A 55,100-nucleotide genomic window follows, 5' to 3' on the forward strand; every position below is an offset into this window, starting at 1 on the left:
CGCCCGCTCAGGCCGGCGCCGCCGCGCCCGGCGCGTGCGCCGGCTCGTCCAGCGCCAGCAGTTCCTGGCGGATCATGTGGGTGGCCTTGATCATCTGCTTGAGCGGGTAGACGAGCGCCGCCTGCTCGCCGTCGGTGTCGAACTGGGTCGGCAGGACCGGCGCGGGCCCCTGCATCCGGCTTTCGTCCAGCAACCGGGCCATGCCGTCCAGCGCCTCGCGCACCGGCGCGGGCGTCTGCGGCAGCGCCGCCAGGATCGGAATGGTGGCCGTGATCTGCGAGGCCAGCACGTGGTTCTGGATCAGCAGGTTGTTCAGCTCGGGCACGTTGACCTGATGCGACTTGGGTTCGCTCATCATGCGGTAGAACGCCTCGGCGAAATTGCTGAAGGCGATGTGCACGTTCTTGCGCGCCAGCCGCCAGGCGAGGTCGGCGTCGGCGATGGCCGGGGCCTGGCCGTCCCTGGCCGCGTCAGGAGCGGGATCGGCCGGCGCCTGCATCGCGTCGGCGTATCGCATGCCCGCCAGCAGGTACTCGCGGTTGGCGCGCGTGGCCGCCGCCGCCAGCGGCTTGAGGTAGCGGGCTTCCCACCAGGGCAGGATGTAGCTGCACACCAGCGCCAGCGCGCAGCCGATCAGCGTGTCGATGGCGCGTTCGCCGATCACCGACATGGACACCGTGCCGGGCGAGACGAAGTGGAACACCAGCACCACGAACAGCGTGTTGAAGATGGCGCTGGCCATGTAGTTCAGCTGCACCAGGCTGTTGCCCATGATGCAGGCGGCCAGCAGCACGGCGAACAGGATCTCGGGGCTGTCGGTCAGGTTGAACAGCAGCAGGGCGCAGACGCAGCCGATGACGGTGCCGGTCAGGCGCCAGCCATTGCGCTGTCGGGTCAGCGCGAAGCCGGGCTTCATGATGATCACGATGGTCAGCATGATCCAGTAGTTGTGCGCCGAGAAGGCCGGCGACAGCCAGCGGCTGGCCAGCGTCATCGCCAGCGCCGCCGCGGCCGTCACGCGCAGCGCGTAGCGGAAGTGCGGCGAATCCAGGCGCAGGTTGCTGGTCAGAAGGCCGAAGCGGAATTCCTGGCGCGAGATGAAGCGCGTGAGCGACTTGCTGATGCGCAGCACGTCGGTGGGCTTGGCATCGGGCGAGGCGGCGGTGTGGTCGGCCAGCCGGTCGACGATGCGGGTGGAATTGCGCAGGCGGCGCAGCACCTGGATGATCAGCGCCAGCATTTCGGGCTCGCGTTCGCCGAAGCCCTGTTGCTTGAGTTGCTCGATTTCGTACTCGATGGCGCGCAGCTCGGCCTTGGCGCTGCTGCGGTACTGCACCTTGCGCCCGCGCGACACGTCCAGCGCGATGCGGTTCAGTTCCAGCGACATCTTCACCAGCGCGTCGCGCATGAAGATCAGGCAGTCGTTGCCGGCCAGCGCGCGCCGCAGCGCGGCGTAGTCGGTGTGCGTGGCCACCAGCGTGTCCAGCAGCTGCAGCATGTCCACGAACATGTTCCAGATCATCACGCGCTGGCGGTCGCCCAGGCCTTTGCCGCGCGGCAGGGCGCGCAGCACCATGTCGCGCGCCGCCTGGTGCTTTTCCGTCATGACGGACTGGCTCTGGATCAGCGCGCGGTAGGCGTCGTCCAGGTCGGCGGTTGCGTCATAGAAGGCCGCGCGCGCGGCCACGTAGTCGGCGGTGGCGAACAGCGCCACCGACATGGCCTGCTGCTCCTCGCGCAGCCAGAACAGGCGCGAGAAGCCCAGGCTGAACGCCACGTAGAACAGCGCGCCGCCCAGCGTCGCGGCGGCATGGGCCAGGACCTGGTCGGGCTCCAGCGGCGAATGCATGGTCAGCGTCATGAGCAGCAGGGCGGCGAAGCCGATCAGGCCGCCGCGCTTGCCGAAGACCGTGAACATGGAAAAGACGAAGCACTGGGCGATGACTGCCAGCCAGATCAGGATCGGATGCGTGGATGCCAGGCCGGTGATGATCACGGTCAGCGTGCCCAGCAGCGCGCCGCCCAGCATTTCGTTGGTGCGGTGGCGCTGCGGGCCGCCGGGCTGGTCGATGATGGCCAGGCACTGCGCGCCGAAGGTGGCGACCAGGCCCGTGGCGTAGTGGCCGAACAGTCCGCCCACCACCAGCACGGGCAGCAGCATGCCTATCGCCTGGCGCACCCCTCCGAAAAAGTAGTGGCTGTAGAGGAAGCGGCGAATGCTGGCAATGCGCAAATCCATGGGCGAGCGGTGTGCGGGCTGATTGATGCGACAAGTATAGAGAGCGGCGGGCTTTTCGGGGCCGGATTACTGCGCCAGATTGTTGCCACGGGGGCGCTTTGGTGGCGCTCGGGCGGCGCTTTGGCGTAGGTTCGGACGCGGGACCTGGTCCGGGTTCGGGGGCCGAGGCAGGACAAGTCCGAGCCGGATTCCGAAATGATGCGGGACCACAATATGGACCTCAAAGGACCAGCATGTGGACCTGCGCCAGCGGTCCGCCCGCGCCGCAAAATCCGGGGCCGGATCTTCCGCGATACCTGGGCGCAACACCGCGCCACGCATGATTTGCTACGGATGACGCAATGCGGTAGAGTCGTTGCCTTGCGCTGGCCTGCCTATCCGAAGCCGGCGCGTTGAGGCGAATTTTCTGGACCACCTTCCAGGATCTTCCGCAGCAGTTACACCTGCCGTTGGCCGCGCCACAAGCGTGTGTTGCCAAGGCTTCCATTTCGACCTCCAGCGTCCCCAAGGGGCGTTCGCACTGCGTTCTGTCGAACGTATGCCGGGTCGGCAAGGTGTCCGGGTGGCGTGGCTCCGTGAGCCGCAAAGCGCCGGATCATGTTGTCGCAGCCGGTATGGGTTCAGTTGCCGCCGTATCCGGGCGGGCAGCAGTCAGGGTTAGCAGGGCCGGTTTTGAAAGGAATGACAACATGGAACTGAATGGCGCCGATATCGTCGTGCGCTGCCTGGCCGAAGAAGGCGTGGAACACGTTTTCGGCTACCCCGGCGGCGCGGTGCTTTACATCTACGACGCGATTTTCAAGCAAGACAAATTCCAGCATATCCTGGTCCGCCATGAGCAGGCCGCCGTGCATGCCGCCGACGCGTATTCGCGCTCGTCGCAGAAGGTCGGCGTCTGCATCGTGACCAGCGGCCCCGGCGTGACCAACGCGGTCACCGGCATCGCCACTGCCTACATGGACTCGATCCCGATGGTCATCATCAGCGGTCAGGTTCCCACGGCGGCGATCGGCGAGGACGCCTTCCAGGAATGCGACACCGTCGGCATCACGCGTCCCTGCGTCAAGCACAACTTCCTGGTGCGCGACGTCAAGGACCTGGCCGAGACCATGCGCCGCGCGTTCTACATCGCGCGCACCGGCCGTCCCGGCCCGGTGCTGGTCGACATCCCCAAGGACGTCACCGTCGCGCAGTGCAAGTACGCGCCGCCCAAGGGCGAGATCACGATGCGCTCCTACGCGCCCGTCAACAAGGGGCACCAGGGGCAGATCAAGAAGGCCGTGCAGATGCTGCTGGCCGCCGAACGTCCGATGATCTACACCGGCGGCGGCGTGATCCTGTCCAATGCCGCGCCCGAGCTGAACAAGCTCGTGACGCAGCTGGGCGCGCCCTGCACCAGCACGCTGATGGGCCTGGGCGGCTATCCCGCCAGCAGCGGCCAGTTCGTGGGCATGCCCGGCATGCACGGCACGTATGAAGCCAACATGGCGATGCAGCACTGCGACGTGCTGCTGGCCATCGGCGCGCGCTTCGACGACCGCGTGATCGGCAATCCCAAGCACTTCGCCCAGAACGCCCGCAAGATCATCCATATCGACATCGATCCCTCGTCGATCTCCAAGCGAGTGCGCGTGGACGTGCCCATCGTCGGCAACGTCAAGGACGTGCTGGCCGACCTGAGCGCCCAGTACGAGGCGGCCGCCGCCGAGCACAAGCCGGCCTCCATCACGAAGTGGTGGGAGCAGGTCGAGACCTGGCGCGGCAAGGAATGCCTGAAGTACGCGGGCTCGGACGAAGTCATCAAGCCGCAGTACGTGGTGGAAAAGCTCTGGGAAGTGACCGGCGGCGACGCCTTCGTCACCTCCGACGTGGGCCAGCACCAGATGTGGGCCGCGCAGTACTACAAGTTCGACAAGCCGCGCCGCTGGATCAACTCCGGCGGCCTGGGCACCATGGGCGTCGGCCTGCCGTACGCCATGGGCGTGCAGATGGCCAATCCGGGCCAGGAGATCGCCGTCATCACCGGCGAAGCCTCGATCCAGATGAACATCCAGGAACTGTCGACCTGCGCGCAGTACCGCCTGACGCCCAAGATCGTCTGCCTGAACAACCGCTTCCTGGGCATGGTCCGGCAGTGGCAGCAGATCGACTACGGCTCGCGCTACTCCGAGTCGTACATGGATTCGCTGCCCGACTTCGTCAAGGTGGCTGAGGCCTATGGCCACGTGGGCCTGCGCATCGAGCGCCCGGCCGACGTCGAGCCGGCGCTGCGCGAAGCGTTCAAGAAGCACAAGGACCGCCTGGTCTTCCTGGACTTCATCACCGACCGCACCGAGAACGTGTGGCCCATGGTGAAGGCCGGCCGCGGGCTGACCGAAATGCTGCTCGGCTCTGAAGACCTGTAAGGAGGCCACCATGAAGCATGTGATTTCCGTCCTCCTCGAGAACGAACCCGGCGCGCTGTCGCGCGTGGTGGGGCTGTTCTCCGCGCGGGGCTACAACATCGAGACGCTGACCGTCGCGCCGACCGAGGACGCCACGCTGTCGCGCATGACCATCGTCACCACCGGCTCGGATGAAATTATCGAGCAGATCACCAAGCACCTGAACCGCCTGGTGGACGTGGTGAAGGTGGTCGACCTGACCGAAGGCTCGCACATCGAGCGCGAGCTGATGTTGGTCAAGGTGCGCGCGGTGGGCAAGGAGCGCGAGGAAATGAAGCGCATGGCCGACATCTTCCGCGGCCGCATCATCGACGTGACCGACAAGTCCTACACCATCGAACTCACCGGGGTGCAGGAAAAGGTACAGGCCTTCCTCGAGGCCCTGGACCGCAGCGCCATCCTGGAAACCGTGCGCACCGGCGTGTCCGGCATCGGCCGCGGCGAACGGATCTTGAAGATCTGAGGCCGGGATTTCCCGGCCGCACCCTGCAACTGAATCAATCGAATATCCACATACTGGAATCTGGAGCACAACATGAAAGTTTTCTACGACAAAGACTGCGATCTCTCCCTCGTCAAAGGCAAGACCGTTGCCATCATCGGCTACGGCTCGCAAGGCCACGCGCACGCCCAGAACCTGCATGACTCGGGCGTGAAGGTCGTCGTCGGCCTGCGCAAGGGCGGGGCCTCGTGGAACAAGGCCGCCAGCGCCGGCCTGGACGTCAAGGAAGTCGCCGACGCCGTCAAGTCCGCCGACATCGTCATGATGCTGCTGCCCGACGAGAACATCGCCTCGGTCTACAACAAGGAAGTGCACGCCAACATCAAGGCTGGCGCCGCGCTGGCCTTCGCGCACGGCTTCAACGTGCACTACGGCCAGGTCGTGCCGCGCGAAGACATCGACGTCATCATGATCGCGCCGAAGGCCCCGGGCCACACCGTGCGCAACACCTACAAGCAGGGTGGCGGCGTGCCGCACCTGGTGGCCGTGTACCAGGACAAGTCCGGCGCCGCGCGCGACGTGGCCCTGTCCTACGCCAGCGCCAACGGCGGCGGCCGCGCCGGCATCATCGAGACCAACTTCCGCGAAGAAACCGAAACCGACCTGTTCGGCGAACAGGCCGTGCTGTGCGGCGGTACCGTCGAACTGATCAAGGCCGGTTTCGATACGCTGGTGGACGCCGGCTACGCGCCCGAAATGGCCTACTTCGAGTGCCTGCACGAGCTGAAGCTGATCGTCGACCTGATCTATGAAGGCGGCATCGCCAACATGAACTACTCGATCTCGAACAACGCCGAATTCGGCGAATACGAGACCGGTCCGAAGATCGTCACGGACGACACCCGCGCCGCCATGCGCCAGTGCCTGACGGACATCCAGAACGGCGAGTACGCCAAGCGCTTCATCCTGGAAAACGCCGCTGGCGCCCCGACGCTGACCTCGCGCCGCCGCATCAACGCGGAATCGCAGATCGAGCAGGTGGGTGGCAAGCTGCGCGCCATGATGCCCTGGATCGCCGCCAACAAGCTGGTGGACAAGTCCAAGAACTGATGCCCGCCAGGGCGCCGGGCCTGCCCGGCGCCCCAGGCAGCGTCACGGCGGCATGCCTGCGAGGGCATGCCGCTTTTCTTTTTCCTTTCGGGCGAAACGCGCCCCACGCCGCGCCGGCGCGTAAGGCCGTCCGGCCCGCAAGCGGGGCCAGATGGGTTAACCTTTCGATCTGTCCGCCGCAAGTTTTCCAGACCATGCCCAATTTCTCCATGCGCGATTCCGAGAACCGCCATCGCAGCATCTACCTGCTGCCCAACGCGTTCACCACCGCGGCCCTGTTCGCGGGGTTCTACGCCGTGGTGCAGGCCATGAACAACCGCTTCGAGGTCGCCGCCATCGCCATTTTCGTGGCCATGGTGCTGGACGGCATGGACGGTCGCGTGGCGCGCCTGACCAATACCCAGTCCGCCTTCGGCGAGCAGTACGACTCGCTGTCCGACATGACCTCGTTCGGCGTGGCGCCGGCGCTGGTCATGTACGAATGGATCCTGAACGACCTGGGCCGCTGGGGCTGGCTGGCCGCGTTCGTCTACGTGGCGGGGGCCGCGCTGCGGCTGGCGCGCTTCAACACCAATATCGCCGTGGTCGACAAGCGCTACTTCCAGGGCCTGCCCAGCCCCGCCGCCGCCGCGCTGGTGGCCGGCTTCGTCTGGCTGGCCGTGGACAACAAGCTGCCCATCCATGACAGCGTGATGGCCTGGGTCGCGTTCACGGTGACCATGTACGCCGGCATCTCGATGGTGTCGAACGCGCCGTTCTTCAGCGGCAAGAGCTTCGCCCTGGGCCGCAGCGTGCCGTTCTGGGGCATCCTGCTGGTGGTGGCCGTGTTCGTGTTCGTCTCCAGCGATCCTCCGGTGGTGCTGTTCGGCCTGTTCGTGCTGTACGGCCTGTCGGGCTGGATCATCTGGGCGCTGCGCTGGAACCGCGCGCGTCGCTTGCAGCAGGAACGGCGCGGGCAGGGGAACTGAGGTTGCCGCAGGCGGCGTTCCTTTCCTGCGACGCCGCGGCCTATCTTGGCAGCACGACGAAGCGCTGAGGCCGTCCACGGCGTATCCTGGCCTCCAACGCCCGGTTTTCGGTATTGGAACGAGCGGCCAGGGTCGCCAGCTGTCCCAGCGTACGAATCCGGTGCACGCGGGCGCGGTGTTGAAAGCGTCTGATTTCTTCCGTTGAGCAGGCGCGCCTGGCGCTTTGCAGCAGCCCGTTCACTTGCTGCAAGCGCAGGTTCTCGGGATGTATCAAGGTCAGCAGGCGTTCCGCCGTGGCGATCTTCTCCTGCAAGTGGCGTACGGCATCCGCTTCTGTCAGGACGCCATACCGCTTCCAGGCCGGCTCGTGGTGGAACAGCCGGTTGCGTAAGATCGGTGCCGCAAGCGATTCCCGGCCCACCAGAATGTCCCCATGCTGGCGCTCAGAGTCTGATCAATCGCGTTGCGCAGGGTGATTTCCACGGCGCCCATCAATGGATACAGCGCCCCGCAGGCGTGCGCGTTCCATAGATAGGCGCCCATCAGTTCCATGTCGTTGGCGGGACTGAAAACCGTCTGATAACTTGCGATGCGCGCGTTGCTGATCAGGGTGTCGATCAGGACCGGGCGGTATTGCAGGGTATACGGCATGACGGCGTGGCTCCGGAGTGTTTTTTTGGGGGGGGGCGGCTGCGGTTTCTACGGTTGACTGCGTCGCGCCTGATTCCTAGAATCGCGGCAAGGTTGGTGATGGCTTCCAATGGGCGCAAAGCCTACGACCCATCATGTAAGACCTGATCTCACCCCGGCCTTGAGCCGGGGATTTCTTTTTCGGATGCCTGCTCAGGGCATGCGCCAGTCCGGGCGTGTTGTTTGCTTGGTTGCTGGAACCATAGCGCAAGCGCGTTGCCCGCGTGGGTGGCGCGGTGACGATCTTGTCCATGTCAGTCGTGGTTCATGCGAAAAAAAACCGCCGAGAGGCGGTTTTTTTCATTGCCAGGTCGCTCCAAGATGAAAGGCGCCCCCTCGGCGGGCAGCAAGCGCGCGTACTGCGCGCGGCGTGGGGGGTATCTTTCATGGCCGCGGCATTCAGCGCCACATGAACCTGTCTTCGTCGTACATCGGATCCGGCCCGGGGTGGAAATGCGTCACGCCCGAACCGTCGCGGCCCATGTACACGTACATCAGCGAATTCCAGACGCTGTTTTCCTTGTAGCGATAGGACCAGACCACTTCGCGCTTCTCGCCCAGCCCCGCTTCGTCGATCCGGGCCGGCGGGCCGAATTCGCAGCGCACCCGGTCGGGGCTCCAGGTTCCGGTCTCCAGCACCTTGAAGTGCGGGTCGGTCAGCAGCGGCAGCACCCGATCCACCTTGCCGTCGGCGCCGACATTGGCGCCCCAGGCGTACTGGCCCATGGGCTGCTGGGTCCAGATGACGCGCCGGTCGCCGTTGGCCTGCGGGCATTCGAAGTTGGGCCGGCCGAACCGGGCCTGCACGTCGGCCAGCGGCGTGCCGGGCGCGACCTGGGCCAGGTTGGCGCAGGCCGACAGGGCCAGCAAGGCGCTTGCCGCCAGGGCGATGCGGGCTGTTTTGTAATGAAATGTCATATTTTGCTCCCCTCGAAGGCGGAAGGACGCCCCTGGGGCGCCAGTAGGGCAATTCTATCGAATCAGCTATAATCGTCGGGCTTTATCCAGGCATCCGTTTCGCATGATGCCGAATCGCGCCGGCGGCAGCGGCGGCGGGCCAGGCCAAGAGCCAGGTTTCACCAGCCCCTGCAGGCAGCAGTGAGAAAGCGATTACGCCAATCCGGTCCGCGATTTTTTTTCCCAACCACGTCAGGGCGCCTCGGCCCTGTCGCATGTCCGAAGAGGTCATAAATGTCTGTTGCTGACATCAAGAAAGCCGATATCGTTGCGCAATTCCAACGCGCTCAAGGCGACACCGGTTCCCCCGAAGTTCAGGTGGCTCTGCTCACCGCCCGTATCAACGAACTGACTGGTCACTTCAAGGAACACATGAAGGACCATCACTCGCGCCGTGGTCTGCTGCGTATGGTCAGCCGCCGCCGCAAGCTGCTCGACTACCTCAAGGGCCGCAATCCCGATTCGTACCGCGCTCTGATCGAAAAACTCGGTCTGCGCAAGTGATCGACGGGGCTGGCTCCCCATGACGCAACCGTGGCCGGTGCGACTCTTGTCGCGGCGGCCACGGTTTTTCATTTGTAAGGAATAACCGTCATGTTCAATAAAGTGACTAAATCGTTCCAGTACGGCCAGCACACGGTCGTCCTGGAAACCGGCGAGATCGCTCGCCAGGCCTCCGGCGCCGTCGTGGTGTCGATCGAGGACACCGTGGTCCTGGCGACCGTCGTGGCCTCCAAGAAGGCCAAGCCGGGTCAGACCTTCTTCCCGCTGACCGTCGACTACATCGAGAAAACCTACGCCGCCGGCCGCATTCCGGGCGGCTTCTTCAAGCGCGAAGGCAAGCCGTCCGAAAAGGAAACGCTGACCTCCCGCCTGATCGACCGTCCCCTGCGTCCGCTGTTCCCCGAAGACTTCTACAACGAAGTCCAGGTGGTCATCCACACGCTGTCGGTCAACCCTGAAATCGACCCCGACATCGCCGCCATGATCGGCGCCTCGGCCGCGCTGGCCATCTCGGGCATCCCGTTCAATGGCCCGATCGGCGCCGCGCGCGTGGGCTACATCGATGGCCAGTACGCCATCAACCCGACCGCCTCGCAGCTGAAGTCCTCCAAGCTGGACCTGGTGGTCGCCGGCACCGAGAACGCCGTGCTGATGGTGGAGTCGGAAGCCGACCAGCTGTCCGAAGAAATCATGCTCGGCGGCGTGGTCTACGGCCACCAGCAGATGCAGGCCGTCATCAACGCCATCCATGACCTGGTCAAGGACGCCGGCAAGCCCGAGTGGGACTGGCAGGCTCCGGCCAAGGACGAGGCCCTGATCGCCGCCGTCACCGCCGCCGCCCAGCCCGGCCTGAACGCCGCCTACCAGGTCCGCGAAAAGCAGGCCCGCACGACGCAGCTGCGCGAAGTCTACGCCAACGTGTCGGCCACGCTGAACGCCGCCGCCGCCGAGAAGGGCGAGTCGGCGCCTGACGCCGTCACCGTCGACAACATCCTGTTCTCGCTGGAATCCGCCATCGTGCGCGGCCAGATCCTGAACGGCGAGCCGCGCATCGACGGCCGCGACACCCGCACCGTGCGCCCGATCAGCGTGCGCCTGGGCGTGCTGCCGCGCGCTCACGGCAGCGCCCTGTTCACCCGCGGTGAAACCCAGGCGCTGGTCGTGGCCACGCTGGGCACCAAGCAGGACGAGCAGATCATCGACGCGCTCATGGGCGAGTACCGCGACCGCTTCATGATGCACTACAACATGCCTCCGTTCGCCACCGGCGAAACCGGTCGCATCGGTGTGCCCAAGCGCCGCGAAATCGGCCACGGCCGCCTGGCCAAGCGCTCGCTGATCCCGCTGCTGCCGGCCCCGGAAGACTTCCAGTACACCATCCGCATCGTCTCGGAAATCACCGAGTCCAACGGCTCCTCGTCGATGGCTTCGGTCTGCGGCGGCTCGCTGGCCATGATGGATGCCGGCGTGCCGGTCAAGGACCACGTCGCCGGCGTGGCGATGGGTCTGATCCTGGACGGCGGCAAGTTCGCCGTGCTGACCGACATCCTGGGCGATGAAGATCACCTGGGCGACATGGACTTCAAGGTTGCTGGCACCGAGAACGGCGTCACGGCCCTGCAGATGGACATCAAGATCCAGGGCATCACCAAGGAAATCATGCAGGTGGCGCTGGCCCAGGCCCGCGAAGGCCGTCTGCACATCCTGGGCAAGATGAAGGAAGCGCTGGACGGTTCGCGCGGCGAGCTGTCGGCTTTCGCCCCGCGCATGCTGACCATCAAGATCAACCCCGAGAAGATCCGCGACGTGATCGGCAAGGGCGGCGCCACCATCCGCGCGCTGACCGAAGAGACCGGCACGCAGATCGACATCTCCGACGACGGCACGATCGTGATCGCCAGCGTCGACGAAGCGCAGGCCAAGGAAGCCCAGCGCCGCATCGTCGAGCTGACCGCCGACGTGGAAGTGGGCCAGGTCTACGAAGGCGCCGTGCTGCGCCTGCTGGACTTCGGCGCCATCGTCCAGGTGCTGCCGGGCCGCGACGGCCTGCTGCACATCTCGGAGATCGCCAACTACCGCATCGCCAACATCAACGATGTGCTGAAGGTCGGCCAGCAAGTCCGCGTCAAGGTCATCGAGGCCGACGACAAGGGCCGCCTGCGCCTGTCCATCAAGGCCATCGGTGGCATCGAGCAGCAGCAGGCCGCTGCCGAAGCCGCTCCGCAAGCCGAGGCGCAGCCCGAATAAGGCTTGCGTTCCCGACTGCAAGAAACGGCGCCGCAAGGCGCCGTTTTTTTTCGTCTACAGCCTGCCCGCGCGGACGGACAGGCGCGGGCAAGCCGGTCGCGCGGCCGGCGGTTGATTCATCCTCTTGCTTCTTTCGGGGGCTCTACGGCTCCCATCCTCGCGCTCCTTACGGTAAAGTTCAGCGCACAGGACAAGGGCGCCGCGCAATGCGCCAGGCGTCCGACAGTGGAGTCGGGGGAACGGATGGTCAGGGCATGACGGGACGGTTGATACCCGCGGGCATCGCGGCGCTGTTGTCGGCGCTGTTGGCCGGCTGCGCCGGCAGTCCGCCGCCGGACGGCAAGGGCCCCCGCAGCGAAAGCATGTCGGCGGACCAGTTCGGCCAGACCGATTTCAACCGCACCGTCACGCTCGAGGTCCGCGACAACCTCGCCAGCCTCTATGTCCTGCTCGACAAGCTCTACCGCCGCAATCCCCGCGAATGGCGCAAGACCGACGCCGCCGACCAGCCCGCCGCCGTGGCGCGGGTCAAGCGCGCCATCGAGGAGCGCCGCCCGCCGCCCGGCCTGTCCGGCCTGCGCGACATCCAGATCCTGGCCGTCTCGCTGGACCCCAACTACTCGGGCGACCGCGTCGCCGCCTTCATCTACGGCCTGGCCGACACCATCATCGCCGCCCACAACGGCAAGACCCGGCTGTACGTGTCCGACGCGCTGGACGGCCAGCGGGTCTACAATGCCGCTCGGAACGTCGAGGCCGCCGCCTGGCTGCTGGCGTCGCGCCATAACAGCCAGGGCGAGCCGCTGCTGCTGGCCAACGAGATGTCGCAGAACGCCACGAATCTCAGCTTCGAGCGCGAGTTCGGCGCCATCATCGGCCGGCTGGACCTGATCGCCAACCTGCTGGGTGAAAACTCCAGGCGCATCGGGATCAACTACGCGCAGGGCTTGCTGCTGTTCAATTTCCTGCCGGTGCGGTAGGGCGCGGCGCGCAGTCCACCCGATGCCGCCAGCCGTTCGCGTTCCACAGGACAACCGCCGCGCAGGCACCCACAGGACCGTTCACCGTGATTGACATCGCCTCCATCCAGACCGCCCGCGAGAACCTGCGCGGCCAGGTGCTCAAGACCCCGTTCACGCTGTCGCGCACGCTGTCCGACATCTTCGGGGCCGAGATCTGGCTGAAATTCGAGAATCTGCAGTTCACCGCCAGCTTCAAGGAGCGCGGGGCGCTCAACCGCATGCTGACGCTGTCCGAGGCCGACCGCGCCAAGGGCGTCATCGCCGTGTCCGCCGGCAACCACGCGCAGGGCGTGGCCTACCATGCGCAGCGCATGGGCGTGCCGGCCGTGATCGTGATGCCGCGCTTCACGCCCACCGTCAAGGTCGCCAACACGCGCCGCTTCGGCGCCGAGGTGGTGCTGGCCGGCGACACCTTCGATGACGCCAAGGCGCGCGGCTACGAGCTGGCGCAGGAGCGCGGGCTGATCATGATCCACCCCTACGACGACGAGGCCGTCATCGCGGGGCAGGGCACGGTGGGACTGGAAATGCTGGAAGACCAACCGCAGCTGGACACGCTGGTCGTGGCCATCGGCGGCGGCGGCCTGATCTCGGGCATCGCCACCGCGGCCAAGGCGCTCAAGCCCGGCATCGAGATCGTGGGCGTGCAGACCGAGCGCTTTCCGTCCATGTACGCCGCGCTCAAGGGCGTGACCATGCCGCAGGGGCCGTACACCATCGCCGAGGGCATCGCCGTGAAATCGCCCGGCGATATCACGCGCGAGGTCGCCGGCCGGCTGGTCGACCGCATCGAGCTGGTCAGCGAGAGCGATATCGAGCATGCCATCGTGGTGCTGCTGGAGATCGAGAAGTCCGTGGTCGAAGGCGCTGGCGCGGCCGGCCTGGCCGCGCTGCTGCGCGCCCAGGAAGAGGGCAGCGACCGCTACAAGGGCAAGCGCATCGGTCTGGTGCTGACCGGTGGCAACATCGACCCGCTGATGCTGGGCGAGCTGATCGAGCGCGGCATGGTGCGCGCCGGCCGGCTGGCGCGCATCCGCGTCGACCTGCGCGACCTGCCGGGCGCGCTGGCGCACGCCACCAAGCTTATCGCCGACGCCCAGGCCAACATCACCGAAGTCCACCACCAGCGCGCTTTCACCTCGCTGCCGGTGCGCAACGTGGAAGTGGATTTCGTGCTGCAGACCCGGGGCCACGATCACATCCAGGAAGTGATCGAGGTGCTTAACAACGCGGGCTTCGCCGCCAGCAACCACGACCATTGAGCGGCGGCGCGCCTACTTGTAGCTGAGCGTGAGCGTGGCCATGCCATCGGCCTGGCCGGTCGTGACGGCGGGCAGGGTCTGGTAATAGCGGGCCGTGAAGGGCGCCACGTAATCCCCGTTCTTGGTCGGCCCCAGTTCCATGGGTTGGCCGAATTGCACGGGCTGGCCGGCGCCGTTCAGCACCTGGATGCCGATGCCGGTGGCATCCGTAGAGCCGCTGGCGGCAAGCTTGAGCACGCCCGGCGCGTTGGAGGGGTCGGGCGTGGCGTCCATGGTCAGGGAAACGGTATTGAACTGGTTGTTGACCGAAACGCGGCAATTGACAGTGATGTCGAACGCCTTGCTGCCCTGCGTATTGCCCACGCCGGTGAACCCGCTGCGGCGCACCTCGTCCAGGTCGACCACCAGATTGCTCGACTGTGGCGCGATGTTGCAGGTGGGCGAGATGATCCGGATGTTGCCGACCAGGGCCTGGAAGTACTGTTGCGCGGTATTTCCGCCCGCATAGCCTATCGCATACAGACCCGGCGAGAGTAGCCCGTTGCCGGTCACCGGCGCGGTCTTCACGAGCGATAGGCGGATCGCGGACATCTCGATGCTCAGGGTGCTGATCGTCGTGCCGTTGGGATTGGCGCTGCCGCTTGTCACGGTTCGAGGCAGGGAGCCAACGCCTTGCACGGTGATCCGGTATCCGATGCCGTCGATATTGGTTGAATAGACCGCGGCGCCGGGCGTGGGCATTGAAACCTGCGTCCCATTGACGAGGCTGTATGTCTGAGTCAGGGATCCGCCCGCGATGTCGCAGCGCATGATCGGCCCGCTCGTCGGTGACACGTTCTGTGTCAGGGTTGCGAGTACGGTTCCGATGGCCGCGTTTTGCGGAACCACGATGGGCGCGGGGGCATTGATCGTGAAGGCGCCCCGGTTCATGTCCGGCGTCCAGAAGCACAAAGCGTAGGCCCGTGTCGTCAGAAGGCTGGCGGCCGCCAGCACAAGTGCCGTCAGCAAACGGGCTGACGGCATGCGGACGAAAGCAAACTTCATCGACTGCTGTTCATCCGATTGAACTGAGACAGGCCAAGCGCTTTCTTTTTCATCTTTGCCTTATTTGTACGTCAGGGTCACGGTGGCCAGGCCGTTGGCGTCGCCCGTCGTGACCGTGCTGCCAGTTTGGATGTAGCGCGCGGTGAATGGAATGGTGTAGCCCGCAGGGGCCGACGGCCCCACGTCGACGGCCTGGCCGAAGACGACCGGATTGCCGAGCGCATTGCGCACCTGTATGCCCACGCCGCCCGCAATCTGTCCCGGCCCGCCGGTGGCCAGACGCAATGCGCCAGGCAGGCCCGAGGGGTCGGCGGTCGCGTCCATGGTGATCATGACCGTGTTTCCTTGTCCCGGCGGCAGGGCATTGCAGTTGAGCTTGATCGAGAAATTTCTGACGGCCGTCGTGGAGCCCACGCCCTGGAACGCATTACGGTAGACCGAGCCGAGCGGCACGGTGATGTTCTGCGAGCCCGCATCAACGCTGCAGGTGGGGCTGAGGATGCGGCCCGAGCCCAGCAGGACGCGCAGATAAAGTTTGCTTGGATCGCCCTGGACCTGGATGCGGCCGTATTCCCCGGGCGTCAGCGGACCGTTGCCGACGACGGCGGCGGTCTTCACCAGTTCGAACTGGATACTCCGCCAGCCAATATAAATGGAAGATGGGGTGCTACTGTTGAGGCCGCCGACACCGGTCGGCCAGGTATTCCCGTTGTCACCAAGGGTGCGGATCCGATAGCCGATACCCTGGATATTTGTGCTGTAGACCCTAAACAAGCTCGACACCTGCGTTCCTTGGGTGGTGCCTACAGTGATGCTGAAGCCGCTGCCAGGGCTGGAGTTGCATTGGGCGATCCACACCGGGTAGCTGCTGCCGACATTGACGATCGTGGTGGATACCACATCGCCGATGGCGGCGGCCTGGGCGACCTGCACCAATCCAGGGTTCACGGTGAGATCACCGAGGTTCATACGCGGTGAATACGTACAATCGGCCCATGTCTGACCCGCCAGCAACAGACCGGATACCGTCAGCAGGCCGCGAAGCAGAAGTGTTTGAATTCTAATCATTGGCAGCCTCCGATTCCCATTGCTGCACTATGGCGCCAGCCTTGCGCCGTGGGTGACGCTTCATGGCGGGAGTAGTCCCGCATGCGTGGATTGATGCGCGCCGTCATGAGCAGCTTGCCTCGTACTGGCGGACAGGTGTGGGTTTTTCCTCGCCGGGCAGTGTGTACGTGATCTCGCATTGCCTGTTGGCTTCCTGGCCCCATATCACTTTCAGCGTGCCGGCTTCGGGCACTCCGGTCACATAGGCCTGCCCCTCCGGGCCGACGATGCCGACTTCCTGCCCGGCCTCGTTCTCGATGCGCGAGCCGAAGGGCAGCGCCCGGCCATCCCGGTCCTTGAGCGTCAGCATCAGGCGATAGCCCACCGAGGTCTCGAATGGCGCCAGCACCACCGCGCCACGCGTCGGCACCACGTCGCGCGCCGCGTATTTCACGTCCACCTTGTCGCCCAGGTCCTGGGTGATCAGCGCCAGCCGGTTGCTGCGGTAAGGGGTGACGTTGGGTACCACCGCGTTGCCGGCCGAATCCGTGCTGACGCCGGCCTGGGACTCGATGCCCACGCCCGAGGCCTTGGGCGCGCGCACCAGCGCGATGGTCTCTCCCAGGGGTTGAGACAGGGTCACGCCATCGCCGTGCGCGACGATGCCGCCGGCCAATCCCACATTGGTCTGGCCGTAGCCCGAGCCCTGGCTGCGGCCCAGCGTCACCGTGCCGTAGCGGCCCTTGTAGTTCAGGTTGGCGCTGCCGCTGCTGCTGTCCTGGTTCGACTGGTTCGCCGTCACGCCAAAGGTCAGGCGATAGTCTTCCATCGCGCTGCCGAACAGGCTGGCCTGCTGCGCCACGCGGCCGTTGTTATCGTGCGAGACCGAGTACATGGCCGTCGAATTGGTCTTGCCCAGCGGAATCGACAAGCTCAGCATGACCTGCCGGTTGGACGGGCCATAAAGGTTCGAGTACTGGTTGTAGAACAGGTTGTAGCTGACCATGCCGTAGTTGCCGGAATAGCCGACCTGCACGAGCCTGTCCTTGTGCGCGCTGTTCCAATAGGTCTGCTGGCGCGCCGACACGTACACGGAACCCCATTTCCCCAACGGCTGGGACGCATCGAAGCGGATTTCGTTGCGGCGGTTGGCGAAGGGCAGGCCGTAGTCCTGCGCGTAGCGCATCTGCACCGATTCGGTGAAAGTGCGATAGCCGCTGGTCGAGTAGCGGTAGCCGGCCATGCGGAAGTTAGTGCCCGTCTGCTCCAGCGACTTTGCGTACAGGAATCGCAGCGACTGGCCGGACAGCGTGCCGCCCTGGTCCTGCTGCGTGCGGGCCTGGGTCAGATCCAGCGAGACCGCGCCCAGGCTGCGCATGTTCTTGCCCGCGCCCGCCATCAGCGACTGGTAGTTCTGCGCCAGCGTCGTGCCGCCATACAGCGTGAAGTCCATCGGCATACCGCGCGCCGCCGTGGCCTGCAGGAAATAGGGCCGGCGGATGTCGCCCTGGTTATAGACGTAGCCGTTGCGATATTGCCCCGCCGTGGCGCTATAGCGCCAGGCGCCGTCGCGCAGCAGCGTGGGCACGGCAGCGTAGGCCTGCACGAAACGCGTTTCGCGGCCATCGGCCTCGGTGACGGTCACGTCCATGTCGCCGCCACCCGAGGTGGGATACAGGTCGTCCAGCGCGAAGGGGCCGGGCGGCACATAGGTGCTGTAGATGATGTAGCCGTTCTGTCGCACCGTGACGCGGGCGTTGGTCTGGGCCACGCCGCGTATGGTCGGCGCATAGCCGCTCAGGCTGTCCGGCAGCATGGAATCGTCCGACGCGATCTGCACGCCCCGGAACTGCACGCTGTCGAACAGGTCACCTGGCGTGCTGCCGTCGCCCAGCAGCAGCTGCCCGCGTATCGAGTGCAGATCGCGTTGGGCGTAGGTCTGCAATGCCTGCCAGCGGCCCTGTCCATACTGGTCGCGGTTGTAGGTCGAGTAATTGCGGAACCGCCAGTCGCCGAGATTGAAACCGCCGCGCAGGCCTGCGAATACCGCGTTGTTCCTGGCCGTCCGATCCGGTTGCGGACCATAGGGGCCGTTGATCGTTGGACCGGGGCCGCCGCCCGCGCGGGTGCCGTCGTAGTGCGTCAGGTTGAATTGGTAATCCAGCATGGCGGCATTGATGCCCCGGTCCCATTTGGACGGGTCGATCGAGCCGCGCGCGGTGCGCTTGAGGGCCGCCTGCGGAATGCTCAACGACAGCTGCTGGCGGCTCGCGTCATAGGTGTACGAGGCATCGACCACGCTGGCCGCCAGGTCCACGCAGCTTTCCGGGGGCAACGCCGCCAGGCTGCCGATGGCGGCCGCGTTCACGCCCCAGGATTCAAGCATCTCCCGGGTCAGGCAGGGCTGGGCGTCGCGCTTGCCCGGCGCTTCCTCGAAGCGCAGCTGGAACTTGCCCAGCGCATTGCCGTCGCGCATCACGTCCACCATGTAGGTGCCGGGCAGCACCTGGTTCCCGAACTTGAACACGGACAGGTCCGCGTTTGGCTGGTCTCCGCCGATGCCCAGGAATCCTTCATTGAAGATGCTGGCCGCCGGCTGCGCGGTCTTGCCTGCCTGCGGGGCCAGCGCCAAGGCGAGCGCTAGCAAGGCATAGTGGCGGATGGGCGTGAAACACGAAGCGGAAGTCACGGCGTAGCCTCGAAGTATCAGGGTTTCCCGGCGCTGTCGGGCACCGGCTCGGGCTTGAGCGGCACGGGCTCGTTGGCCGCGGGCACGTTCACCATTTCCAAGGCGGTTTCTCCGCCGTAGTCGTTGATCGTGGTGTAGGTCACCGTGACCGCCTGCGGCGTCTTGATCGCCTTCAGCGGATAGCTCTGTTCCGCCATCGGCGGCAGCATCTCGGTATTGATGTCCTGCTGGCCCTTGTTGATCCGAAAGCCCGTGAACGTGACGTGGTAGGGCGTGGGATTGGCGACTTTCAACACCGCGCCCTTGCCGTCGGCGCTGGTCGTCACCGCCCACTTCAGGCTGTTGCGCGCGAGCGAGGCGTCGCCGTCGCGCAGCGCCGCCGGGCGGTAGAACAGCTTGATGCGCGTGCGCACGGCGATCTGCAGCACGTTTTCGCCTTGGGCCTTCTCGGGGATTTCCTTGACGTTGAGCCAGAAGACCGATTCGCGATCGGCGGGCAGCTCATTGGAGGACACGCGCATGATGCGCAGGATGTTCTCCATGCCTGGATCCAGCCGCGACAAGGGCGGCGTGGTCAGAAACGGGGTCTTGTTCCGGCCTTCGCCAGCGTCCAGCCAGGCTTGCACCACGTAAGGCGCCTTGCCTTCGTTCTTCATCGAGATCGAGGCTTCCCGGTCTTTCTCGTGGACGATCACGCGCGTTCCGCCCAGCAGGATCGCGGCTTGGGCAGGCGCGGCCAGTCCGGCGCACAGGCTGGCGGCCGCCAGGATGCTGGCGGTTGCCCGCGCGGGAGGAATAAAGGACATTGCAGTTTTCTGAAGCACGATGAATCCCTGCCGCCCGCGAGGCCGCGGGCAGATATGCGTGACACGGATCGTTTGCCGGATCGCGCCTGGCGGTCCGCCCAGCGAGTGGCGGAGTCGCCGGCGCGACCCGGGGGCAAGCGCCTCTTATTGGTAAGTCACGGTGAATTGCGCGACCGCATTACCCGTACCAGTGGTGACCGCCGCCAGGACCGAGATGTACGAGGCCTGGAACTGCAGCGAGTTGTTGCCGATTCCCAGCGGATAGTTGGGCGAGGCCGAACCCAGGTTGATGGCCGTGCCGGCCGAGTCCGCGATTTCGATGGCCGCGCCGGTGGCGAACGAGCCAGCCACTTCGCCCACGCCGATGCGCAGCTTGTTCGCGTTGGTGGCGTCGGGCGGGCCGGCGAAGGACACGGTGGCGCCCTTGGCGGTGGCGCCGCAGTTCAGCAGGTCAATGGTGAACTTGGCGGGCGTCGAACGCTTGCCCACGGCGCCGTCCAGCACCGACTTGGACACGGTGCCGAGCGGCACGGTCAGGTTCGTGCTGTTGGGCGAAATCGAGCACGGCGTGTCGACGATCTTGCCGACGAAGTTCACATTGCCATCGGCGGCGAGGGCGGCCTGGGCGGACGCGGCCAGCGCGACGAGCACGGCGGCCTTGGTGAGGGAGAGGGATTTCATCTGCGTTTCCTGAGAGTACGTGGACTGGAGGATTTGCCAAATGGCAGGCCAGTCTAGGCAGCGGAAACGCGTTGAAAATCATCGCTTGACGATTGTTCGGAATTCAACCGATGGCGCTGGGCCGCGATGCGCGCTTTTTTGAAATGATTCAACGGAAACCCGCGGATAGTTTCCGTTTGATGCGCTTTCGTCGAGATTGCGCGTTGCGCGGACGCACAGGCCGATTTCCCTTTGTCCTAGTCGAGGGACATGCGCCCGCGATGCGCCCGGCGATTCGCGGCGCCTTCGCACCGTTCAGCCGTGCGTGGCCTGGGCGCCGGCGGTGTCGCGCGCGACCAGGGATTTCAGGCGGTACAGGCGCTCGCGGTGCAGCGTCGCGGCCAGCGCCTCGGGTTCGCGGCCCAGGGCCACGTAGTCAGCGGGTATCTGCGCCACGGCGGCGCGCATGCGCTCAGCGTCTTGTTGCCACCATTGCGCCAGCATGCGGTCGGGGTTGTAGACGTCCAGTCCTTGTCGGCGCAGTTCAGAGCGGTTGAAGTCCTTCAGGTTCCAGGTCATCACGTGCACCACGGGCACTTGCTGCAGGCCGCAGCGCGCACGCCTGGCCAGCCCGGCCGCGATCACGTGGAAGTCCTTGGGATCGCTGTAGCGCAGCGAGGCTTCGTAGGCCTGGGCGTCGTGCTCCAGGGCCTGCGGAAAGCGCGCGTTCATGTCCGCCCATTGCTCCGCCATGACTTCCGGGGGGATTTCCCAGATGCGCGAGGCGTTGCGCCGCCATTCCTCGCCGATGCGTTCGGTCCAGACAGGCTGGTAGACGCCGGCCTCGGCCAGCCGAAGGACCAGTCGACGGACGATGCCGGACATGAGGACGCAGGCGTCCAGGACGATGAACGGGGGGATGGGCGGGGTCAAGATGGCGGGATGCCCTGCCCGCCGGTAGGCGGCTTGGGCAAGGGGAAATCAAGGGAAGGCGCAAGAATACTGCCTTTTCGATGGCGGCGCCTGGGGTAGCGGCGGGGTTCGCCCCGGACTGCCGCCATCGATGGCGCGACATCGGCCGCGCCGTCGGCGCGTCGGGATTGAGGAAAACGACGATGCACGGCCGCAGCCGCCGCTGCTATGCTGCGCGCATTTCCGGCGCCGCCGGGATAGAGGCCGTCTGTAGCGGGACTTGCGCATAGCGCGAAGGGGGAGACATGCAACGGATGCTCGGCAGGAAAATCCGCGGTTGGGTGTTCGCGGCCTGGGCGCTGCTGGCGGCCGGGCCGACGGCAGCGCAGCCGGATGCGGCGTTCGCCAAGGCGATCTCCGACTACCCAGACCTGGAGTTCGCGTCGACCTATGCCGATCCTGGCCAGGCCGGGTCGAAAGGCAACAGCCTGTACAAGCCGCAGGGCGCGGGCCCCTTTCCCGCCGTCGTGCTGGCGCACACCTGCGGCGGACTGCAGCCGCACATGGGCGAGCGGGCCCGGGAGCTGGTGGCTGCGGGCTTTGTCGTGCTGTTGCTGGACTCCTACGGACCCAGGCGGCACACGGCGTTCTGCCAGCCGCGCGGGGTGCGCACGCCACGGGTGTACAAGGATGCTTTCGATGGCATGCGGCATCTGGCGACCCTCAAGGAGGTCGATCCGGCTCGCATCTATCTGGTCGGCATGTCGCTGGGCAGTTTCGCCGCCAGCGTCGCGGCCAGCCCGCAAATGGCCAAGGCGCTCGGCGGCGAGCGTCGCTTCCGGGCGTCGGTCGGGTGGTATGGCAGCTGCGCCTATGTGCTCAAGAACGGGCCCACGCTGCAACTGCTCCAGCCCGATACGGACCGTCCCGTATTGCTGCTGCTGGCCAGGGGCGACAAGGAAACCCCCATCGCACCCTGCTTTCCCCTGCTGGACGACATGAAGGCGCAGGGGCGGCCGGTGTCCTGGCATGTCTATGAACAGGCGACCCATGGCTGGGACAAGTCCAACCCGGAGCGTGGCTACGTTCTCGATCAGGAAGTCACCGCCGACGCGATGGCCAGGACCGTGGAGTTCCTGCGTCGCAACTGAGCAGCGGCGGCGGACGCGCCGTTTTGGCGGGGGGGTGGTGCCCGAGACCGGAATCGAACCGGTACGGCCTTGCGGCCGAGGGATTTTCGTACCACTTCGGCTTTCGCCGCCGGCGCGTCACGCGCCGTTCGTGGTCTGGAGCACGCCTTCGCCATAGCCTTGCGGCCTTAGGCGCCCGCCGTCTGCTCTCTACACCTTCCCGGCCCTTGCGGGCCGGGCTTGGCTCGGTGTCAGCGCGGAACGGGTCCAGGGCCTTCGCCGAGTTTGACGGGCTACACCTTCGGGGTTTCCCCCGGAGGGCTCAAATTGTCTTAAGTCCCTTGTGTCTACCAATTTCACCACTCGGGCGCGGCCGGCCTGACTGCGCCGGCGGCGGCGGGACGCGCCCGCGAGGGGGCGTCCAGAGGGCGTGACTATACCATCACTACCGTGAGGGTCATGCCGCCCGTGCAGGCTGTTCAGGTGAGGAAGCGGACGGCTGGCCTGGCCCGTTCGTCCACCGTCAGGCTGAAGATGTCGGGCCGGGCATAGTGCCCGGACACATCGAAGTCGTAGCGCGCGCGGATCAGCTCGGCGGTGTCGATGCGGGCGGTCAGCAAGCCCGTCTGGCCATGCAGCGGGCCGGCCAGCACATCACCCAGCGGGCCGATGATGACCGAGCCGCCGTTGATCAGCGGACGCTGGCTGTCCCAGCCCGGCACGTCCAGGCCCAGCTCGGCGGGCGAGGGCTGCACCTGGCAGGCGCTGATTACAAAGCAACGGCCTTCGTGGGCAATGTGGCGCATCGAGCATTGCCAGATATCGCGCTCGTCCACGGTGGGCGCGCACCAGATCTGCACGCCTTTCGCATACATGGCGGCGCGCAGCAGCGGCATGTGGTTTTCCCAGCAGATGGCGCCGCCGATGCGGCCTGCCGGCGTGTCGACCACCGGCAGGGTGGAGCCATCGCCCTGGCCCCAGATCAGGCGCTCGGTGCCCGTGGGCATCAGCTTGCGGTGCTTGGCGACCAGGCCGGCCGAGGGTTCGAAGTACAGCGCCGTGCAATACAGCGTGCTGCCGCCGCGTTCGATCACGCCCACCACCAGGCTGGCGCCGGTGCGCTGCGACAGGCCCGCCAGCGCCTCGGTTTCGGGTCCCGGCACGTCGATGGCGTTGTCGTGGTAGCGCGCATAGGCCTCTCGGCCTTCAGGCAGGCGGTAGCCCAGCCGGGTGCCGAAGATCTCGCCCTTGGGATAGCCGCCCAGCAGCGCCTCGGGCATGACAACCAGCGTGGCGCCGGCGGCGGCGATCTCGGATTCGAAGGCGAGCACGCGTTCCAGGGTGCGAGTCTTGCCTTCGGGGGATGAGCCGATTTGCAGGGCGGCGACGGTGCTGATGGTCATGGCGATTCCTGGAATAGGGGGATGTGTTCGCCAGTCTCCCGCTCTGCCTAAAATCAATCAATCCTGTCTGAGGATAATTGATATGAAGAAGATTGATATCGTGCCGGCGGCCTCGCGCGCGGCGACTGGGGATCAGACGGACGGGAATCTGCCCGATCTGAACCTGCTCAAGGTGTTCGAGGCCATCTACGACGAGGGCGGCGCGGGGCGCGCCGCCTTGCGGCTGGGCGTGACGCAGTCCGCGGTCAGCGTGGCACTGGGACGGCTGCGCACGCTCTACGGCGATCCGCTATTCACCCGTACCGGCCGCGGGCTGGCCCCGAGCCTGCGGGCGCGCGAACTGCGGCCCGTGATCGGCGAGGCGCTGGACAAGTGTCGCCAGAGCCTGGCGCTGGCGCGGCCAGGCAGCGCGGGCGTGGCGGGCCGCTCGGTCACGCTGGGACTGTCCGACGATTTCGAGATTGCGTTGGGGCGGGACATCATGGACAGGCTGGCCGTCGAAGCGCCCGGCCTGCGCGTGATCTTCCGCCAGACGCACAGCGGGATGGCGGCGGACATGCTGATGGCGCGCGAGGCCGATCTGGTGATCGCGTCCGGCGGGCTCAGCGCTGCCTCCTTGCGCAAGGCGCTGGCGGGCCGTGGCGGCTATGCCTGCCTGCTCGATCCCGCCAGCTTGCGGCGTGGCCAGAAGACGCTGTCGGTCGAGGAGTTCGTGCGCCGTGAACACGTGCTGGTGTCGTCGGGCGGCTTCATCGGCGCGGTGGACGAAGTGCTGCACGGCATGGGCCTGAAGCGTCGCGTGCAGGCATCGACCACGCATTTCTCCGCGCTTGCCTTTCTGTTGCGCGGCGGCACGGCGCTGGCCACGCTGCCCGAGCATGCCGCGCGGGGCCTGGCGCGGGCGGCGGGCCTGGCGCTGCTGCCGTGTCCTGTCGACATGCCGGACTATGCCATCGAGCTGGGTTGGCGCGCCGACGTCTTGCGCGATCCCGCCGCGTCCGCGTTGCGGCGCTGCCTGCTGCCGCTGCTTGAGACCTATCGCTGGCGCGCTTGATTGCCAGCGCGGGTGGATCCTCCGATTCGCTCGGCGGGCTCGTGATCGAGGCCGCGATTGCCGGACCTCGATGTCTGACGGGATGGTCAATAAAAGACGAATATTCCGCGTCGGGGCATGCATCAAATTCCGCCGCATGGAACTTGTCATGCGGAAATTTTGAACATATCGATTGAAGATTGAACAATTGTCAAAGTTCAATCTTTGACCATGACCACGCTCCTACACTGCGGCCCGTGCTGGACCAGTTTCATAAACTGTCTTGTCCACGCAAGGTCTTGATGGCAGCGACAACACAAGTGACGCGGCTGTTTCAAGTGGGCGCCTGTAAGGCGTTTTATTCGTCGTGTCGGATCATGAGTCCACAAAGCGTGAAAGTCTTGGTCGCGGATGATCATCCCGCGGTCTGTGCCGGCGTGCGGCATGCGTTAAGTCAGTGTCCCAACATCAACGTCGCCTGTGCGCCGCGCAGCTCGGGCGGCATGCAGCAGGCGCTCGACGCGGCGGCCTATGACGTGCTCGTATGCGAGTACGCGATGCTGGGCGGGTTGAGCGACAACACGGCGCCCTGCCTGCAGGCGATCAGGCAGCGCTACCCCGGCCTGCGCATTGTCATTCTCACGCGGCTGGAAAACGCCGGCGTCGTGCACATGCTGTTGAGCCAGGGCGTTCAGTGCATCGTCAGCAAGGTGGATGAACTCAGCCATCTGCCTCCTGCCATCCTGCGCGCGCGCGGCGACGGGCGCTATCTGTCGCCGCGCATCGAGACGTTGGCGCAGGCGGCGGGCTACGGCCGGGCGGGCCTGTTGGCGCTGACCCTGCGCGAGATGGAAGTGATCCGGCTTTTCCTGGCCGGGCTGACGGTCAACGAGATCGCGCGGCGCCTGGATCGCAGCAAGAAGACCATCAGCACGCAGAAGGGCACGGCCATGCTCAAGCTGGGCGTGCAGAGCGATATCGAGCTGCTGCGCTACGGCATAGAGACAGGCCTGGCCGACGCTTGATCGGGCACGTGTGGTCTGTGGCGTTGAGGGTTCGCCAAGCCAGATCGTCAAGCCTTGTCAAGGCTAGGACGAGGCTGATTTCCAAAGGCCTGCCGTGTGCGGAGACTGGGGTGTCTTCAACTCCCCCAGTCCTTCCTGGCGCGTGTTCGGCATGACGGTCCCGTCCACGACGCGGCGCGCCGTCCGCCTTCGAGCCTCGCGCGAGGTGGACGATTGCTCTCGCGATGAAACTCCGCTTAAACCCCCTCGTGGCCGCCCTGCTCGGGATCGCGGCCCCCCTGTTGCCGGTCGCGGCCTGGGCGACGTCTTATGGTCAGGTCCTGGTGGACGATCCCAACGGCGCCACCACCGTCACCCTGCAGCCGGGCGATTCGGCGGCCTATGCCTATGACCACTCGTACGGCACGACCGATGGCACCTTGAGGGTATCGGTGGCCGGCAATCGCATCGTCGCCGATGGCGTGAGCGTGCAGACCTTGAACGACATGACCTCCGCCATGGGCGTTGAGGATGGTGGCGGCCTGGATCTGCGCAACTCCGTCGCGAGCGCGGACGGCGATCACACCAGGACGCTGTGGGTCCGCGGCGCGGGCAGCAACGCCAAGATCGTCAACTCGACGCTGAGCATTCTGAAGAACCAGGGATACCTGGCCGAGATGAGCGAAGGGGCGCATGTCACGCTGGAGGGAGGAAAGTTGCTGGCGCATGACGGTACGGCGCTGATGGTGAGGGATCAGTCTGTCGTATCGGCCAGCAACGTGGTGATCGAGGGCACGAACACCGTCTTCAACGACTCCAGCCTGACGCTGGATGGGGTGACGCACATCAACAGCACCGGAATGCTCGTGGCCACTGTGGGCTGGGGCAGCTCGCTCGTCGCCAGGAACAGCACGTTCCGGACGCAGCCCAGCAATATGTACGGCACGGTGTTCTTGCTGTACCGGGACGGCAGTGTCGACATCTCGGGCGGTTCCGTCCAGAGCGCTGGCCGGACCCTGTTCCAAACGGCACAGCGCCAGGCCAACATTCACCTCACGGTGCGCGACGCTTCCCTCATCAACGAAGGCCACCACGCCGTGCTGATCGACCAGGGCACGAACTCCAGCGTCACCCTGGAGAACGTCGTCATCAAGACAGGCGGCGAGGCGCTGACCGTGTCGGACTTTGACATGTTCGGCAGCGGCGGCAACCGCATCGACGGCAAACAGCTGTCGATAGAAGTCGGCGTAATGGGCGGGGGGGGCGTGTTGGTTTACGGTGGCGACGACAGGGTATCCCTGAGCGACAGTTCGGTCTTGACGCATGGGGATCGTAGCCCTGGCCTGTGGGTGATGGGCAGCAGCGACCTGGATCTTCAAAACACGCGCATCGTGACCGAAGGCCAGGGCTCCCATGGCGTGGCCGCCAACGGCGGCGGGCGGGTCTCGCTGGCGGGCGGCAGCATCGAGACCTCGGGGAGCAAGGCGGCGGGTCTTTCCGCCAATGTCGTGAACGGCGTGGGGGGCGGCAGCTTCACGGTCAGCGGCACGGCGATCTCGACGTCCGGCGCGGGCAGCGCCGGCATTGCGTCCATGGCGACCGAGTCGGTGCCTGCCTCGATCAATACATTTTCCCTGTCCAATGGCGCCAGTGTCGATACGCAGGACGGCGTCGGCCTGCTGGTTGCCGGCGGCAACCAGCATCGTTTCACGCTGGACGGCGTCCGCGTTGCCGCGCGCGCCGCCGGACAGCTGGCCGAGGGCGTGTTGATGCGCGTGCAGGCATATCACTATGCCGATGACTATCCTTTCATGCCCCCGTCTTCGCTGCCGCCCGACGTGCCGGTGGGGACGGTCACGCTGAACGCCAGCAACGCCAGCCTGACCGGCGACGTGCTGGCCTCGGCCGGCGTCGTCGATCTGCGGCTCGAGCGCGGCAGCGTGCTGACGGGCGCGGTGAGGCAGTTCGACGCGGGTCGAATCAACAGTCTGTCGATCGACAGCACGAGCGCCTGGCATGTGCGGGGCGATTCGCGCCTGGAATCCCTGAACAACGATGGCCTGGTGGCCTTCGACGCGCCGGCCGCGCCGCTGACGATGCCGTCCTCCTCGCCCGCCGCGCTGTCGGCCTCGAACGGTTTCAAGACGCTGACCGTCACCCACTATGCGGGCAGCGGAACACTGGTCCTGAACACCCGGCTGGGCGACGACAGCTCGCCCACCGATCGGCTGGTCATCGATGGCGGCGCGGCCACCGGCAATACCGGCCTGCGCATCGTCAACGCCGGAGGCAGCGGCGCTCGGACCAACATTGGCATCCGCGTGGTCGAAACGGTCAATGGCGGGTCTACCTCGGCCAGCGCGTTCCGGCTGGATCCCGGTTCGACCGGCTATCGCCCCGGCTTTGGCACCTTGGCGGCCAACGGCTACGAATACAGCCTGCGGCGCGGCGGCTACGGCGGCGTGGCCGACGACTGGTATCTGAGCACGTCCTCGGCGGCGACCCCTGCGCCTGTCTCGCCCACGACCCCGCCAGCCGTCACGCCCGACGTCGGCAAATCTTTCCAGAATGTCTCGCCGGAGAGTGGCGCCTATGTCGGCAACCAGCTCGCCGCGATGAGCCTGTTCTCGCACAGCCTGCATGACCGCGTGGCGGCGCGCCGAGGCGTCTCCGACGACGACGCCTCGGGCCGCAGGCTATGGACGCGCGTGCTTGGCCGCCACGATGGCGGCATGCGCATGACGGCCGGCAAGGTGGACATCGACACGGACAGCTCGCTGATTCAGATCGGCGGCGACCTGCTGCGCGCGCCGCTGGGCGGCATGGGGGCCGTATACGCCGGCGTGATGGCGGGTTATGGCGACGCCCGCACAGGTTCGGCGTCGACGTTGCGCCTGGGCGGCCAGCCGTCCATGCGCGCGCGCGCCTCGGGAAAGGTGTCGGGCTATGCCGCTGGCGTCTATGCCACGGCCTATGCCGACGATGTCGAGCGCCTGGGCGCGTTCGCCGATGCCTGGATACAGTACGGCCGATATGACAATCGCATCGGCAGCGACCTGGGATCGGCCAGCTACCGCTCGGGCGTCTGGTCGGCGTCGGTGGAGGCCGGTTATGCCTTCAAGCCCTTCGCGGCGACATTGGTTCTGGCCGATCTTGCCGTCGAGCCGCATGTGCAGTTGACGCATGCTCGTTATCGCGCCAGCGGGACCAGCCTGCAGGGCACGCGCATGGAGAGCGGCGCCAGCGGCGACACGACCCTGCGCGCGGGCGTGCGCGTATACGCCAAGCCGGCCCCGGCCGCGCCGCAGCCCGCCATTCGCCCCTTCCTGGAGGCGAACTGGCTGCATCGCGCCGGCACGCCGTCGGTTCGCATGGGAGAGAACAGGCTGGACATGACGCCGGCACGCAATGCGCTCGAACTCAAGCTGGGCGCCGAAACGCAGGTGACCCGCGCAACGCAGATCTCAGTGCAAGCGATAGGTCAATTGGGATCCGGCCAGCGCGGCTACGGCGGATCCTTGAATCTGAGTTACCGCTGGTAGTCAGCAGGTCGCGATCGCGGCCAATGTGGCGGGCTGGTTTTGCCAGTCCCGCTGCGTGGCGGCATAAATTTCAAACGCTTCCAGCGTCATGGCCTTGCCATGCAGATAGCCCTGGGTGATCTGTCCGCCCAGGCTCGTCACGAGCTTCAGATCATCGTCGGATTCGATGCCTTCGATCACGACCGCGATCCCCAGCCCGCGCGCCATGCCTATGGTGCTGGACAGGATGCGCCGCGCGTGCGGATGGTGGCGCGCCTGGCTGATCAAGTGGCGGTCGATCTTCAGCTCGTTGAACGGCACCCAGAGCAGGCGGTCCAGCGACGAGCTGCCCGTGCCGAAATCGTCGATCGCGCAATTGAAGCCGCGCAGGCGTAGCTGGGTCACCGCGCCGGTCAGGGCTGGGATGGCCGACGCGTCGCCGTCCTCGATGATCTCGATCACCAGGCGGCTGGGCGTGGCGCCCGCCAGCCTCGCTTGCTGGGCCAGCTGTTGCGCCCAGTCGACGGAGCTGGCGATGCCGGTGGGAATATTGATGCTGACGGTCAGGTCGCGGATCCAGGTCAGCCGGATCTGAGCGGCCAGCGCCTGCTCGATCATGTAGTCGGTCAGAGGCCGCATCAGGCCCGCGCTTTCGAATGCCGGCAGGAAGGCGGCCGGTTCCAGCAGCGTGCCGTCGTCGTTGCGCCAGCGCGCCAGTATCTCGGCGCCGCGCAAGCGGCCCCCCTCCACGTGGTGTTGCGGTTGCAGATGGCCTTCGATGCGTCGGGTCGCCAGCGCCAGCAAGAGATCATCGCGCGATGGCCGGCGAGTGGCCGCTTGCGGCTTGCCAGCAAGCGTCGCGGAATGCAGCGTGCGCAGTTCGCCCTGCAGCGTCTCGGCCACGGCGCGCACGCGGCTGGACTTCAGCGGTTTTTCCAGCGTGGCCAGGACGCTGATGCCGCGCGATTGCGCATACGATGCCGCGGCCTGGACCAGGCGCGCGGGATGCGCGCTGGTCAGGATGATGCCGCCAGTTCCGCCGTTCCGCGCCAATGCGTCGATCAATTGCAGGCCGGTCATGTCGGGCAGGTCGAGGTCGAGCACCACGATGTCCCAGCGCTGCTGGCGTATCTCGTCTAGCGCGATCCTGCCGTTGCGCGCGGCGATGACGTCCGCGCCGGTGGCCTTGCGCAGCACGTTAGCCAGGCCCACGCGGTGCGTGTCGTATTCGTCGACGACGAGAATGGTATCGATCATGGTTTGGTTGCGCGGCAGGCGCCCTATGCGTCGGGAGCATTCTTTCATCGCGCATGGCACGCTTGAATCAGCCTGGTCCTACGCGCTCGCATGATGGATGCGCTCGGTCCCGGCTTGTCTATGGAGAGGCGGAAAGGAAAGGTCTTCGCTTTGACTATTGTTCGAATTTCAACCGCTTTCGGTCAGTAGTATTTCGACATGCACGCGGCGCCAACGAGATTCACGGATCGCTGTTTGCGGGCCGATCGAACCCGAATCAGTGTTGAGACGATAAAGACCGTGGCGGAGGGGGTTTCCCGCCAGCGGCTCGATGGGTGCGGCGCGCTCCACGAAAGAGGGATCCATGTGGTCCGAGATTTGCAGGAAGGTATATGCATTGGAATCGCCATGCTGTTCAGGAATCCCTTGATGCACGCTTGCTCGCCGGGATGCTGGCTTCCTATCTGCCCGAGGCCCGTGACGAGGGTGATGCCGGGCATGCACCGGAAGACGCCGGCGGCGCCAGAACGGCAGGATCGTCGCTCTATGTCGCGCTCGTGGGGCATGAGCATCAGCAGGCGGACCAGCTGGCGCGCCTGTTGACGCAGCAGGGCTTCCAGGTAGGCGTGTTCGATGCCTGGCCGGAGCGCGCCAGCGCCGCTGGCGTGGACCTGATCGTTCTGGACCTGGGCGAGGCCACTGCCGACCAAGGCGTGGACCTGATCGCACGCATACGTTCGCAGGTCAGCAACATGCCTCCCATCCTGGTCCTGACGGTGGTCGCGGCGGAGTCCGATCTGGCGAGCCTGTACGACGCGGGCGCCGACGACGTCATGTTCAAACCCCTGCGCATCGCGGTGTTCGCGGCGCGCGTGCAGGCACTGGCGCGGCGCGTCTATCCGAGCCAGGAGCAGCAGGCAGACTTGCTGAGAGTCGGCGCCTATGCCATCGACGTGGCCGCGCGCCGGCTGTCCCTCAATGGGCAGTCGGTCAAACTGTCGAGCCGCGAGTTCGACCTAGCCCTGTACCTGTTTCGCAACGTAGGCCGGCTGGTCAGTCGCTCCACGTTGGAAAAGGCAATCTGGGGCCGGGAGCTGGGCATCGATTCCAAGACGGTGGACACGCATATCTACCGCTTGCGGGTCAAGCTCAGGTTGCAGCCGGAAAACGGCTTGCAGCTGGCCAGCGTGTATGCACAGGGTTTTCGCCTGATCCAGGTGGTGACGTTGTCTTGAGCAAGCCGCGGCCCGTCCTGGATCGGGCCGTGCGAGATCGGATGAATCCAACCATGATGCGTGCCACTGCCGAAATATTCGTCATCTTCGAGGAGCCGGATGCCAGGACGCGCCAGGCTTTCCTGCTCAACAGCCTGGGCCTGCCGTTCCAGGACGTGGACGTCGGCCCCGCGCCGTTGTCCGGCGAGTGGCGCCTGGGGCGCGGGCTCACGCACCTGATCCTGCCCGTGGGGCTGAATTTCCTGCTCCTGCTGCGCCAGGTGCGCAGCAGCTTTCCGGATGCTTCCGTGCTGGCGGTCGGCGAGTTCTCAGGCATCGATCGGCGCATCCATGCCTACATGGCGGGCGCGGACAATTGCCTGTCCGCGCAGGCCGGCCCTGAGGAGCTCGCCGCGGTTCTGCAGGCGATCCGGCGCAAGGGCGGCGGGGATGCCAGGCGCGTCGACGTGACCCTCGAAGGCGTCGCGAGCCGTGCCGAAGAAGATGGCGTCAGGGCGGGAACCTGGGTGCTGTCCGACGGAGGCTGGATGCTGGCCGCCGCCGATGGCACCCGCATAGACCTGCGCAAGTCGGAGCGCACGCTGCTGCAGTGGTTCGCGCAGCGCCCGGGCGTGGAGGCGAGGCGCAACGAGACGATATCGGCCAGCGATGGCTCCAGCATCACCGGGCGGTCCATCGATGTGGTGATCAGCCGTCTGAAGCGCAGGGCCGAGCTGCAGGGCGTCAAGCTGCCTATCAGGAGCGTGCGTGGCCGAGGCTACGTGTTCGTGGGCAACCTTACCGTGGGCAAGGGCGAACGCAGCCAGGAGGAAGGAGTGTCGCTGGGCCGCTGACGGCCGTGCGCAGGGGATCAGAAGTCATTGAGATCCGAGATCCAGCTGCGCGCGGCGCTGCAGCCATTGAGAGAAGGCGTCAAGGATCGGGTCATTGCTGCGCGAGCGCGGCATGCAGAAATAGTAGCCGCCATGATTGGGCACCGGATTCGGGAATGGCAGCGCCACGCGCTGCGTCTTCAGATCAGCTTCCAGCAGGCAGCGCGGCACGATGCCGACGCCGAAGTTGTCGGCCACGGCGTCGATGATGCCGGCGACCGTGCTGAAGCCGGAATCCATGGTGAAGGATGGCGCGCCGCCTTGCGTATCCAGCCAGATCTTCCAGTCGTCCGGCTGCTCCAGGTGATAGAGCAGCGGATGGCGCAGGAGATCTTCAGGCTTGAGGATCTGGCGCGCGAGATCGGGATGGCATATCGGCACGATGTGTTGCCCCGCCAGATACGTGGCCATGACATGGCGAGGCCAGGGATTGCCCTTGACCGTTCGCGGCACGATCCAACAGTCTGTCTGGGAATCGAGGAAATGGTCGGCGGACGCGTAGGGCTGCAGTACGACTCGCACGTTCGGGACCAGCGCATTGAACTCGGGCAGCTTGGGGATCAGCCAGCGCGTGGCCAGCGTCGATACGGAACGCACCGTGAGCCGGCTGCGTGGCGAGGCCTGCGTGTCGATTTCCATCATTGCGTCGCTGAGGACGCGCAGCGACGGCTCGATGCGGTCGAACAGCTGGCGTCCGGCCTCGGTCAGCGTGACGCCGCGACCGCCGCGCAGGAACAGTATGACGCCCAGGCGCGACTCCAGGCGCCTGATGCTGCGGCTGACGCCGCCCTGTGTCATTTCCAGGCCGTCGGCGGCCGCGGTGATGCATCCGGAGCGCGCGACCGAAACGAAGGCGTGCAATTCTGGCATGGGGGGAAGCTGCAGGCGCATTGGCGTATTGCGTATGCCGGACGATGTCAGGCATGCGCCCCATGCGTGCAGGCGATGCGCCTGCGGTGATCTGGACGGATGCCTGCGCGCCGGGACTCGCGGCGGTTAAGGGCCAGACCAGTGTAGGCGCGCTGTTCGCGTTGAAATTCAAATTCTGCTGACTGCCAGCGCGCATGGCCTGCCCGCGTGCGCCGGCGTCGTCCGCGTCAGGCGGCGCGGCTCAGTCCTGCTCGAAGTCGGCGGCCGCCGATTCCAGCAGCCAGCCGCGGAATGCGTCGATGAGCGGATCGCCGTCGCGCGTCTTGGGCGTGCACAGGAAGTAGCCGCGGCGACTCGACATGGACATGCCTTCAGGAATCGCGACGCGGCCCGCCCGCTCGTCCATCTGCACCAGGCAGCGCGGCGACAGCACGACGCCGAAATTGTTGGCCACCGCGTCGATGGCGGCCGCCATGATGTTGAACTCGGAATCCAGCATCCTGGGCGCGGGCAGGCCATAGGCCTCGCACCATTGCTGCCACATCTCCGGCGCTTCCACGTGATAGAGCAGCGGCTGGCGCATCAGGTCCGAGGGCGACTGGATGCCTGGCAGGATCGAAGGATGGCAGACCGGCACCACCTCGCGCCCGATGATATAGGTGCTGCGCAGATGCCTGGGCCATTGACCGGTGGCTGATTTGCGCCAGTAGAGCCAGCAATCCACGTCCTTTTCGAGGAAGTCATCGTCCAGCACGTTGGGCTGGATGATCACGCGCACGCCCGGCATGCGCGCATGGAATTGGGGCAGGCGAGGAACCAGCCAGCGCATGGACAGCGTGGAGACAGTGCGCAGGCGCAGCACGCCGCGAGGCGAGGCATGGGCCTGGACGCTGGAGACCGCCTCCGCCAGCGTCCGCATCGCGGGCTCGATTTGTTCATATAGCCGTTGCCCCGTGGGCGTCAGCGAAACGCCACGGCCATTGCGCAGGAACAAGGGCATACCCAGCCGGCCTTCAAGGCGTTGCACGCAGCGGCTGACGCCGCCTTGGGTGACGCACAGGGTCTGCGCCGCGGCGGAAAAGCTGCCTGCCTGCGCGACGGCGAGGAAGGCATGGAGTTCGGGCATGGAGGGGAGCAGCAATCTCATGGAAAAAGCCCGAAAGGTATTCCGTTAGGTCATAGGTTGGAGCTGTATTGTCGATTGTTACGCAGGGAGACTCTGCTTAGATTAGTAACCGTTGCGTAATTCAGATATTGAAAACGCGCGCATCTGTTTCGAATGTCTCGCATCGTCACATTATGTCGTTTTGTTTCGAAGTGAATGATCGAGGGTCCGAGGCGGTAGTTGGAAGGGAAGACGGGCTCGTCCCGGATCCCGGATTGTGGGGGTGTCGAAGCGGCGGCTAACTATTTTTCAATTTATATCAATTAACGCGGCTTTAGGCAGTACAGGGTTTATCCCGAATTGTGGATTAGGCGCACGGGCCGGTTGGCCATGCGGCGCATTGAGGTGAATCATGAAGATCGCAGTGTTGGGCGGTAAGCGCGAACAGGCCGAAGTGACGGCCATCTTGTTGAACGCGATGGGGCACGAGTGCTCCGTCCACGGCCAGGGCGGCGTGTTCCTGCAGTCCGGGCAGGCATCGGACTACGACTTTTTCGTTGTGGATGCGGGCCTGTCGATGGGGGGCATGGATCCGCTGCTGGTAGGCAAGGTCCGCGCGGCGGCGGGACGCGCCCAGCCCATCCTGCTGCTGGCGGAGGCGGCGGATCTGGAAAACTGTGTGGCTTCCTCGCTGGAAGACGGCGCGGATGATTGCATGAGCAAGCCGGTGCGCGCCGGCGAGCTGGCGGCCCGGGTCGGCGCGCTGTTGCGCCGGGCGTATCCCGATCAGGCGCTGCCGGCCGATCTGATCCGGGTCGGCGACTATGAAATCGATCCCGTGGGCCGGATCGCCATGTTGCGCGGCCAGCCGGTGAAGCTGTCGCGCCGCGAATTCGATCTGGGCCTGTACCTGTTCCGGCATATCGGCCGCCTGGTGCCGCGCATCGTGCTGGAAAAAGCCATCTGGGGCCGCTCGCTGGAATTCGATTCCAAGACGCTGGACACGCATGTCTACCGCCTGCGGGTGAAGCTGCAGTTGCAGCCTGAAAACGGGCTCCAGCTGAGCAGCGTCTACGCGCAGGGATTCCGCCTGACGCCCGTGATGGCGCTCGCCGCCAGCCAGAAGGCCTATGCCTAGCGTGTCGCCCATGTATCTGGGGGCCACGTCATGGTGAGCCTGAGCGAATTGACCGTGCTCGACCTGTTGATCCGGATCTGCGCCGAGGCCGAGGCGCACTCCGGCGGCGCGAGCGCGGTCGGTCCCGGCGTCGGGGGGAGCGCCGGGACCGGCAGGGGGGCGCCATCCCCGGCCTCGGGCGAGGCGCGGGCCGCATCCATGTGCGAGTCCTGCCTGAGCCTGCCGCTGGGTGTGGCGGTCAGTATGGAGTCGCACCCGCGGCTGGGCCTCGTGGATTGCGTCGAGGTCGACGGCGACCCCGTCAACCGCTATGAGCACTATTGCTGTGTGTCATGCCAGACGCGTTGGGTCCGCTATGTCGACCGCTGGGGCACGGACATGGGGTTCCGGCTGGGCGAGCAATCCTACGACGTGTAGGGATAGACATTGCGCAGATAGCCCGCGCTGTCTGCGTCCGCGCAGGTAAGCTGCGCCGAGACCTCCTGGCCGTCCTGGGTCCAGTTCGCGGCCCAGCTGCGCACGCCCGGCAGGTCGGTGGCGGCTTCTCTTTTCTGGCCGCCGAAGTGCCGCTGCGCGAACGCAGACAGCGCGGCGACCGCCGCGTCGAACGGCAGCGCCGTGTCCAGCACCCACATCTCGTAGACCTTGCCCGATTCCTCGTCATGTTCGACAGCAAGCGCCCCGTGCGGCTCGAAGCCGTCGGGGAGCGGAAGGGAGGCTAGGGATAGGGCCATGCGCGGCATCGTGTTGGCGGAAGCGGTGGGATTCGAACCCACGAAGGGCGTAAACCCTTGCCGGTTTTCAAGACCGGTGCCTTCAACCGCTCGGCCACGCTTCCTGGTGTCGGGACGGCGCCGATCGCCAGGCAAACGTTTTGCCGGCGATGGCTTGCATGCCATCCGAAGGGCGCAATAATAATCCATTTGCTACCCAGGAGGCATGATGAAGGCTGTTGAAATCTCCCGCCCCGGCGGTCCGGACGTGCTGGTGCCGGTGGAACGACCCATGCCGGAGCCCGGTCCGGGCGAGGTGCTGATCAAGGTCAGCGCGGCCGGCATCAACCGTCCCGATGTGTTCCAGCGCAAGGGCGCCTATCCGCCGCCGCGCGGCGCGTCGGACCTGCCCGGCCTGGAAGTGGCCGGCGAAATCGTGTCCGGCGATGCGGCCGCCGGCGGCCTGGCGATCGGCGACAAGGTCTGCGCGCTGGTCGCGGGCGGCGGCTATGCCGAATACTGCGTCGCGCCCGCCGCGCAGTGCCTGCCGATTCCGCGCGGCCTGTCCGACATCGAAGCCGCCGGCCTGCCCGAAACCTATTTCACCGTCTGGAGCAACGTGTTCGACCGCGGCCGCCTGGCCGAGGGCGAGGCGCTGCTGGTCCATGGCGGCGCCAGCGGCATCGGCACCACGGCGATCCAGCTGGCCCGCGCGATGGGCAACCCGGTCTACGCCACGGTCGGCAGCGACGAGCGCGCCCGCGCCGTGGAAGCGCTGGGCGCCGCGCGCGGCATCAACTACAAGACCCAGGACTTCGTGAAGGAAGTGCTGGACGCCACCGGCGGACGCGGCGTGGACGTGGTCCTGGACATGGTGGCGGGCGACTATATCGGCCGCGACATTCAGTGCCTGGCCGACGACGGCCGCATCGTCATCATTGCCCAGCTGGGCGGCGCGCACGCCAATGTGGATACGGCGCAGGTCATGCGCCGCCGGCTCACCATCACCGGCTCCACATTGCGTCCGCGCCCCGTGGCCTTCAAGGGCGCCATCGCCCGTTCGCTGCGCGAGCGCGCATGGCCGTTGCTGGAGCAGGGCGCCATCAAGCCGATCGTCCACGCCACCTTTCCGCTGGCCCAGGCCGCCCAGGCCCACGCCATGATGGAAAGCGGCGAGAACATCGGCAAGATCATCCTGACCGTATAGGGAAACGCGGGTGCGCCGGCACGCCGGCGCACAACAGGATACAATCGCAGGTTTCGCCTGGAATTTTTTCCAGGCAGACCCGTGGGCGAATGTTTCATGGGCCGCAGCCTTCTGTCGTCGGCGCACTCCTGGTGCCGTCCACGCGACAGAGCAACACGGCCCGGAGGCACCCGTCCGGCGGCGGCCAGGCCTCGCGGCTGGCCGGCGACCGGCCTCCCGGGCTCACCCTTTCTGACCTTTGCGCCATGACTTCAGTCGAAAACCGCGCCCGCCTCGTGCTGGGCAACTGGAAGATGAACGGCAACCTGGCCGAGAACGCCGCGCTGCTGACCGAGCTGCGCGCCGTGGATGCCGCCAGCCATTGCCAGATCGGCGTCTGCGTGCCGTTCCCGTACCTGGCCCAGGCCGCTTCCGCCCTGACCGGCAGCAGCGTCAGCTGGGGTGCGCAGGATGTCAGCGCTCAGGAAAAGGGCGCCTACACGGGCGAAGTCTCCGGCGCCATGCTGAAGGAATTCGGCTGCCGCTGGGCCCTGGCGGGCCACTCCGAGCGTCGCGTGCTGCACGGCGAGACCGACCAGATCGTGGCGGACAAGGCGCGCGCCGCGCTGGCCGCCGGCTTGACCCCCGTGGTCTGCGTGGGCGAGTCGCTGGACGATCGCGATGCCGGCAACACGCTGGCTGTCATCGAGCGCCAGCTCAAGCCCGTGCTGGCCCTGGGCGCCGACGCCGTGTCGCGCATGGTCCTGGCCTATGAGCCGGTCTGGGCCATCGGCACCGGCCGCAGCGCCAGCCCCGAGCAGGCCCAGGAAGTCCATGGCGCCATCCGCGCCGCCCTGCGCGCGCTGGGCGCGGCCCAGGTGCAAGTGCTGTACGGCGGCAGCGTCAAGGCGGCCAATGCCGCCAGCCTGTTCGCCATGGCCGACATCGACGGCGCCCTGGTCGGCGGCGCGTCGCTCGTGGCCGACGAATTCCTGCGCATCGCCGCCATCTAAAAGTTTCCGTTCCGGAGTCTGTAATGCCCCTGATTCTCAAAGTTCTGCTGGCCGTCCAAGTGATCTCGGCGCTGGCTATCATCATCCTGGTCCTGCTGCAGCAAGGCAAAGGCGCCGACATGGGTTCCGCGTTCGGCAGCGGCTCGGCCGGCAGCCTGTTCGGCGCCACCGGCGCGGCCAACTTCCTGTCGCGCATGACCAAATGGTCCGCCGTCGTGTTCTTCGCCACCACCGCTGGCCTGGCTTATGTCAGCCACAAGGGCTCCTCCTCGGTCCTGGACACCAGCGTGATGCAGAACTTCCCGGCCGACCGTTCCGTGCCCCAGGTGCCGGGCGGCGCATCGGTTCCCGGCGGCTCGTCCGTCCCGGGCGCGTCCTCGGTTCCCGGCGCGGCTTCCGCCCCGGCCAAGCCCGACGCCTCGGTGCCTTCGGTTCCGGCGGCTCCCGCCTCGGGCGATAAGCCGGCGGAAACGCCCGCGAAGTAAGGCGTCTGCTTGCGGCCGGCCCCTGTGAGCAGGGGGCGGCTGTGGCAAGGCAGCAAAAGCCGGCGTCAGCCGGCTTTTTGCTTGGCAGGCGTAATCGGCGGCAGCCTTGACGCGACCGCGCCGAAAGCCTGATTTCATGCTAGAATGCTCGACTTTCTGGCCTTGCCTTTATGACAAGCGCCGGGATGGCATGCGAGTAGCGCGCTGGCCTTCGGGACGGAATCGTGAATGCTCGCATGGCCCTGCCGACGTGGTGAAATTGGTAGACACGCTATCTTGAGGGGGTAGTGGCGAAAGCTGTGCGAGTTCGAGTCTCGCCGTCGGCACCAAGAATTTGTTCCAGGGCATCCCTGGAAGTGTAAAGAGCCCGCATCTCTCCTATGAGAGTGCGGGTTTTTTGTTGCCTGGCGTCCCAGTTTGTTCACCAGCATCCATTGCATTTGAGTAGGGCTTTGAGTATGTTTTTGGCTTCATACTCAAAACGGGCCCCCTTTTTGTATGCCTAGTTTGGCTAAAGGACTGACCGACATTGCGGTCAGAAATGCAAAACGCAAAGATAAGCGCTACACACTGGCTGATGGCTTGGGGCTGCATTTGGAGGTGTGGCCGTCAGGCCGGAAATCCTGGTTCGCGCGTTACCGATTGCCGGAAGGCAAGCAACGTACCGTAGTGCTGGGTTCTTATCCAGGCCTAAGCCTTGCTGAAGCGCGCCAGAAGGCTGAAGAAGTACAGTTGGCTGGCAGGATCGGCGAACCCATCATCGGTGCGCGGGTGGAGACGAAAATCCGGCTGAACGCCCACGCCGCCGAGCAAGACCTTGCCCTGCGAGCAGCAGCGGAAGCAAAGCGCTATTCATTCACACGCTTGTCAGAAGCCTGGCTGGCGTCCCGCAAGCCAGGTTGGGCCCTGGAGAGCTACCGGAAGGCTCGATACGTAATTCAGAAGTTACTTCAGCCAGCCATCGGCGAGCGAGACATGCGAATGTTGCGCAGCCCTGATGTGACCGACACGCTGCGGGGGATCGCAGCAACTACTCCGAGCTTGGCCAAGAAGGCCATCCAATACCTAAATGGCGTTGTGGACTATTGCATCCACGAAGGTATACGTGAGGACGATCAAGTGCTCAGGTTGAAAGGAGTTCTCCCAAGGCATCGGGGTGGGCATGTGCCCGCTGTGACCCGGGAACAGGACGTTGGTCAATTGATGAGGACGATTCGAGCCTACGAAAGCGTTATCGTCCGGTCAGCTCTTCTACTTGCTGCTTGGACCGCCTTACGCCCCGGCGTTGTTGCGAGCGCCAAGTGGTCCGAAATAGATCTGGAAAGAGGGGAGTGGCACATCTCTGGCATGAACGCCGACGGATCGCGGCGCATGAAGACGGGGCATGACCACCTTGTAAGTTTGCCGACTCAAACCATTGAGATGCTGCGTGAAATGCAGCAGTTCTCTGGTGGTGCTGCCCACGTCTTTCCTGCTGTCGGAAAGTTAAAAAATCCGCACTTGCACCGAGATGCACTTTCTCGGGCCTTACGCTTGATGGGCTTTGCTGGCGAACATAGTCCGCACGGCTTTCGCGCCATGCTGCGGACCATAGCGCGCGAACGACTCAAGATTGACTTTGATGTATTGGAAGCGCAGCTTGCGCACGCCAAGCGGGATCAAATTCAGGCTGCTTACGACCGAACTGGGTTTGTCGACGAACGGCGCGAGGCCATGCAAAGGTGGGCCGACTACTTGGATGAGCAGGCTGCGCAAGCAACTGGGACCTGACCGATACCTTCCGCCAAGTACCGTATGCGCCCTAATGCGAACCTAATCACGGCCTCGTGGAGAGCCCTGCGCCCGAAGACGGACAGCGCCATAATGGCGTATCAACACAAGTTTTCTGGTGCACCCGTTGTGCCGATCTCACGCAATGTCCGATCACGTTCCAGCGCGTAGCTCGTTAACTCTGGTACGCTTCTTTTATCCCCACACGTTCCCGGTCATACTGGGGCGTGCCAAGTCTCTCAGGCTTGGAAATCGATTGGTGTGTATGTCCAGCCAATGAGCCCGAGCACCTACAAGGCGCGCTTGTCTACAGGTTCGCTAAGCCTGTCAGGCTCCAGTTCGAGACGAAGAGCCTCCTTCGCCAAGACTGCTCGACTTGCTGCTTCGGTGTAACGCCGAGGGAGAGGTTTTCCTTCAAACCTCTTGCAGTCAGAAATCAGACACTTGCTTGTGATGCGAAGCCGTTGGGGCGGCTGCTATTGAGACAGGATGTGGGTAACTCTCGCTCAATCCTGTTTCGTCATCCATGTAAGAACCTCACAATCCCGAGAGTGCACAAGGATGCACTTATGCACCACAAGACGCTTGTAAGCGTGCCGCGAGCTATGGAGCTTAGCGGTCATCACAGTCGATCCTCGTTCTACCGTCGTCTCAAGACTGATCCCATGTTCCCGCGGCCCCTAAAGCTCGGCCGATCCACGCGTTTCGTGCTGGAAGAGATTGTGGGTTGGGTAGAAGGCAAGATTGCAGAACGAGATAAATCCTCTCATCTGGATCGTTTGAAGCTGAGGCGGGGAAGCGACTTCCAGCAGCCCGCGGCGGGCGAAAGTTCGGTGCAAGACCGCAGTTGATCATCACACTCGACGCTCGAACAGAAGAACGCGGAAGTCGTCGGCAACGTAGTTGCTGTTGTCGACGGTTCATATGCCAATCCCTCAGTTTTTTGCACACGATGATCGACTATATCCACGTTAAAGGGTGCCTTGGTACCGTCCAGAGCCACCATTCGCTATGCTTTGACCATGTGACGTTTTCTACGTTTGATGCGAAGAGGACCAAGCCGACAACCACCTATTTGACTAGCCCTCTGACGGGTGCCCAGATTGAGCTGAGGCCTACCATCGAATACACGCGAGAAGGGCGCATTCTCTACGCTGAGTTCCGCATACCCGTGGCCGCCTCCCTGATTGGTCAGAACTGCATCCATGGTGGATTGAGCAGCTTGCCCTTAGAAATGAAGCTTCTGTCGACGCTCATTCGCCTGCTATTGATCGAGCAAGGCTTCACCAAGGCCGAAAGCGAATTGTTTATCAGTTCGGCAATCATCACCATGCTGGAACTGACTTGGCATGTGCAAACCAAGAATCAGTCGGCGGCGAATAAGCGATTGCGTGCAGCCATCGAACATCTCGCTGCTATGGAATCGGTCAGCTCCCGTCATGACATCCACGTTCGAAAGGTGGATCAATGGACTTCTCGGGGCGCGACTTCTGTGCTGGCACGCGCTAAGGGCGACTGCTCGTTGCGCATGTACATCAAGGGCGAACAGATGAGGGGCGGTGGCAGCGAATCAAAACAAGGGGGCTTTCTCGCGCATGACTTGCGTACGCAGCGAGATCGCATTCTTAGCGCGATCGAAGGGCAAGTGCGAATGGAGGTTTTGCTTGGGGAAATTGTGCTCCGAAGATTTGGGCTAGATCGGCCAAGGCGCCTGCAGGATGCTTCTCACCTTCAATTGGTCAAGGCTATCTGTTTTGCTCTAGGAGAGTTTCGTCTCGCTCATTTGGGCGACGGGGAGTACCAAGAGTTCGAAAATGCCAAAGATGGTTTGTCCCAGGACAACAAGCAACTGCTGGAGCGTTATGAGTCTGGCGAGGATGTGTTGGTGGCGTTGTCCGATTCGAAGGGGACGCGAACGCGCCAGAGATTGTTGGGTTGTGGGGTAGACATTGCCTTGCCTACGCCGTTGGGCTTGGACCCGTTTCAACGGTCATTGTCAGGCCAGATTGCGATTGAGAGAATGGCCCGCTTTGGGCGGAAAGGCGAGGATCTAACGGTAACGACGGAGACGAGTATGAGAATAGGCAGTTCTTTGCTGCTCATGCTTCGGCATGCGCGTGACGCTGAATATCCCAGCAAAATTCCGCCGGATTTACTTTCTGAATGGCTTACCGCGCGTGACGCGCGGCTGGAGCGGGCGCGTATGGTTCGTCGACGACGGGAATCGAGCGATGTCATCTGTGATCAAGTGGAGGCTTAGTAATAGTTGTTCGGATGTGAATTCCCAGACGAAGATGACGGCCGAACCCTTTCGTTGGCGTTCTGGGCGTAGTCGAATGAAGGGCGGCAGTCAGGGAACTGGCCAATCGTGTTGCTGGCCGCCCATTGCCTAGCGCGCTTATCTGAGCATCAAAGCCTTCACTGCGCTAGAATCGTCAGCGCTAGAGCGCCAATTGCATCTTTGCGGTTGCGCTGCACGTGACCAAGCGGCCAAATGGCGCTACCGCGAGATATCGCGGGAGCGTCACCGGCGGCATCAACGGAACAGTGACCTCCCACGAGGCGCGAGGCGTTGGGGCTGTCGGCTTGACTTGCTTGGAGTCGCCTTCTTCCCCGGGTTCTATTGGGAGGGCGAATAAGAAGCGAGCAGGGCATGCCAGAGGCAGGGACGTGGGCGATCAAGCAAACGCGACTGGGAGTCGCGGCCGACTTTCTTTCCTCGCGCGCGCCTTCGTGTATTTCTGGACTTTGGCGGCTGCAATCGCCATAGTTGGAGGCACCTTTGGTATAAAAGGAGGGGTAATGGGACGCATTCTCATTTGTGGCGGCGATGTTGTATGCAGCGAGGCTGTTCCATCAGTAACGGTTGCGCTGCACGTGACCAAGCGGCAAAATGGCGCTACCGCGAGATATCGCGGGAGCGTCACCGGCGGCATCAACGGAACAGTGACCTCCCACGAGGCGCGAGGCGTTGGGGCTGTCGGCTAGGCCTTCAAACACGCTGAGACCCGGGGAATTCAAACTCAGCGTTGTACCTGGATGAATGGCAAACGCATACCAAAAAGTTCTCTCTAGAGATTCGTTGTGGGAAGCTTGGCGGCATTTATATAAGAATGCAAAACCGTCTAGCCGTGACACAGTGGGTAGTGACGCCACCTCAATAAATGACTTTGAGCGGAACGTTCACGTGCATCTTCGATTATTGCACCAGGAACTCGCGTCGGGTCATTATCGTTTTAGCGACCTGCGCCCAGTTTTGCTTAAGAAGCGTAATGGGAAAGATCGATTGATTTGCATTCCCACCGTGCGGGATAGGATCGTTCAAAGGGCTCTTCTGAATTTCCTGGCTGATAAGTACAGTGCCAAACTAAAAAACAAAATAAGCTATGGCTTTCTGCCTGATAGGTCTGTGCAAGATGCTGCGGCGGTCGCAGTGCGTATTCGCAATGTGAAGAAGTGGGTATTTAAAACCGATATTGCGTCGTTTTTTGACCGGATTCCGAGAGACGAGCTAACTCGAAGAATCGAGTCTTTGGTCCGTGAATCTAGCCTTCATTCCCTCTTACGGTCCGCAGTGGCGTGTGAAATAGGGGCCGCCAAAAGGAGCTCCCAGCGTCGAGTAAGGAACTTAGGAATTCGCCCTGGTCTGGGGGTTCGGCAGGGGATGCCGCTATCGCCCTTTTTTTCAAACGTATTGCTTCGGGAGTTTGATGAGGCTGTGTCCAAACGCCGGTACCAAGCGGTGAGATACGCTGACGACCTAATTTTTTTTGCTGAGTCAGCAGTGGAGTGCGAGGAGATTTTTAAGTATTGCCACGCAGCATTGGGAAAGCTGGGATTGGAAATTCCCCCGGTCGGTAAAGGATCAAAGTCCGAGATCTATGCTCCCTCCGATGTTGCCGAATTCTTGGGGCTGTCCCTGGCGCCGTTAACTAGTGGCGGCTACACGCTGATTCTCTCCACAAAGCAGATCGAGCAAATTCGCAAAGAGATGATGGCCTTTTCATCACTCGAAGAGTTGCTCTCCCGTGGTATTACTCTAAAGAATCTTGTGCCGGCGATGAGCGCGAAGGCCTCCGGATACTTGCACGCATATCAATGCTGCAGCAACTACGAGCAACTAGAAAACATGTTGAATAAAATAGGTGGCGACGCTCTTCACCGGTTGTATACAAACGGACTAGGCCTCGATGTAGGTAAATTATCGAGCGCTGCCATCCGGTTTTTAGGCTTGCCAGCTCGAGCAGGGGGGTGTGCTTCGAGGCAATAGGGCTGTGCTCACACTATCGATAAGCGTGGCTTAGCAATACTTAGCGAACTTTTACAGGTTGGTTTTAATCGATGTGGCTCGAGAATTTCAACCATTACACATCCACTGATCGCAGGCGTTCTGGACGTTGATGCTAATATAAATCTATAGGAAATAATTTCCTATATAGAACGAAGATATACAAGAATGCACCTTTCCAATGATGATTCTGCAGCAAGGATTGCTGCTTGGCTACTACGACGCACAACCTCTGGTGCTGTGCGCAGAGTCGCGCCTGTTGGAGCGGCAATCGGCACGGATACGGGATCAGTACGTGACGGCAACGAGGATCGGGCAGCAATAGCCCGCAGCGTTGATTTCAATGGAAACCCTTATATTTTGGCCGTTCTGGCTGACGGGATTGGAGGGTTGCGATCCGGCGCGGAATGCGCTGCACTTGCCCTGGGTGCTTTTATCAGCGCAGTTTCGCAGGTTGCTCAAAAAAGATCTAGGCAGCCCGAAGATTGGCTGCGCCAGGCTGCTGCTCGAGCGAACGCCGCAGTTTATGAAGCTTACTCAGGCGGAGGAGGATGCACGCTTGTGGCTTTGTTGTTCGCCAAGGGCTTTCGACCGTGCTGGTTAAGTGTGGGTGATAGCAGGGTCTATCAATATGCTGGCGGAGCCCTTAAGCAACTTTCTAAAGACGATACTCTTGATGGGCAACTGGGGAAAGTGGCCGGCGGCGAGCGACGCTCAGAATTACTCCAGTTTGTTGGCATCGGGGCCGATATGGAGCCCCACATAGCGTGCATAGATTGGGACGTTTTCGGGCAGGATGGAGCGCTTTTTCTGACATCCGACGGTGTTCACTTTATTGAGGAAGCTTATCTTGAGAAAATCATCTATTTTTCTGCAGATATAGGAATCAGCGTTCGAAGACTTATTGATCTTGCGAAAATGCTTGGGGGGCCAGATAATGCATCTGCTGTAGCTTTACGCATGGATGCTCTCACTGCCGAGCTTGACGGAGGAGCGGCACCTCCTGATGATTCTATCGAAATATGGGATGCATTTAATGAGATTCAGCTGATTTGGCCGACCTTGGGGCGAAATCGGGTAGGGGAAGTGAGAGAGCCAGCGAGAATCGAACCAGGTGGCCGTTTAGGTTTTGAATCGTCCCCCCATCTTGCTCAGCAGGACGTGGCAGAACGAGAGGACGAAAAAGGTGTATCGCCGTCAGAGAATAAGAGGACGCGAACTCCTAGGTCAAGGAGACGGAAAATAGTGAAATCCGACCTATCCCTCAATGAAGACGAGCCGCAATTGGGCATTGAATTTAAAAAGAAATAAGACATGCGCCAAATTCCTGACCGTTATAGGCCCACAGGGGAAGTAATGTCTGGCGGAATGTCAGACGTTTTAATCTGCCAAGATGTTGTCCTCGAGCGCTCAGTCGCCATTAAATTTGTAAATCAAGGGGTAGATAGGGGTCGAGTCGAGGATGAGGTTAATTCCCTTTTCAAGCTCAGATCAAAGCACGTTGTTCAAATTTATGACCTGGTGAAAACGTCTGCGGGCGAAATGGGCATAGTCCAAGAGTTGATCGAGGGTTCTGATCTCTTTGAAGCCAAGTTGGTGCTTGATTCTCCACACGATTTATGCAAAATATTGTGGCAAATTGCTGCGGGGATTGCCGATATTCATGCTCTTGGAGTAATCCATCGGGATATCAAGCCAAACAACATGAAAATCGATGCAGAGGGAATTCTAAAGATTTTCGATTTTGGTTTGGCGCGTTTAGAGGGTGGCGGCGCAATGACCAAAGCCTTCATTGGAACGCGGGGGTTTGCTGCTCCGGAGTTATATTATCCGCCATATCGGTTCACTCAGGCGGTGGATACCTACGCATTTGGTGCGTCTGCCCTGTATCTGACTCTCAATGGATTGCCAAAGGATCTGCTCGAACAGCCACCAGTTCATCGGGGCGTGAGTTATTTTGCTGAGCCTCTGCAGCATCTGCCGTTTCTACAAGATGTCGTTTCGCTATTGGATTCATGTTTGAACCCCAATCCGGCCGCTCGGCCAACCATGGTCGCGGTACGGGATGCTCTCGCACGTTACTTGTTAAGAGATCGGCATCGTGCGCTGCTAGTATATTCTGAGAAGAGTTTCCGGCTTGATTCTGAAAATCGCCTAGTTAAGCTCACTTTCGCAAACGTAGGGGAGATACATATCAAATATGACGGCTTCTCTTTTGTTGTGGATGATGTGGCGGGAGAGGTGGAAATTAATAATAAGATCGTCCCAGTGGGGATGAGCATGCCAGGCGCTAGTGTTATTTCGCTTGGTAATGCTCAGCGCCGCGCTAATGAGCGTAAGTTTATTACTTTTGACATTTCTCACCCGGAGATTGTTCTGTGACAGGGCCACTCGCAACTGGAGATCTAATAGGCGATAGGTATGAGGTTTTGCGTTATATAGACAAGGGCGGCATGCAATTCGTCTATGCTGCAAAAGATCGTCTTTCAGATCGACACGTGGCGTTGAAGACGCCCCAAAATAGCGTGGCAACTAAGCGATTTCACCGGAGCGCAGTAGTTGCTGCCAAGGTGAATCATCCTAATGTTGCTAAAACTCTTGATTATGTGAGTGAAGGGGGTAGGCAGTTTTTAGTTGAAGAGTTGATTCAAGGCGCTGATCTCAGCAAGGCAATGCTAACGAGAGCTTCGTTTTTGGATCCTTACATGGTGGCGAGGATTCTCCATCATGTTGCTAAAGGCTTGGCTGCTGCTCATCATGCTGGCGTAATACATAGGGATTTAAAGCCAACGAATCTCATGGTTGTCGGTGGCTATTCTCCAGAGGAGGTGAAAATAACCGACTTCGGAATCGCCAAAATGACCGAAGAGGAGCTGGTGGAGGCGGTGGAGGGAGGTGATGCTACTTTGACCACTTCGGCCACGGCTATCGGAGCTCTTCCTTACATGGCTCCTGAAGCAATTGATACCCCGAAAAATGTGTCTCGTGCGGTAGATATCTGGTCTACGGGCGCTATGGTCTTCCAACTGTTGACGGGCGAAATGCCCTTCGGATCTGGGCTTCGCGCAGTGAGAAAAATCATGGATGCTAAGTTGCCTGAGCCACCAGCTTTTGTATTAAAAAATCCTCAGTTTTCGCCTTTGGCAAGGGAGATATTGGAAGTCGTTTTTAAGTGTCTTTCAAAGAGTCCCGATGATCGCCCTACGGCTGATCAGTTGGTAAAAATGGCTGGAAATCTGTGTTATTCCCTAAGTTTTCGAGGGGAAGGGGTGGTGAAGCGTATTGATCACAACGCGTGGGGATTCATTTCGTGCCAATCAGGAGATGTGTTTTTTCATAAAAATAGTCTCTATGGTGTTTTCGATGAGCTCAAGAAGGGGGATAGTGTCTTGTTTTCTGCTTATGATGGTGGAGGGGCGCCAAGGGCATATCCTTTGATTAAAATAAAGTCGTATGAGTCCTAGGGTGGTGTTGGGTTTATCAGTCTGAACTTCTACAGCAGACTTGGAAGCTTTTGGCGATCAATAGGACGTATGTATCGTGCTAGAGAGGCCGTTGATTTGTGACCTGTCTGTTGTTGGATCTGAAAAGGTGGCAGGCCGGCCATTGCTGCAGTGGTGACAAATCCGGCCCGGAGGCTATGGCCGGCAACGAGGCTGGGGTCACCTCCGTTGCGTTGATATGCAGCTTTCAGAATTAGTGCCACAGATTGACTCGTAAGCGGGTTTTTTCCCACGGCGTCGTGGCGCGTTATGCTTCGAAAGACGTAACCGGAAACAATGCCGCTTAGGCCTTTCCATTGATCCAATGCAGTAACAGGGCATCTCGCACCGTTAGAGCGAGGAATGAATATTGTGCGCCCCGCACCATTTTGATCTGTCTTGGAGCGTCTCAATAGGATCTCAATGCCTTCGCTTACTTCAGTGAGGTCTTCATACTGAATCCCCACGAGTTCAGCTCGCCTGAATGCACCGCTAAAGCCGATCAGTAGAAGTGCTCTGTCCCGCGCTGCTTTTATCGGCTTTTGCTGGTCGATCAAAACAAGAAGTTCCAATAGATCATCTTTGACGATCGCGCGCACACGGCGCTGCGCAGTGCCCAGCGTTCTGCGTATCCCTTGCATGGTCTGTCTCACCGTGACATGCGTGACAGGAGACTCCAAGTTTCGATCTTGATGGGCACGGTGGATACCGATCAGCCTTCGTTCGATGGTCGCTACGGCCGAAGTTGCAGCGAGGTTGGCCAGATACGCGCAGAGTTGTGCTGAAGTCGCGGGCAGCTTTCCACCATTGGCCAGAAAGTGAGCAACATCTGCTGCATACGCTTTCTTTGTCGCGGCCGAACGGGCCGCATCTAAGTAATTTTCCACGGTCATCGAAGCAGCAGTATCGTCTGATGAGTTTCGATATGGCTTAGGCATTGGGTATCTTGATGCGATGCCGGCATCGCTATTGGTTTCTTTCATGATTGGTGGAATCCTCTTGTTGAGCGTCTGAGCGACGGCCAGAGCAGGAACAGCATCGCGAGAAGATCACGCAAAGGGGCGTTCCGCGTGATCGCATTCGTCATTGTTTGGGTTCGACTCCATATCCAGTGTGTCGTGGCAGCAGGCGCGTCACGGAAGACCGATCAGCTTCGTTGATGATCCATAATCGTTCGCCCGCTACCCCATATGTAGATATGATGCGGTGGTCGTGGATCGCCGCCGCTTCGTTGGCTGCAGCATCCTCCGGAGTACATCGCCCCAATCACCAGACCTATGGCGCAATAGAATTTGGAATGGATTCAGGTTTGCCCGCTGCAGCAGATTCAAGGCACCTGGGGATGTCACGACCTCTGGCCGAGAGAAATGGGTAGGCCGGTACGTTCTGTGGTCGATGCTGGAATGCAGCATTGATGTTCTTTCATGGGTCTTCGCTTTTGACAGGCAAGGGGTGTTAGGCGGGCGGAATGCAAAAGAGCCAAGGCAAGTAACCTTGGCGCTTGCGATGGATGACGCGACTTGACGTAGCTACTTCTGGCTGTATTTGCCCGCCAAGGATCCGGCGGCATTCATGCCGCAGTAGCTATCGCATCCCTTCGTGGTGACTTGGACGGCGCGATTGGAAAAGTTCAGGAGAACGACGCACTGATCAGCCGGATCGTCCGAAGTCCACGTGGCCCGTGAGCCGTCAATGGGACGGGCAATTAGCGGCTCATCTTCCCCCAAACTGCAAGTGTGGGTACCAACGCTGGTGTTGAAGGCGAACTGGACGCCCTGTGTGGTTTCTTTGACCGTGAGTACGCCACCCTTCTTGACGTATTTGCCGGTAGCGCCAGCAAGTGCTGCCGGGCTAGATAGTGCTAGAAGTAAAGCTAACGCGTAGGTGCGCATTTCGAATTCCTTAGTGTTGAGTACGGGCCAGGCCAGACGGCTAACGGCCCGGCATGACGAATTCTTCCTGGGGGTGCCCGAGCAGCCGCCATCCTTGTTTGGACTGGATCAGTAGCACCGCGCCTCGCAGGACGGTTTGTAGCGTTTGCGGGTTCACTGCGCCTGCCATGCCTGCGACAACATTGCCCATCTCACCCATGCAAGGCTTGTTGCGAGGGTCATCAACGAATCCGCGAACGCTGGCGTAAGTACTGCGGGCGAAGTCTTCACGGATCGTCAGGGTGGCTTCGTAATCGAGTTGGTACTTGTCGCCCCGCTGGACGCTGTCGATCTTCCTGGCGTTCGAAATGGTCCACAAAGGGCAGCCAGAGAATCGACCTTCAAGGAAGTTCCTGACTTCCGCATTGCCTGGTGCCGCCGCACCGCAGCCTGTCGTGAGAAGGGCCGCAAATATTCCTGCAAGGGCGAGGGTCGCATTGCGTGCGCGGAGTCTGCTGAACGTTTGTCGTTGGATCTGCATATCGAGGGTTAAGAGTTTAAAAAACACACTTTGAGTTTGGTTGTAGGGCTGAATGTACCAAAACCAAACCCAAAGTGTGTGGAATGAGGGGGAGGGATAAGAAAAACTGCGGCATGTCTAACCCAACGCAAAAGTGTGATGCGCAGGTGTTGTTTGCCGCGAACATGCGCCGCATTCGCAAAGAAAAGCAGCTAACTCAGGAGCAGGTGGCTGAAAGGGCGGGCCTGCATCCGAACTACGTGTCTTCTGTGGAACGCGGGGAACGCAATCTATCGATCGCCAACATCGATCGCATCGCCGCCGCACTCGGTGTCACGATGGCGGAACTGGTCACTCCCTAGCTCTACTTGCCGGCGGCGCTTTTCGTGGCCATGGGATGCACGCCGATGTACCAAGCCGCGCCAAGCGGCTTGAGGTCAGTTTGGACATGCGCGGACGTCTCGATCCAGTATGCAGGGTCAACGATGTAGGCAATGGTGGTCTTTGGCGAGTGACTTGCCGACGCACGGTGGAACAGTACGTGGCGGCCGATTTCCTTGTCGGGGTCGTAGTCCACCATCACGATGGCCAGATCCGGGACATCCGCCAGCTTGCTTACCTCTTTGTAGACCGTGGCAACCCAGCCGTAGTGCGCCAGAAGTCCGGCAATCAGGTCTTCGGTGATCCAGTAGGGACCATGCGCGGGATGCTTGAACCGGTTCACTGCGAGCTCGCGGACCTCTGCAAGCGGCTTCCCTGTGATGCTCGCGATGCACGCGAAGGCACAATCGAAGTCGCCGTTCTGCGCGATGCGAGCGAAGGCGGGCCGGAAGCCCTCCGCGGTCGAGGTTACGGTGCTGGGTATGTTGGACATGACACATTCCTTGGTTTCAGGTGCGCGCAACGAGGCCGCCCAGGGACATCAGGGGCACTCAATGGACAATCGGGGAGAGGCGGAAAGCGCAGATCGCTGTTGAAGCAGCCGTCTTTCTGGCAGCGTTGCGGCGCTGGTTGAGGGGCGCGCCGAGGGCTAAGCTCTGGCGTGCTAAAACCAGCTTAGGTGTGGCTGCCGTGTCGGATCAACAACAAAATAACTTTGGCAGTTGGCAACGAGAGGGCGGCGTTGTCTTGAAGAGGTCGGCCCCGTAGCGGGTCGCTCTGGCAACGAAGAAGCGGCCAGACAGCCAAATTTGAGTATGTTTTTGAGTAGGTTTGGCTGATAAGCGGAGTAATTTACCTATGTGGTTCGAGTTTCGCCGTCGCACCAATTCAATGCTTCAGGTTCACCTGGACATGCAAGACAAGACCCGCGATTCTTCTTGAAGAACGCGGGTTTTTGTCGTCTGGCCTCGCTCGAGGCCAGGGCTGCCATGGCGTCTGCCGCAGCACTCGCCTGTCACAACTGTCATGGCAGGGTCATTTCCCTGGGCTAGCCTGCTGGCCGGCGTAGCCCGGTCCGGCCGCGCCCTGGCCATTTCCCCTCCATCCCATGCCCGATTTCGCGCGATGAGTTGCATCCCGGCGCCGCTCAGTGTGTTGGCACTGGCAGGCGTGTGTCTGATGTGCCCCGACACGTCCGCCCAGACGAACGGCACGGGCGAGCCGCCGTCCGCCGCCGCGCAAGCGGACCGCCTGGCCGGCGAGCGTCATGCCTATGCGCTGTCCGCGCAGCCGCTGGGCGACAGTCTGGAGGCGATCGGCCACGTGGCCGGCGTGGCGGTGCTGGTCGAGGAGCGCCATGCGCGCCGGCCCGCGCCCGCGCTGTCGGGCCGCTACACCGTGCTGGAGGCGCTGCGCCTGTTGCTGGACGGCTCGGGACTGCGCATCCGCAAGACCGATGGCGAGGCCATCGTGGTTTACGAGCCCGCCGCGCCCGCGCCGGCTTCCGCGCCCTCGGCGGCGGTGCTGGACGCCCGCGACATTCCGGGGGCGCGCAGCGGCGACGCGGATTTCAGCGGCTATGTCGGCCGGGTGCAGAAGGCCTTGCTGCGCAGCCTGTGCGGCAACGCGGCCGCCAGGCCGGGCGCGTACCGGCTGGCGCTGCAGCTGCGCGTGGATGACAGCGGGCAGGTAAGCCGGCTGCGGCTGCTGGACACGACAGGCAGCTTGCGGGTAGACGCGGCCGTGACGCGCGCCGTGCAGGGCATGGACGTGGGCGCGCCGCCGCCTGCGGGCATGCCGCAGCCCGTCTCGGTGCTGCTGCTGCCCGGCGGCGCCAACTGCCCGGCCGCGCGTCGGCCGGCGGAGTAGCGGCATGTCGATGTTCTCCGCCGCGCTGTTGCGCCTGCGGCTGATCGCCCGCTATCCGGAGCTGCGCCGCAGCCTGGAACGCATCGTCGGTTCGCGCGACCAGGCGCAGGCCGCGCTGCACGAGACCTGGATCAAGCTGGACGCCGCCCGGCCCGCCAGTCCGGTGCTGAATCCCGATGCCTATCTGCTGCGCATGGCGGCGCGCATCGCCACCGACGACTGGCGCCGCAGCCGCGAGCTGCTGGACGACGACGAGCGCGAGGCGCTGCTGCAGGTAGTGGACGAAACCGCCGATCCGCAGCGCGTGGTCGCCGCGAGGCTGGACGTGCAGGCGCTGGAAGCGGCGATGGATGAGCTGCCGCCGCGACAGCGCGCGATCCTGGCCGCGGCGCGCGTGGATGGCCTGCTCAACGCCGAGATCGCAGAGCGTTTCCAGATCTCGGTGGCGATGGTGAAGAAGGAGCTGGCCGCCGCGATGCGCCACTGCCGGCTGCGGCTGGCGGACACGCAGGCCGTGGCCGATGGCGATATTGTGGGCCGGCGGAAATTCTGACACGATGCTTGGCGCCATGAACCCTTCCGACGATCACGACCGCCTGCGGCGCGAAGCCGAGCAATGGTGGTTGCGCCTGCGCGATCGCGGCGCGACGCGCGGCGACGCCGAGGCCTTCAAGCTGTGGCGCGCCAGCAGCCCGTCGCACGCGCGCGCCTGGAACGAAGTGGCGCGCCTGTGGCAGGAGATGGACCCGGTGCTCAAGCGGGCCGCCAGCCGCGATCCCTGCCTGGCGCATCCACCCGCGCGGCGTCTTGCCAGCCCGGGTCGCCGGGCCTTCTTCGGCACGGCGGTGGCCGCAGGCGGCGCGGCGCTGGCCGTGTGGCCGCCGCTGTCGCTGTGGCCCTCGCTGCTGGACTACACCGCCGATTTCCGCACCGGCACCGCCGAGCAACGCAACGTGGCGCTGTCGGATGCGCTGACAGTGCGGATGAACACGCAGACGCGCATCAACCGCCGCGCGGCGATGCCTGACGGCAAGGCTATCGAGCTGGTCGCTGGCGAAGCGCAGGTCGATGCCGGCGGCGGCGACGACGCCGTGACCGTCTACGCCGGCGCCGGCGCCACGCATGCGCGGCAGGCGCGTTTCAACCTGCGCTACACCGGCCCGCAGGTCTGCGTCACCTGCCTGCAGGGCAGCGTCGAGGTGGAGCAGGCGGGCAGCCGGCGCACGCTGGCATCGGGCCAGCAGCTGTACTACGACCAGTCGGGACTGCGGGCGGCGGTGACCGCCGACCTGGCGATGGTCGACGCCTGGCGCAGCGGCACGCTCAGCTTCTCCGGGCAGACGCTGGCCGAGGTGGTGGACGAGATCAACCGCTATCGTCCCGGCCGCGTGCTGCTGCACAACTCGACCCTGGCCGCGCGCCGCGTGCGCATGCGCTTCGCCATCACGCAGACCGACCTGGCGCTGCGCATGCTGCGCGACTTGTACGGTGCGCAGCTGACGCAGCTGCCGGGCGGCATCGTGCTGCTGAGCTGAGCCCGCACGGCTGCGCCATGCCGCCGTTACAAAATAGTCGCTCCTTTCCGGTAGCCATTCCCGCGCCGAATCGCGTCATTGGAGTATGGGCCGCCGTCACGCGCGCAATTGCGCCGTCGGTTGGCCGATACCCATTTGGCTACTCGGATCAGGATTGCCCGCCATGACATCGCGTCCATGCAAGTTCCCCGTGACCCGCTCGATGGAGGCCGCCTCGAAGGCGGTCCGCCTCAAGCCCGTGCCGGCGGCGCTTGCCTTGCTGCTGGCGGCCGGCGGCCTGACGCCGGCGGCCCAGGCCGCGCCGGCCGCCTTCAGCCCCGGCTGGTTCGCCGCCAAGGGCGCGGCGCAGGCGCCGACGCAGGCCAGCCGGCGGGTGCCCGCCCGCAGCGTGGCGGGG

General features: G+C 63.4%; 51 protein-coding genes and 2 tRNA genes. 32 read left to right on the forward strand and 21 right to left on the reverse strand.

What is annotated here, in order from left to right; genetic code table 11:
* Positions 1–7: 7 nt before the first annotated feature.
* Positions 8–2,239, reverse strand: coding sequence for an FUSC family protein (locus AC6LJ9_RS16100; protein ID WP_498148330.1), 2,232 nt, complete (start codon positions 2,237–2,239; stop codon positions 8–10).
* Between the two features lie 614 nt (positions 2,240–2,853).
* Between AC6LJ9_RS16100 and AC6LJ9_RS16105 the strand changes: the two genes are divergently transcribed.
* From AC6LJ9_RS16105 to pssA, 4 genes are all read left to right on the forward strand, one after another.
* Positions 2,854–4,644 carry an acetolactate synthase 3 catalytic subunit gene (locus AC6LJ9_RS16105; protein ID WP_498148331.1) on the forward strand — a complete coding sequence of 597 codons (1,791 nt, stop codon included), beginning with the start codon at positions 2,854–2,856 and terminating at the stop codon, positions 4,642–4,644.
* 10 nt (positions 4,645–4,654) lie between these two features.
* Positions 4,655–5,146 carry an acetolactate synthase small subunit gene (ilvN, locus tag AC6LJ9_RS16110; protein ID WP_103272923.1) on the forward strand — a complete coding sequence of 164 codons (492 nt, stop codon included), beginning with the start codon at positions 4,655–4,657 and terminating at the stop codon, positions 5,144–5,146.
* 72 nt (positions 5,147–5,218) lie between these two features.
* A complete protein-coding gene (ilvC, locus tag AC6LJ9_RS16115; RefSeq protein WP_212314761.1) occupies positions 5,219–6,235 on the forward strand; it encodes a ketol-acid reductoisomerase in 1,017 nt (338 codons plus the stop codon).
* A gap of 194 nt (positions 6,236–6,429) precedes the next feature.
* On the forward strand, positions 6,430–7,203 hold the full coding sequence (gene pssA, locus AC6LJ9_RS16120; RefSeq protein ID WP_212314759.1) for a CDP-diacylglycerol--serine O-phosphatidyltransferase: 774 nt from the start codon (positions 6,430–6,432) through the stop codon (positions 7,201–7,203).
* Positions 7,204–7,243: 40 nt separating this feature from the next.
* Here pssA and AC6LJ9_RS16125 read toward each other — a convergent pair whose 3' ends face one another.
* From AC6LJ9_RS16125 to AC6LJ9_RS16135, 3 genes are all read right to left on the reverse strand, one after another.
* Positions 7,244–7,516 (reverse strand): hypothetical protein, encoded by a 273-nt coding sequence (locus AC6LJ9_RS16125; protein ID WP_498148332.1) that lies wholly within the window; start codon positions 7,514–7,516, stop codon positions 7,244–7,246.
* Positions 7,517–7,539: 23 nt separating this feature from the next.
* Positions 7,540–7,854, reverse strand: coding sequence for a hypothetical protein (locus AC6LJ9_RS16130; protein ID WP_498148333.1), 315 nt, complete (start codon positions 7,852–7,854; stop codon positions 7,540–7,542).
* 438 nt (positions 7,855–8,292) lie between these two features.
* Positions 8,293–8,811 carry a hypothetical protein gene (locus AC6LJ9_RS16135; protein ID WP_498148334.1) on the reverse strand — a complete coding sequence of 173 codons (519 nt, stop codon included), beginning with the start codon at positions 8,809–8,811 and terminating at the stop codon, positions 8,293–8,295.
* A gap of 273 nt (positions 8,812–9,084) precedes the next feature.
* Between AC6LJ9_RS16135 and rpsO the strand changes: the two genes are divergently transcribed.
* From rpsO to AC6LJ9_RS16155, 4 genes are all read left to right on the forward strand, one after another.
* Entirely contained in the window at positions 9,085–9,354 is a 270-nt protein-coding gene (gene rpsO, locus AC6LJ9_RS16140; protein WP_012248532.1) for a 30S ribosomal protein S15, read from the forward strand.
* Positions 9,355–9,444: 90 nt separating this feature from the next.
* On the forward strand, positions 9,445–11,601 hold the full coding sequence (gene pnp / locus AC6LJ9_RS16145) for a polyribonucleotide nucleotidyltransferase (RefSeq protein WP_498148335.1): 2,157 nt from the start codon (positions 9,445–9,447) through the stop codon (positions 11,599–11,601).
* A 254-nt stretch (positions 11,602–11,855) separates the two neighbouring features.
* Positions 11,856–12,581, forward strand: coding sequence for a hypothetical protein (locus tag AC6LJ9_RS16150; protein WP_498148336.1), 726 nt, complete (start codon positions 11,856–11,858; stop codon positions 12,579–12,581).
* 86 nt (positions 12,582–12,667) lie between these two features.
* The gene (locus tag AC6LJ9_RS16155) at positions 12,668–13,885 is read left to right on the forward strand and encodes a threonine ammonia-lyase (protein WP_498148337.1); all 1,218 of its coding nucleotides are present in this window, start codon (positions 12,668–12,670) and stop codon (positions 13,883–13,885) included.
* A 12-nt stretch (positions 13,886–13,897) separates the two neighbouring features.
* On the opposite strand, the gene AC6LJ9_RS16160 is transcribed toward AC6LJ9_RS16155, so the two are convergent.
* From AC6LJ9_RS16160 to AC6LJ9_RS16185, 6 genes are all read right to left on the reverse strand, one after another.
* Positions 13,898–14,929: a fimbrial protein gene (locus AC6LJ9_RS16160; RefSeq protein WP_498148338.1), complete on the reverse strand. Its 1,032-nt coding sequence runs from the start codon at positions 14,927–14,929 to the stop codon at positions 13,898–13,900.
* 60 nt (positions 14,930–14,989) lie between these two features.
* Complete coding sequence (locus AC6LJ9_RS16165; RefSeq protein WP_498148339.1) at positions 14,990–15,997, reverse strand: fimbrial protein; 1,008 nt, start codon at positions 15,995–15,997, stop codon at positions 14,990–14,992.
* A 103-nt stretch (positions 15,998–16,100) separates the two neighbouring features.
* Positions 16,101–18,665 (reverse strand): fimbria/pilus outer membrane usher protein, encoded by a 2,565-nt coding sequence (locus AC6LJ9_RS16170; RefSeq protein WP_498148340.1) that lies wholly within the window; start codon positions 18,663–18,665, stop codon positions 16,101–16,103.
* A 17-nt stretch (positions 18,666–18,682) separates the two neighbouring features.
* Entirely contained in the window at positions 18,683–19,471 is a 789-nt protein-coding gene (locus AC6LJ9_RS16175; RefSeq protein ID WP_498148341.1) for a fimbrial biogenesis chaperone, read from the reverse strand.
* A gap of 144 nt (positions 19,472–19,615) precedes the next feature.
* The gene (locus tag AC6LJ9_RS16180) at positions 19,616–20,152 is read right to left on the reverse strand and encodes a fimbrial protein (protein ID WP_498148342.1); all 537 of its coding nucleotides are present in this window, start codon (positions 20,150–20,152) and stop codon (positions 19,616–19,618) included.
* Between the two features lie 294 nt (positions 20,153–20,446).
* The gene (locus AC6LJ9_RS16185) at positions 20,447–21,016 is read right to left on the reverse strand and encodes a PIN domain-containing protein (protein ID WP_498148375.1); all 570 of its coding nucleotides are present in this window, start codon (positions 21,014–21,016) and stop codon (positions 20,447–20,449) included.
* Positions 21,017–21,348: 332 nt separating this feature from the next.
* Between AC6LJ9_RS16185 and AC6LJ9_RS16190 the strand changes: the two genes are divergently transcribed.
* Positions 21,349–22,194, forward strand: a complete 846-nt coding sequence (locus AC6LJ9_RS16190) for a dienelactone hydrolase family protein (protein ID WP_498148343.1) — start codon at positions 21,349–21,351, stop codon at positions 22,192–22,194.
* A gap of 458 nt (positions 22,195–22,652) precedes the next feature.
* Here AC6LJ9_RS16190 and AC6LJ9_RS16195 read toward each other — a convergent pair whose 3' ends face one another.
* Positions 22,653–23,576, reverse strand: a complete 924-nt coding sequence (locus AC6LJ9_RS16195; RefSeq protein ID WP_498148344.1) for a carbon-nitrogen hydrolase family protein — start codon at positions 23,574–23,576, stop codon at positions 22,653–22,655.
* Between the two features lie 82 nt (positions 23,577–23,658).
* Here AC6LJ9_RS16195 and AC6LJ9_RS16200 point away from each other — a divergent pair, with 82 nt between their 5' ends.
* From AC6LJ9_RS16200 to AC6LJ9_RS16210, 3 genes are all read left to right on the forward strand, one after another.
* On the forward strand, positions 23,659–24,630 hold the full coding sequence (locus tag AC6LJ9_RS16200; protein WP_498148345.1) for a LysR substrate-binding domain-containing protein: 972 nt from the start codon (positions 23,659–23,661) through the stop codon (positions 24,628–24,630).
* Between the two features lie 371 nt (positions 24,631–25,001).
* Entirely contained in the window at positions 25,002–25,634 is a 633-nt protein-coding gene (locus AC6LJ9_RS16205) for a LuxR C-terminal-related transcriptional regulator (RefSeq protein ID WP_498148346.1), read from the forward strand.
* A gap of 224 nt (positions 25,635–25,858) precedes the next feature.
* Complete coding sequence (locus AC6LJ9_RS16210; protein WP_498148347.1) at positions 25,859–29,155, forward strand: autotransporter family protein; 3,297 nt, start codon at positions 25,859–25,861, stop codon at positions 29,153–29,155.
* On the opposite strand, the gene AC6LJ9_RS16215 is transcribed toward AC6LJ9_RS16210, so the two are convergent.
* Entirely contained in the window at positions 29,156–30,391 is a 1,236-nt protein-coding gene (locus AC6LJ9_RS16215) for an EAL domain-containing response regulator (protein WP_498148348.1), read from the reverse strand. It lies immediately after the preceding gene.
* A gap of 168 nt (positions 30,392–30,559) precedes the next feature.
* Complete coding sequence (locus AC6LJ9_RS16220; RefSeq protein WP_498148349.1) at positions 30,560–30,805, reverse strand: hypothetical protein; 246 nt, start codon at positions 30,803–30,805, stop codon at positions 30,560–30,562.
* Positions 30,806–30,819: 14 nt separating this feature from the next.
* On the opposite strand from AC6LJ9_RS16220, the gene AC6LJ9_RS16225 reads away from it, so the two are divergent.
* Both AC6LJ9_RS16225 and AC6LJ9_RS16230 read left to right on the forward strand, forming a co-directional pair.
* On the forward strand, positions 30,820–31,605 hold the full coding sequence (locus AC6LJ9_RS16225) for a response regulator transcription factor (protein WP_498148350.1): 786 nt from the start codon (positions 30,820–30,822) through the stop codon (positions 31,603–31,605).
* A 53-nt stretch (positions 31,606–31,658) separates the two neighbouring features.
* Positions 31,659–32,438 (forward strand): winged helix-turn-helix domain-containing protein, encoded by a 780-nt coding sequence (locus AC6LJ9_RS16230; RefSeq protein ID WP_498148351.1) that lies wholly within the window; start codon positions 31,659–31,661, stop codon positions 32,436–32,438.
* A gap of 24 nt (positions 32,439–32,462) precedes the next feature.
* Here the strand turns inward: AC6LJ9_RS16230 and AC6LJ9_RS16235 are convergent, their stop codons facing one another.
* Positions 32,463–33,347, reverse strand: a complete 885-nt coding sequence (locus AC6LJ9_RS16235; protein ID WP_498148352.1) for a LysR substrate-binding domain-containing protein — start codon at positions 33,345–33,347, stop codon at positions 32,463–32,465.
* Positions 33,348–33,588: 241 nt separating this feature from the next.
* Positions 33,589–34,494 (reverse strand): LysR substrate-binding domain-containing protein, encoded by a 906-nt coding sequence (locus tag AC6LJ9_RS16240; protein ID WP_498148353.1) that lies wholly within the window; start codon positions 34,492–34,494, stop codon positions 33,589–33,591.
* A gap of 370 nt (positions 34,495–34,864) precedes the next feature.
* Between AC6LJ9_RS16240 and AC6LJ9_RS16245 the strand changes: the two genes are divergently transcribed.
* Positions 34,865–35,590, forward strand: coding sequence for a response regulator transcription factor (locus AC6LJ9_RS16245; RefSeq protein WP_498148354.1), 726 nt, complete (start codon positions 34,865–34,867; stop codon positions 35,588–35,590).
* Between the two features lie 30 nt (positions 35,591–35,620).
* A complete protein-coding gene (locus AC6LJ9_RS16250) occupies positions 35,621–36,007 on the forward strand; it encodes a hypothetical protein (RefSeq protein ID WP_498148355.1) in 387 nt (128 codons plus the stop codon).
* On the opposite strand, the gene AC6LJ9_RS16255 is transcribed toward AC6LJ9_RS16250, so the two are convergent.
* On the reverse strand, positions 35,995–36,324 hold the full coding sequence (locus AC6LJ9_RS16255; protein WP_498148356.1) for a hypothetical protein: 330 nt from the start codon (positions 36,322–36,324) through the stop codon (positions 35,995–35,997). The genes AC6LJ9_RS16250 and AC6LJ9_RS16255 overlap by 13 nt on opposite strands.
* A gap of 14 nt (positions 36,325–36,338) precedes the next feature.
* Positions 36,339–36,428 (reverse strand) — tRNA-Ser (locus AC6LJ9_RS16260).
* Positions 36,429–36,532: 104 nt separating this feature from the next.
* On the opposite strand from AC6LJ9_RS16260, the gene AC6LJ9_RS16265 reads away from it, so the two are divergent.
* The 11 genes from AC6LJ9_RS16265 to AC6LJ9_RS16315 all read left to right on the forward strand — a co-directional run bounded on the left by AC6LJ9_RS16265 (position 36,533) and on the right by AC6LJ9_RS16315 (position 48,509).
* Entirely contained in the window at positions 36,533–37,510 is a 978-nt protein-coding gene (locus tag AC6LJ9_RS16265) for an NAD(P)H-quinone oxidoreductase (protein ID WP_498148376.1), read from the forward strand.
* Between the two features lie 245 nt (positions 37,511–37,755).
* A complete protein-coding gene (tpiA, locus tag AC6LJ9_RS16270) occupies positions 37,756–38,502 on the forward strand; it encodes a triose-phosphate isomerase (protein ID WP_498148357.1) in 747 nt (248 codons plus the stop codon).
* Positions 38,503–38,525: 23 nt separating this feature from the next.
* Positions 38,526–38,987, forward strand: coding sequence for a preprotein translocase subunit SecG (gene secG, locus AC6LJ9_RS16275; RefSeq protein ID WP_498148358.1), 462 nt, complete (start codon positions 38,526–38,528; stop codon positions 38,985–38,987).
* Positions 38,988–39,231: 244 nt separating this feature from the next.
* Positions 39,232–39,316 (forward strand) — tRNA-Leu (locus tag AC6LJ9_RS16280).
* A gap of 169 nt (positions 39,317–39,485) precedes the next feature.
* Complete coding sequence (locus AC6LJ9_RS16285) at positions 39,486–40,757, forward strand: tyrosine-type recombinase/integrase (protein ID WP_498148359.1); 1,272 nt, start codon at positions 39,486–39,488, stop codon at positions 40,755–40,757.
* Between the two features lie 569 nt (positions 40,758–41,326).
* Positions 41,327–41,608, forward strand: a complete 282-nt coding sequence (locus AC6LJ9_RS16290) for a helix-turn-helix transcriptional regulator (protein WP_498148360.1) — start codon at positions 41,327–41,329, stop codon at positions 41,606–41,608.
* Between the two features lie 101 nt (positions 41,609–41,709).
* Entirely contained in the window at positions 41,710–43,017 is a 1,308-nt protein-coding gene (locus tag AC6LJ9_RS16295) for a hypothetical protein (RefSeq protein WP_498148361.1), read from the forward strand.
* 783 nt (positions 43,018–43,800) lie between these two features.
* Positions 43,801–45,027 (forward strand): reverse transcriptase domain-containing protein, encoded by a 1,227-nt coding sequence (locus AC6LJ9_RS16300; protein WP_498148362.1) that lies wholly within the window; start codon positions 43,801–43,803, stop codon positions 45,025–45,027.
* Positions 45,028–45,213: 186 nt separating this feature from the next.
* Entirely contained in the window at positions 45,214–46,356 is a 1,143-nt protein-coding gene (locus AC6LJ9_RS16305; protein WP_498148363.1) for a PP2C family protein-serine/threonine phosphatase, read from the forward strand.
* A 3-nt stretch (positions 46,357–46,359) separates the two neighbouring features.
* Entirely contained in the window at positions 46,360–47,427 is a 1,068-nt protein-coding gene (locus tag AC6LJ9_RS16310; protein WP_498148364.1) for a serine/threonine-protein kinase, read from the forward strand.
* Positions 47,424–48,509, forward strand: a complete 1,086-nt coding sequence (locus AC6LJ9_RS16315) for a protein kinase domain-containing protein (RefSeq protein ID WP_498148365.1) — start codon at positions 47,424–47,426, stop codon at positions 48,507–48,509. Before AC6LJ9_RS16310 ends, AC6LJ9_RS16315 begins: the two co-directional genes overlap by 4 nt.
* A 29-nt stretch (positions 48,510–48,538) precedes the next feature.
* On the opposite strand, the gene AC6LJ9_RS16320 is transcribed toward AC6LJ9_RS16315, so the two are convergent.
* The 3 genes from AC6LJ9_RS16320 to AC6LJ9_RS16330 all read right to left on the reverse strand — a co-directional run bounded on the left by AC6LJ9_RS16320 (position 48,539) and on the right by AC6LJ9_RS16330 (position 50,939).
* The gene (locus AC6LJ9_RS16320) at positions 48,539–49,510 is read right to left on the reverse strand and encodes a site-specific integrase (protein ID WP_498148366.1); all 972 of its coding nucleotides are present in this window, start codon (positions 49,508–49,510) and stop codon (positions 48,539–48,541) included.
* 546 nt (positions 49,511–50,056) lie between these two features.
* The gene (locus AC6LJ9_RS16325; RefSeq protein ID WP_498148367.1) at positions 50,057–50,419 is read right to left on the reverse strand and encodes a hypothetical protein; all 363 of its coding nucleotides are present in this window, start codon (positions 50,417–50,419) and stop codon (positions 50,057–50,059) included.
* Positions 50,420–50,459: 40 nt separating this feature from the next.
* Positions 50,460–50,939: a hypothetical protein gene (locus AC6LJ9_RS16330; RefSeq protein WP_498148368.1), complete on the reverse strand. Its 480-nt coding sequence runs from the start codon at positions 50,937–50,939 to the stop codon at positions 50,460–50,462.
* A 113-nt stretch (positions 50,940–51,052) separates the two neighbouring features.
* On the opposite strand from AC6LJ9_RS16330, the gene AC6LJ9_RS16335 reads away from it, so the two are divergent.
* Entirely contained in the window at positions 51,053–51,280 is a 228-nt protein-coding gene (locus AC6LJ9_RS16335) for a helix-turn-helix domain-containing protein (protein ID WP_498148369.1), read from the forward strand.
* Positions 51,281–51,282: 2 nt separating this feature from the next.
* Here AC6LJ9_RS16335 and AC6LJ9_RS16340 read toward each other — a convergent pair whose 3' ends face one another.
* The gene (locus tag AC6LJ9_RS16340; protein WP_498148370.1) at positions 51,283–51,792 is read right to left on the reverse strand and encodes a hypothetical protein; all 510 of its coding nucleotides are present in this window, start codon (positions 51,790–51,792) and stop codon (positions 51,283–51,285) included.
* A 686-nt stretch (positions 51,793–52,478) separates the two neighbouring features.
* Here AC6LJ9_RS16340 and AC6LJ9_RS16345 point away from each other — a divergent pair.
* The 4 genes from AC6LJ9_RS16345 to AC6LJ9_RS16360 form a co-directional block, all read left to right on the forward strand.
* Positions 52,479–53,168 (forward strand): TonB C-terminal domain-containing protein, encoded by a 690-nt coding sequence (locus tag AC6LJ9_RS16345; RefSeq protein ID WP_498148371.1) that lies wholly within the window; start codon positions 52,479–52,481, stop codon positions 53,166–53,168.
* Between the two features lie 4 nt (positions 53,169–53,172).
* The gene (locus AC6LJ9_RS16350) at positions 53,173–53,721 is read left to right on the forward strand and encodes an RNA polymerase sigma factor (protein WP_498148372.1); all 549 of its coding nucleotides are present in this window, start codon (positions 53,173–53,175) and stop codon (positions 53,719–53,721) included.
* A 16-nt stretch (positions 53,722–53,737) separates the two neighbouring features.
* Complete coding sequence (locus tag AC6LJ9_RS16355) at positions 53,738–54,703, forward strand: FecR family protein (RefSeq protein WP_498148373.1); 966 nt, start codon at positions 53,738–53,740, stop codon at positions 54,701–54,703.
* Between the two features lie 163 nt (positions 54,704–54,866).
* The coding region (locus tag AC6LJ9_RS16360; RefSeq protein ID WP_498148374.1) for a hypothetical protein at positions 54,867–55,100 on the forward strand (234 nt) is incomplete at its 3' end.

It is taken from the genome of Achromobacter sp. 1011811831 (genome assembly GCF_059760905.1).

Excerpts from the sequence above, each read along its gene's own strand:
- AC6LJ9_RS16100 (WP_498148330.1), bottom strand. The coding sequence starts at position 2,239 with ATGGATTTGCGCATTGCCAGCATTCGCCGCTTCCTCTACAGCCACTAC.
- AC6LJ9_RS16105 (WP_498148331.1), top strand. The coding sequence starts at position 2,854 with ATGGGTTCAGTTGCCGCCGTATCCGGGCGGGCAGCAGTCAGGGTTAGC.
- ilvN (WP_103272923.1), top strand. The coding sequence starts at position 4,655 with ATGAAGCATGTGATTTCCGTCCTCCTCGAGAACGAACCCGGCGCGCTG.
- ilvC (WP_212314761.1), top strand. The coding sequence starts at position 5,219 with ATGAAAGTTTTCTACGACAAAGACTGCGATCTCTCCCTCGTCAAAGGC.
- pssA (WP_212314759.1), top strand. The coding sequence starts at position 6,430 with ATGCCCAATTTCTCCATGCGCGATTCCGAGAACCGCCATCGCAGCATC.
- AC6LJ9_RS16130 (WP_498148333.1), bottom strand. The coding sequence starts at position 7,854 with ATGCCGTATACCCTGCAATACCGCCCGGTCCTGATCGACACCCTGATC.
- AC6LJ9_RS16135 (WP_498148334.1), bottom strand. The coding sequence starts at position 8,811 with ATGACATTTCATTACAAAACAGCCCGCATCGCCCTGGCGGCAAGCGCC.
- rpsO (WP_012248532.1), top strand. The coding sequence starts at position 9,085 with ATGTCTGTTGCTGACATCAAGAAAGCCGATATCGTTGCGCAATTCCAA.
- pnp (WP_498148335.1), top strand. The coding sequence starts at position 9,445 with ATGTTCAATAAAGTGACTAAATCGTTCCAGTACGGCCAGCACACGGTC.
- AC6LJ9_RS16150 (WP_498148336.1), top strand. The coding sequence starts at position 11,856 with ATGACGGGACGGTTGATACCCGCGGGCATCGCGGCGCTGTTGTCGGCG.
- AC6LJ9_RS16160 (WP_498148338.1), bottom strand. The coding sequence starts at position 14,929 with ATGAAGTTTGCTTTCGTCCGCATGCCGTCAGCCCGTTTGCTGACGGCA.
- AC6LJ9_RS16165 (WP_498148339.1), bottom strand. The coding sequence starts at position 15,997 with ATGATTAGAATTCAAACACTTCTGCTTCGCGGCCTGCTGACGGTATCC.
- AC6LJ9_RS16175 (WP_498148341.1), bottom strand. The coding sequence starts at position 19,471 with ATGTCCTTTATTCCTCCCGCGCGGGCAACCGCCAGCATCCTGGCGGCC.
- AC6LJ9_RS16180 (WP_498148342.1), bottom strand. The coding sequence starts at position 20,152 with ATGAAATCCCTCTCCCTCACCAAGGCCGCCGTGCTCGTCGCGCTGGCC.
- AC6LJ9_RS16185 (WP_498148375.1), bottom strand. The coding sequence starts at position 21,016 with ATGTCCGGCATCGTCCGTCGACTGGTCCTTCGGCTGGCCGAGGCCGGC.
- AC6LJ9_RS16190 (WP_498148343.1), top strand. The coding sequence starts at position 21,349 with ATGCAACGGATGCTCGGCAGGAAAATCCGCGGTTGGGTGTTCGCGGCC.
- AC6LJ9_RS16195 (WP_498148344.1), bottom strand. The coding sequence starts at position 23,576 with ATGACCATCAGCACCGTCGCCGCCCTGCAAATCGGCTCATCCCCCGAA.
- AC6LJ9_RS16200 (WP_498148345.1), top strand. The coding sequence starts at position 23,659 with ATGAAGAAGATTGATATCGTGCCGGCGGCCTCGCGCGCGGCGACTGGG.
- AC6LJ9_RS16210 (WP_498148347.1), top strand. The coding sequence starts at position 25,859 with ATGAAACTCCGCTTAAACCCCCTCGTGGCCGCCCTGCTCGGGATCGCG.
- AC6LJ9_RS16215 (WP_498148348.1), bottom strand. The coding sequence starts at position 30,391 with ATGATCGATACCATTCTCGTCGTCGACGAATACGACACGCACCGCGTG.
- AC6LJ9_RS16225 (WP_498148350.1), top strand. The coding sequence starts at position 30,820 with ATGCTGGCTTCCTATCTGCCCGAGGCCCGTGACGAGGGTGATGCCGGG.
- AC6LJ9_RS16230 (WP_498148351.1), top strand. The coding sequence starts at position 31,659 with ATGATGCGTGCCACTGCCGAAATATTCGTCATCTTCGAGGAGCCGGAT.
- AC6LJ9_RS16235 (WP_498148352.1), bottom strand. The coding sequence starts at position 33,347 with ATGCCAGAATTGCACGCCTTCGTTTCGGTCGCGCGCTCCGGATGCATC.
- AC6LJ9_RS16240 (WP_498148353.1), bottom strand. The coding sequence starts at position 34,494 with ATGAGATTGCTGCTCCCCTCCATGCCCGAACTCCATGCCTTCCTCGCC.
- AC6LJ9_RS16245 (WP_498148354.1), top strand. The coding sequence starts at position 34,865 with ATGAAGATCGCAGTGTTGGGCGGTAAGCGCGAACAGGCCGAAGTGACG.
- AC6LJ9_RS16250 (WP_498148355.1), top strand. The coding sequence starts at position 35,621 with ATGGTGAGCCTGAGCGAATTGACCGTGCTCGACCTGTTGATCCGGATC.
- AC6LJ9_RS16255 (WP_498148356.1), bottom strand. The coding sequence starts at position 36,324 with ATGGCCCTATCCCTAGCCTCCCTTCCGCTCCCCGACGGCTTCGAGCCG.
- AC6LJ9_RS16265 (WP_498148376.1), top strand. The coding sequence starts at position 36,533 with ATGAAGGCTGTTGAAATCTCCCGCCCCGGCGGTCCGGACGTGCTGGTG.
- tpiA (WP_498148357.1), top strand. The coding sequence starts at position 37,756 with ATGACTTCAGTCGAAAACCGCGCCCGCCTCGTGCTGGGCAACTGGAAG.
- secG (WP_498148358.1), top strand. The coding sequence starts at position 38,526 with ATGCCCCTGATTCTCAAAGTTCTGCTGGCCGTCCAAGTGATCTCGGCG.
- AC6LJ9_RS16285 (WP_498148359.1), top strand. The coding sequence starts at position 39,486 with ATGCCTAGTTTGGCTAAAGGACTGACCGACATTGCGGTCAGAAATGCA.
- AC6LJ9_RS16290 (WP_498148360.1), top strand. The coding sequence starts at position 41,327 with ATGCACCACAAGACGCTTGTAAGCGTGCCGCGAGCTATGGAGCTTAGC.
- AC6LJ9_RS16295 (WP_498148361.1), top strand. The coding sequence starts at position 41,710 with ATGATCGACTATATCCACGTTAAAGGGTGCCTTGGTACCGTCCAGAGC.
- AC6LJ9_RS16300 (WP_498148362.1), top strand. The coding sequence starts at position 43,801 with ATGGCAAACGCATACCAAAAAGTTCTCTCTAGAGATTCGTTGTGGGAA.
- AC6LJ9_RS16305 (WP_498148363.1), top strand. The coding sequence starts at position 45,214 with ATGCACCTTTCCAATGATGATTCTGCAGCAAGGATTGCTGCTTGGCTA.
- AC6LJ9_RS16310 (WP_498148364.1), top strand. The coding sequence starts at position 46,360 with ATGCGCCAAATTCCTGACCGTTATAGGCCCACAGGGGAAGTAATGTCT.
- AC6LJ9_RS16320 (WP_498148366.1), bottom strand. The coding sequence starts at position 49,510 with ATGAAAGAAACCAATAGCGATGCCGGCATCGCATCAAGATACCCAATG.
- AC6LJ9_RS16325 (WP_498148367.1), bottom strand. The coding sequence starts at position 50,419 with ATGCGCACCTACGCGTTAGCTTTACTTCTAGCACTATCTAGCCCGGCA.
- AC6LJ9_RS16330 (WP_498148368.1), bottom strand. The coding sequence starts at position 50,939 with ATGCAGATCCAACGACAAACGTTCAGCAGACTCCGCGCACGCAATGCG.
- AC6LJ9_RS16335 (WP_498148369.1), top strand. The coding sequence starts at position 51,053 with ATGTCTAACCCAACGCAAAAGTGTGATGCGCAGGTGTTGTTTGCCGCG.
- AC6LJ9_RS16340 (WP_498148370.1), bottom strand. The coding sequence starts at position 51,792 with ATGTCCAACATACCCAGCACCGTAACCTCGACCGCGGAGGGCTTCCGG.
- AC6LJ9_RS16345 (WP_498148371.1), top strand. The coding sequence starts at position 52,479 with ATGTGCCCCGACACGTCCGCCCAGACGAACGGCACGGGCGAGCCGCCG.
- AC6LJ9_RS16350 (WP_498148372.1), top strand. The coding sequence starts at position 53,173 with ATGTCGATGTTCTCCGCCGCGCTGTTGCGCCTGCGGCTGATCGCCCGC.
- AC6LJ9_RS16355 (WP_498148373.1), top strand. The coding sequence starts at position 53,738 with ATGAACCCTTCCGACGATCACGACCGCCTGCGGCGCGAAGCCGAGCAA.